We start from the raw sequence: 57671 nt of genomic DNA, 5'->3' as shown, positions 1-57671 counted from the left end.
AAGATGGCGACCCTTGTGGAACAAGGCGGTCTCGGGTGAGTTGAGATACTTGGCCGGATCATCCCCAAGGGTGCGTCCGCCAAAGGCGATGACCCGGCCGCGCGGATCGCGGATGGGGAACATCACCCGATTGCGAAAGACGTCGTAGACGCTCTGGCGCTGCTCGCTGCGCTTGAGCAGGCCAGCGTCGATGGCGTGCCTGGGATCGTCGAAGAAATGCGTCAGCGCATCCCAGCTGTCCGGCGCATAGCCGATGCCGAAGGCCTTGGCCGTGGCGCCGCTGACCCCGCGCCGCTTCAGATACTCGATGGCGGGTTGATGTTGGCGCAACTGATCGGAGAAGAAGCGCTGCGCCGCCGCCAGCGCATCCAGCGGCCCGTCCAGCACCAGGCGCTCGAACTTGCCGCCCTCGCGCGGCACGTCCAGGCCCAGGCGTCCGGCCAGTTCTTCCACCGCCTCGACGAAGGTCAGGCGGTCGTACTCCATCAGAAAGCCGATGGCATTGCCGCTCTTGCCGGAGGAAAAACAGTGGAAGAACTGCTTGGTCGGCGAGACGAAGAACGAAGGCGATTTTTCGTTGGTGAACGGCGACAGCGCCTTGAACTCGCGCCCCGCGCGCTTGAGTTCCAGGCGCGAGCCCACCACCTCGACGATGTCGGTGCGCGCGAGGAGGTCCTGAACAAAACCCTGGGGGATGAGGCCGCCGGCCATGCGCGATTCTAGGCCGGGCGAAGCGGCGGCGGAGCCTTCAGCCGAGCTTGGCCTTGATCAGGCCGGACAGCTGGCCCATGTCGGTCTTGCCGGCCACTTTGGGCTTGATCCAGCCCATCACCTTGCCCATGTCCTTGGGGCCCTGCGCGCCGGTTTCGGCGATGGCCTGGGCGATCAGCGCGTCGACCTCGTCAGCGCTCAGCTGCTGCGGCAGATAGGTCATCAGCACCGCAATCTCGGCGGCTTCCTTGTCGGCCAGGTCGGGGCGATTGCCGGCGCGGAACTGCGATTCCGAATCGCGCCGCTGCTTGAGCATCTTTTCGACGCTGGCGATGACCACGGCGTCAGTGATCTCTACTGCGTCGACCACCTCGCGATTCTTCAAGTCGGACGAAAGCATGCGCAGGACCGACAGCCGCTCCTTGTCGCCGGCCTTCATGGCCGTCTTGATGTCTTCCAGCAGTCGGTTCTTGATTTCGGACATACCAAGGGCGCCCCACAGGCGCCCGATGAATTTAACCCGCAATGGGGGTCGCGGAGTGTTGGCTCCGCCACCGAAACCCGCTCAGTACAGCCGGGTGCGCCGCGTCACGTCGCGCGACACGCGCTTCTGCTGACGCTTGACCGCAGCGGCGCGCTTGCGCTTGCGCTCCATGCTGGGCTTTTCAAAGAATTCCTTTTTGCGAACGTCGGTCAGCACACCGGCTTTTTCGCAGGTGCGCTTGAAACGGCGCAGGGCAACTTCAAACGGTTCGTTTTCGCGGACGCGGACGGCGGGCATGAGAAGACGCGACTCCCGGAACATCAAAAAAGGGCGCGAATGTTAAGCCCGGGGCACGCCGAAAGCAAAGACGCGGGCTGGCATCGTCCGGAGAGAAGGCCGAAACTCCGCCCCCCATGCCCGTCCTCGCCCTGGAAACCTCCTGCGATGAAACTGCGGTGGCCGTCTACGACGGCGCCCGCGGTTTGCTCGCGCATCGCCTGCATTCGCAGGTTGATCTGCATGCCCGCTACGGCGGCGTGGTGCCAGAACTCGCCTCGCGCGACCACATCACCCGGGTGGCGCCGCTGCTGCGCGAAACCCTGGCCGCAGCCGGCGTTGGCTACTCCGATCTGCGCGGCGTGGCCTATACCGCCGGGCCCGGACTGATCGGCGCCCTGATGGTGGGCGCCTCGGTGGCGGCCGGAATCGCGCTGGCACGTGGCCTGCCGCTGATTCCGGTGCATCACATGGAAGGCCACTTGCTGGCGCCCATGCTGGAGAGCAAGCGGCCGGAATTCCCCTTCACCGCGCTGCTGGTGTCGGGCGGGCACACCCTGCTGGTCTCGGTGGAGGGCGTGGGACGCTACACCCTGCTGGGCGAAAGCCTGGACGATGCGGTGGGCGAGGCCTTCGACAAGACCGCCAAGTTGCTCGGCCTGCCCTACCCCGGCGGTCCGCATCTGGCGCGGCTGGCCGAAAACGGCCGGCCGGGCGAGTTCCGCTTTCCGCGGCCGATGACGGACCGCCCCGGGCTGGATTTCAGCTTCAGCGGCCTCAAGACCGCGGTGCTGACCGCGATGCCACGGGCTGTCGGAGATCAGGCCCGGGCCGATCTGGCACGCGGATTCGAAGACGCGGTGACCGAAACCCTGGCCATCAAGTGCGCGCGCGCGCTGGACGTCACCGGCCATCGCGGGTTGATCGTGGCCGGCGGCGTTGGCGCCAACCTGCGCCTGCGCGCGCGGCTCAAGGCCTTGTCCGAGCAACGCGGGTTCGGCCTGTACTTCCCGCGCCCGGAGTTCTGTACCGACAACGCCGCCATGATCGCCTGCGCCGGCTGGGCGCGGCGGGCCGAGGGACGCCGCGCCACGCAGGCCCTGTTCACCACGCCGCGCTGGCCGCTGGCGGAGCTACAACCGCCCGGCACGACACCCAAGCTCGACTGGGCTTAGACTGCGTCCCGCAGGTGCGTCCCGGCGGTTGTTGTCGGGACGTTAATCGGGAAGTCCGTAGCAAGCGGACACTGCCCTCGCAACGGTAAGTGGGAAAACGAAGCGACAAGCCACTGGGACCCTCCCGGGAAGGCGCTTCCGAAACGCCCACGAGTCCGGAGACCGGCCTGCAAACGGTTCCGTGGTCGCGATGGGCGACCCAGCGGATGGCCTTGCCATGCCGACCACGGGTGATTCTCGCGTTGCAGTGGCGGAACGCCTTTCGTGGCCAGGTACCTGCTTTTCTGCCGTTACCTCGTGATTCTGGCGCTGTGGGCGCCGGCATCGCTGCGTGCGGACGACACGCCGACCATCACCGTGCAGGGTCAGCGCACCGAGCTGCATCCCAGCGGGGTGGTGATCGAGGTGCCGGTCGATCCGTTGGCCGCCGCCGATGTCGGCGACCTGCTGTCGGCCCTGCCGGGTGTGCAGGTGCGCAGCAGCGGTGGCCTGGGCAGTTACAGCGAAGCGAGCCTGCGCGGCAGCAGCGGCCGCCAGGTGCGTCTGCTGCTGGATGGCCTGCCCCTGGACACCGGCGGCGGCGAAGCCAGTTCGCTGTCGCTGATCAGCCCGCTGATGCTGGAGCAGGTGGAGGTGTACAAGGGCCGCGTGCCGATCGATCTGGGCAGCGGCTTGGCCGGCACCATCAACCTGCGCAGTCGCAGCATCTTGCCGGCGCCGCTGACGGCAAGCGCCAGCATCGGCAGTTTCGGCCAACGCCAGCTCGGCGTCGCCGCGCAGTTGTCGAGCGCCGTGCAACTGGCCGCCGGCACGCAGGCGGCGGACAACGAATACGACTACGTCAACCCGTTTCGCGCCTTCGATCCCACGGACCCGGACCGTGCGCGCGCCGAATCGCGCAAGAACGCCGGCACCGAGCAACATTTCGCGCTGCTGCGCTACAACGGCTTTGCGCGAGTCAGCGCTCAGGTGCAGCACGACCGTCAGCAATTGCCCACGCGCTCGAACTTTGCGACCACCCGTACCGGGCTGGACACCCGCAGCTATGCACTGAGTGTGGCGACGCCCCAGGACCGGCGCTGGCAGGGCGTGCTGTCGCATCGCGATACGCGCGAACGCTTTCGGGATCCGGCCAGCGAACTCGGACTGGGTGCGCAGGATTCGACCGACCACACGCAACGCAGCCTGCTGCGCCTGAGCCGCCAGTTCGAGGCGCTTCAGATCGCCTCTACCGCGGAGTACACCGACTATCGGTCGCGCGACCGGCTGGGCAATTCGCCGACGGCAACGGCGCGGCGTGTCGGCCTGAGTCAGGGCCTGGAGTACCGGACCGGTCCACGGTTGCCGCTGGAAATCGATCTCAACGCCGGTCTCAACGCTGCTTGGTCGCAAGAAGACGCCGACTCGCAGCACCAAGACGAGTGGATCGTCGAACCGGCGGCCGGTGTCAGTCGGCGCATCGGCCGCTGCCTGGCGATGGCGAACCTGGGGCAGCGCGAACGCCTGCCCACCTTCTTCGAGCGCTATGGCGACCGCGGTCTGTTCCGCGGCAATCCGGAGTTGGAGCCCGAGCGCGCGAACTTCGCCGATGCCGGTGCGCGCTGCACGCCGGGCTCGGTGCTGCAGCGCATCGAGCTGACCGTGTTCGGACAGGATTTACGTGATGCCATCAGTCCGGTCTTCAGCGCACAAGGTGTAGGCCGATCGATCAACACCGCACGGGCCCGGATCGTCGGCATCGAACTCGGCAGCGGCGGACGCTGGGCCGGCTTCGACTGGCAGCTCGGCGGCACCTGGCAGCACAGCGAGGATCGCGGCGATATCCGCGCCACCCGCGGCCGGCAGTTGCCAGGGCGCTTCGAAACCCAGATCACCGCGCGTGTGGCGCGCCCCTGGCGTGGCGCGGTTTTCCACTACGCCTTCGGCTTCGAGTCCGGCCAGTTCTACGACAGCGCCAACCTGCTCAAGGCCGAGCCGCTGCGACGCCACGATGTCGGGGTGCGTGGATCGCTGCGCGCGCTGGGCTGGTCGTTGCAGGCACTGAACCTGCGCGACGACAACGCCGAACAGTTCAATGGCTTTCCCACGCCGGGGCGGCAACTGCTGCTGTCGCTGACGTATCCGCAATCGTTTTCCAAGGAGTAGAACGTGAGACTTTCCGTGTACCGACTGACACTTCCAGCGCTGTCCCTGATCCTCACCGCCTGCGGTGGCGGCGGAGGGGGCGGCAACTTCGGCGCAGAGCCGCCGGCGACCGCCGCGGTGGTCGCCACGCGCGCACCGGACTTTTCCAGCGGGGCGGTGTCGCTGGTGGATTTCGAGGCACCGTTTGAAGCGCAGAACAATCTGCCGCCGAACGGCAGTTCCGACATCCTGGTGCGCAGTGGCGGCGATCACTACTTCGTGATCGAGCGCTTCAACGCAAACCGCGTGCAGCGCTTTGCGGTGAGCGATCCTTCGACGCCGGTGTACCAGAACGGTGGCTATTCGACCCAGGACGCCGACGACACCACGCAAAGCAATCCGGCGGATCTGGTGATCCTGAGCCCGACCAAGGCCTATCTGCTGCGTTACGGCTCGGACGTTTTGTGGATCGTCAATCCTTCCGCGACGACCGAGGCCGCGTTCAAGATCGGCGAGATCGATCTGTCGCACTACGACACCGCCGACAATGTTCCTGAGATGACCGCAGGCTTGATCCAGGATGGCTTGCTCTATGTGCTGTTGCAGCGCCTGGAGAATTTCTCGGCGGTGAAGAGCGGTTATGTCGCCGTGATCGACACCATCAATGACGAGGAGATCGACACCGATAGCGTCTCCGGCAATCTGCCCGGAATCGAACTCCCCGTACGGAATCCGTCCGGCATCGCGGCCAACCCCGGTAACGACGATCTGATCGTGCTGGCAGCCGGCGGCGGCGAGTTCGTTCCGCCCGATTTCGACTTCGTATCGGCCTTTGACGGCGGCATCGTGCGTATCGACACCGGTGCCTTCAGCAGCGAATTGCTGGTCGACGACGGCAGCCCGGGCGCGGCACCCTTCGGTCAGCTGACCGAGCTGGCCGTGGTCGCTGCCGATCGCGCTTATTTCTACGGCACCGAAGATTTCGCCAGCGAAACCCTGTTCCGCTTCGATCCCACCAGCAGCGCGGCGCCGGTGGCGGTGAGCGTGGCGCAGGACGTCCGCTTGAGCGCGCTGTCGGCCGATGCGCAGGGCCGCCTGTGGCTGGGCCGCGCCGAGCTCGAAACGCCTGGCCTTACCGTGCTGGGATTTGCCGATGGCACTGAGACCGTAATCGAAGATCGTATCGATACGGTGCTCACGCCGATCAATATCGATTTCGTTTCCGCCCCCTGATGGCGCCAGCGTAGGCTGCGCACAGCAACAAGAGGAATCCACACCATGGGTCACCGACTCAGCAAGATCGCCACGCGCACCGGCGACACCGGCACCACCGGCCTCACCGACGGTTCGCGCGTGCCCAAACATCATCTGCGCGTGTGCGCCATGGGCGACGTCGACGAGTTGAATTCGCAGATCGGGGTGGTGCTCACCCACGCGCTGCCCGATGCGGTGCGCGACAAGCTCGCCAGCACGCAGCAACTGCTGTTCAACCTGGGCGGCGAGCTTTCCTGGCCGGGCGGCACCTTGGTGAAAGACGACGACGTGCTGGGTTTCGATCAGGCCCTGGCCGATCTCAACGACACCCTGCCGCCGCTGAAGGAATTCATCATGCCCGGCGGCAGCCCGGCCACCGCAGCCTGTCACGTCGCGCGCACGGTGGCGCGGCGTGCGGAGCGTGCGGTGTGGGCCTTGCACGAAGTCGAACCGGTGAACCCGCCGATCATGAAGCTGCTCAACCGGCTGTCGGATTATCTGTTCGTGGTGGCCCGGGTGCTGGGCCGCGTCGACGGCGCGGCCGAGTCGAGCTGGAAGCGCGCCGGCAAGCCGGGGGCCGCATAGCGATTACGGATTCAATCGCGCCCGCGCCTGATCCAGCGCCTGGCACAACTGCTCGATGCCCTGCGCCATGCGCGGCGTGGCGCGTGCCAGCACGTCGGCATTGATCGCGTAAAGATTCTGCCGCGCCACCGCGCGCAGACGGGGGTGCGCCGCCCAGCTCGCGCGGATGCCGGCGGCATCGTCCTGGCTGCCGAACACGATAGCGTCCGGATCGGCTGCGATCACCGCTTCGCGTCCGACCGCGCCGGCGATACGGCCAAGGTCGGCGAACACGTTGATGCCGCTGCACAACTCGATGGCCTCGCTGATCGGCGATTGCGCGCCGATGGTGTAGACCGGCTCGCGCCCCAGCTGATACAGCACGCGAATCGGCTCGGCGTCGCGGTACGCCTCGCGCAGGGCCTGGATGCGCCGACGGAATTCGGCTTCGGCGGCGCAGGCCGCGTCCTCGGTTCCGAGCAGGCCGCCGATGCGCAGCAGCGCCAGGCCGATGTCTTCGATGCGGCGCACGCGCAGCGATTCCACGTTCAGGCCCAGACTGCGCAAGCGCTCAATCGTTGCCGGCGGCATGCCGCCGTCCCAGGCCAGCACCAGATCGGGCTGGAGTGCCAGCACCGCCTCCAGATTCACCGCGAAGGCGTCGCCGACCTGCGTGCGCCCGACGATTTCTGGTGGATAGTCGCTGTAGCGGCCGACGCCGACCAGTTGATCGCAGGCACCGGCGGCACATACCAGCTCGGCCAGATGCGGGGCCAGCGTGACGACGCCACCGGCCGCCGCGCCCGAACCGGTCAGCGCGGCGCCCAGCAGCAGCACCGCACGAAACGCTGGGGGTACGCGCATCAGCTCAGCCAGTCGCCGGTGGTGAACACGGCCACGAACGCCAGCAGGATCATCAGCGCGCGAAACTGCAGGTTGAGGACCTCGCGCGCGGCGAGCTCCAGGGTGGCGGGCACTTCGGTATTGCCCTCCTTGGTTTCGAACTCGATCGAACCCGATGCCACTTCCGCCAGTACTGCCCAGGTCTGGCTGCGCCAGCCATGCGAGGGCTGATGCGACAGGTTGCGGTATTCCTTGATGGCGTCGTCCAGGCTGCCGGCCAGTCCGAACAGCGCCGCAGTGACGCGGGCAGAGGCCCAGGCCGCCAGCGCGTGCAGGGTGTCGGCGGCGTTCGACGCCGGTGTTTCCTCGTGTTGACCGAGCAGGCGCGGCAGCCGGCTGATGACGCGGTAGAACACCGCGCCGGCCAGACCGAAAGCGAAGAACCACAGCAGCACGCCGAACAGGCGTTCGTGCGACTGGATGAACAGAGCGCCGAGCAGGCCGCGTGAATCCGGCGTGTCGTCTTCGCGATAGCGTCCCGGCCCCTGTTGCAGCAGGCGCCCGAGGCGCAGCGCCTGGGCGTGATCCTGCGCCTGTCGTGCCGCCAGCCACTGCTTGACGTCGTCCGCCAGATCGCGCGGGCCCAGACACAAAAACAGCACCCCGCCGGAGAACAGCATTTGCAGCATGGGCTGCTGCAAGTGCTGCTGAATCCACCAGGTGACGCCGACCAGAGGCACCAGCACCAGCGGAATCGCCAAAGCACCACGCCACAGCGCGTGCAGCGGAATCACGCGCTGCAGACTGCGCAGGTACCCGCCCAGCAGGCGCGGCGAACCCCAGCCGGGCACGTGTCCGAGCAGGCGCTCGGCCAGCAATGCCAGCAGGATCACGATCAGGGTCATGGCAATTCCGGTATCGGGTCGAGCAGCCGCAGCAGCCGGGCCCAGTCGAAGCAGGGGCCGGGATCGGTCTTGCGCCCGGGCGCGATGTCGGAATGCCCCACCAGCCGATCCGGACCGAGTCGCGGGTAACGCGCGAACAAGGCCTTCAGGGCGGCGGCCAGAGCGTTGTACTGCGCCGACGCGAACGCTTGATCATCACTGCCCTCCAGCTCGATGCCCACCGAAAAATCGTTGCAGCGTTCGCGGCCGCGCCAGCTCGAAATCCCGGCATGCCAGGCGCGTTGATCGAAGGGCACGAACTGGGTCAGACCGCCGTGTCGGTCCACCAGCAGATGCGCGGATACGCGCAGGCCGCGCAGCGATTCGAAGTAGGGGTGCGCGGCGTGATCGATCCTGCCCATGAACAAGGCTTCGATCCAGGGTCCGCCGAACTCGCCCGGCGGCAGGCTGATGTTGTGGATGACCACCAGCTCGATGTCTTCGGCATCCGGACGCGTGTCGCAATGCGTGGAAACCCGTTGGCGCACACCCGGCCCCAGCCGATGCCCGGCATCCACCGTCCAGCCGGAACTTAGTCCAGTCGCCATGTTCTACTGCGCGCCTGCAGCCCCGCAGGTGTCGGCACGCATCCCGCGCCCTAGATGCTGCGTATCGCCCGACTTCATTGTCTGCTCCGGAGTGGTTTCATGGTCCGACTGCTGTCTGTCGTCATTCTGTCCTGCGTCGCTGGCGTGGCCATGGCCGCTGCCAAGTCCGCACCGCAGACGGGGTTCAAGCCCGAGATTGCGTTCGAGAAGCATATCCTGCCCAACGGACTGACCCTGATCGTGCACCAGGACCGCAAGGCGCCCATCGTTGCCGTCAACGTCTGGTACCACATCGGCAGCAAGGACGAACGTCCCGGTCGCACCGGCTTTGCGCACCTGTTCGAACACCTGATGTTCAACGGCTCGGAGAATCACGACGACGAGTTCTTCCGTCCGCTGGAGGCGGTGGGCGCATCGAAAATGAACGGCACCACCTGGTACGACCGCACCAATTATTTTCAGAACGTGCCAACCCCCGCGCTGGATCTGGCGCTGTTCCTGGAATCGGACCGCATGGGTCATCTTCTCGGCGCCATCACCCAGGACAAGCTCGATGCCCAGCGCGGCGTGGTGCTCAACGAAAAGCGCCAGGGCGAGAATCAGCCGTATGGCCGCATGAGCGAAATGATCGCAGCAGCCACCTATCCAGCCGGGCATCCTTACTCTTGGACGTCGATCGGTTCCGAAGCCGACCTCAACGCCGCCACCCTGGACGACGTCAAACAGTGGTTCTCCGAGCATTACGGCGCCGCCAACGCGGTGCTGGTGATCGCCGGCGATGTGGAGTTTGCCGAGGTCAAGGACAAGGTCATGCATTACTTCGGCGACATTCCGGCTGGGCCGCCGCTGCCGCGCCACGGACCCTGGGTGGCCAAGATGAAGGGCATCAAGCGCGCCATCCTGGAAGACCGCGTGCCGCAGGCGCGCGTGACCAAGGTGTGGAACGTGCCCGGCTTCTGCGAGAAAGACGCCAATATCCTGAGTCTGGCCAGTTCGGTGCTGGCCGGCAGCAAGACCAGTCGACTGTACGAACGGCTGGTGTATCGCGACCGCCTCGCCACTTCCGTGAGCGCTCACCTCGGGCCGTTCGAGATCGCCTCGCAGTTCACCATCGATGCGCTGGTGGCACCTGGCGTCGACCCTGCGCAGGTCGAACGCGCCATCGACGAAGAACTCGCGCGCTTCCTCGAACAGGGCCCGACCGATGCCGAGCTGGCGCGGGTACGCACCGGCCTGGAAGCCGACTTCGTGCGTGGCCTGGAAACCATCGACGGCTTCGGCGGCAAGTCCGCCACCCTGGCGCAGTACGAGGTGTATTGCGGAGCGCCGGATTGGTTCAAGCGCGAATTCGAATGGATCGCCGCGGCCACCCCTGTCAGTGTGCGCGACACCGCGCGGGCCTGGCTGTCCGATGGCCAGTACGTGCTGACGGTGACGCCGTTTCCGGATTACCGCGTCGCGCAAACCCGTGCCGACCGCAGCAAGCTGCCCGTCGTGGGCGCGTTGCCGGCGCTGGAGCTGCCGCCGCCGCGGCGCGACCGCCTGTCCAACGACATCGAGCTGGTGGTGGTGGAACGCGATGCGGCGCCGATCGTGCAGCTCGGTTTGATCTTCGACGCCGGCTATGCGGCCGATGCCGCCGAGAAGTCCGGTACCGCGCGCATGACCCTGGACATGCTCAGCGAAGGTGCCGGCAAGTTCGACTCGCTCGGGCTGGCCCGGCTTAAGGAAGAGCTGGCGGTGGAAATCGGTGCGCAGTCCAACCTGGATACCTCGGTGGTGCTGATGAACAGTCTCAGCAACCGCCTGCCCGAATCGCTGGACTTGCTGGCAGACATCGTGTTGCGGCCGAGTTTTCCCGAGCACGAACTGCAAAGACTCAAGCAGCAGGGACTGGCTTCGATTCAGCAGGAGAAATCGCAGCCGCAGGGACTGGTCACCCGGGTGTACCCGCAACTGATCTACGGCCCGGGCCACGCCTACGCTGGCACCCGTAGCGGCAGCGGCACCGAGGCCTCGGTCGGTTCGCTGGAGGTCGACGATCTACGCCGCTTCCAGTCGCGTTGGCTGCGACCCGACAACGTGCGCATCCTGGTGGTCGGCGACACCACGCTGGCGCAGATCAAGCCGCTGCTGGAGAAGGCGTTCGGACGTTGGAAGGCGCCGTCGGAGCCGGTTCCGGAGAAGAATCTGGCGACGGTGGAGATGCCGACGCAACCGCGCCTGTTCCTGCTCGACAAGCCCGGCGCCGCGCAGACCATGGTGCTCGCCGCGCACCTGGCGCCGCCGAAGTCGGACCCCGACGATGCCGCCATGAATCTGGCCAGTACCGTGCTTGGCGGCCTGTTCGTGTCGCGCCTCAACATGAACCTGCGCGAGGACAAGCACTGGAGCTACGGTGCCAGCGCCGTGCTGGGCAGCGCGCGCGGGCAACGCCCGTTCGTGGTGTATTCGCAGGTGCAGGCCGACCGCACCGCGGACAGCGTGCAGGAGATGCTCAAGGAACTGAACGGCATCATCGATGATCGCCCGGTGACGCCGCAGGAGCTCAAACTGGCGGCCGACAATCTGGTGGTCGGCCTGCCGGGCGACAACGAAACCAGTTCCGACGTGGCCTCGTCCTACCTCAACATCCTGCAGTACGACTTGCCGGATTCGTACTACAACGATCTGGTCCCCAAGGTGCAGGGGCTGACCCCCGAGCAGGTGCATGCGGCCGCGCGCAAGTTGATTCAGCCGCAGGCTTTGACCTGGGTGGTGGTGGGCGATCTGTCGCAGGTGGAGGCGCCCCTAAGGGAGCTCAAGCTGGGGCCGGTGGCGGTGATCGACAGCGAAGGGCGGGTGATCCGCTGAGCCGGCGACCGCAAAAAACCCCGGCTGCGCTGCCGGGGCCTGGTATGAAATGCCGGAGGGCGCCGGCTTATTCGAGCGCGCCCATCGGGCGGGTGAAGGTGAACTTGGCCGGCTCTACCACCAGCTTGTTGCCGGTGGTATTCAGCCCGCCTTCCTGAAAAGCCGAGATCGGCGCCTGCACCACGAACACCACCGCACCCACGACCGTTGCCACCAGCGACAGCGGACGCACGATCAGCATGTCGAAGGTCATGGCGCCAGCCGACGGCGCGCCGTCGATGCTTTCGCGGTAGTCGTCGGCCTGGGCCGCACCGGCGCCGAGCACCATGCCTGCAGCCAGGACGATGCCTTGAAAGGATTTGCGCACGGACGTACTCCTGATCGACGATCTCGAACCGAGCTTAGGAGTGCCCCCAGGGGCTGTCAACGAACCCGGCGATGGCATTGCAGAACTGGCATGCCGGCCGAAAGCTCGCCACCTTAGAGCTGCCGATGATCGTGACGAATTCGCAATCGCCTCCCCTGCTGGTCACCGGTGCCGCTGGGTTCATCGGCTCCTGCCTGGTGCGTCAACTGATCGAGCACAGCGACGCGCAGGTGCTGTCGTTCGACGCGCTGACCTACGCCGGCAACCCGCTGTCGCTCGGTGCGGCGCTGCAGTCGGAGCGGCACCAGCTGATCCGCGGCGACATCCGCGACGCCGACGCGGTGCGCGCCGCGTTGATGCAGCAGCGGCCGCGTGCGGTGCTGCACCTGGCGGCGGAGAGTCATGTTGATCGCTCCATTCACGGCCCGGCCGAATTCGTCAGCACCAACGTGGTCGGCACCCTGGTGCTGTTGCAGGAAAGCCTGGCCTATTGGCACAGCCTGCCGCCGGCCGAGCGCGCCGCGTTTCGCTTCCTCCATGTTTCCACCGACGAGGTGTTCGGCTCGCTGGATGCCGGCGATCCGGCGTTCAGCGAAACCACCGCTTACGCGCCCAACTCCCCTTATTCGGCCAGCAAGGCCGGGTCCGATCACCTGGTGCGGGCCTGGCATCACACCTACGGCCTGCCGACGCTGCTGACCAACTGTTCCAACAATTACGGGCCTTGTCAGTTCCCCGAAAAACTGATCCCGCTGGTCATCGCCAATGCCGTGGCGGGCAAGCCGCTGCCGGTCTACGGCGATGGCGCCAACGTGCGCGACTGGCTCTACGTGGACGATCACGCACGCGCGCTGCGTCTGGTGCTGGAACGCGGTGTCCCGGGTCAGACCTACAACATCGGCGGCAATGCCGAGCGGCGCAACCTGGAAGTGGTCGAACGCATCTGCGCGATCCTGGATGCGCGTCGACCGTCATCGGCGCCGCACGCTCGGCTGATCGAGTTCGTGCGCGACCGGCCGGGGCATGATCGCCGTTACGCGATCGATTCGCGCAAGATCGAACGCGAACTCGGCTGGACGCCGCAGGAAACCTTCGACAGCGGCCTGATCAAGACGGTGGACTGGTACCTGGGAAATGCCGACTGGGTGCGTTGCGTGCAGTCGGGCGAGTACCAGCGCTGGATCGAACGCAACTACACCGCGCGCTGAGGCCTCACCGATCGCCGCGCAGCAACTGTGCGTTACCACCCACCGCCGCCGTGTTGACCGACAGGCTGCGCTCGGTCACGAAGCGCAGCAGGTAGTGCGGCCCGCCCGCCTTGGGCCCGGTGCCGGACAGGCCCTCGCCGCCGAAGGGCTGGCTGCCGACGACCGCGCCGGTGATGACGCGGTTCACGTAAAGATTGCCGACCCTGGCGCGTGCGCGCACCTGCTGCCAGATGCGTTCGATGCGAGTGTGTACGCCCAGGGTCAGCCCGTAACCGGCGGTGTTGATCGCATCCACCACCGCATCGAGATCCTGCGCGCGATAACGCGCCACGTGCAGGATCGGCCCGAAGTGCTCCCGCGACAGTGCCTGGATGCCCTCGACCTGCGCCAGGCAGGGCGCAAAGAAGGTGCCGTGCGCGCAGGCGGACGGCAGGTTCAATTGCTCGATCAAGCGGTTTTCGCGCCGTAGCGACTCGGCATGAGCCTGCAGCCGCTCGCAGGCGTCGGCGTCGATCACCGGGCCGATGTCGGTGGACAGCAGCGCCGGATCGCCGATGCTCAGTTCGCGCATGGCGCCGCGCAGCAGTTCGATCGTCGATGCGGCGATCTCCTGTTGCAGATACAGCACGCGCAATGCCGAACAGCGCTGCCCGGCGCTACCGAAGGCCGAGCGCAACACATCGCGCACCAGTTGCTCGGGCAGCGCGCTGGAATCGGCGAGCAGGGCGTTCTGCCCGCCGGTCTCCGCGATCAGGGCCGCCAGCGGACCTTCGCGCGCGGCCAGACCGCGCTGAATCCGCTGCGCCACTTCGAACGATCCGGTGAACGCCACGCCGGCGATCCCCGGTCGAGACACCAGCGCCGCACCCAGTTCGCCGTCGCCGAGCAGCAGTTGCAGGACCTCGGCCGGCACGCCGCATTGGTGCAGCAGGCGCGTCATGCGCCGGGCGATCAGCGGCGTCTGCTCGGCCGGCTTGGCGACCACCGTGTTGCCGCTGGCCAGCGCCGCCGCGATCTGGCCAGTGAAGATGGCCAGCGGAAAATTCCACGGCGACACGCAGGCAAACACACCACGACCGTGCAGACGCAACTGGTTGTCTTCGCCAGTCGGGCCGGGCAGCGCGATCGGCTGCTGCTGCAGGCGTTGCGCCTGCGCCGCGTAGTAGCGCAGAAAATCGATGGCTTCGCGCACCTCGGCGTCGGCGTCAGCCAGCGTTTTGCCGGCTTCGCGGATCAGCAGATACAAAAAGTCCTCGCGCTCGGCCTCCAGCCGCTCTGCCGCCATCCGCAGCGGTTGCACCCGCTGCTGCACCGGGCGCGCATCCCAGGCCGCTTGCGCGTCCTGCGCGATCTGCACGGCAGCAGGCAATGCGACGAGATCGAACGCATGCCAGTCGCCCAGCCGCAGTCGCCGGTCCGCCGGTGCGCACAGCCGGCGGCCCGCGCCCGCGGATGGCCGCGACACTGGCGAACACGAGCCGACGGTCAGCGGGCCGGCGCGCTCGCAGGCAGCCAGGCGCTGCGCCAACGCACGCATCTGGCGATCATCGGCAAGGTTGAGGCCGCGCGGGTTGCGGTGCTCGACGCCGAACAGCGCGGCCGGTGGTGCCAGCTCCGCTACCGGTGCCAGCGCCGCCTCGGCGGGGTCGGCCGCGAGCCGTTCCGGCGCCAGCTGGGCGTCGTGAATGCGGTTGACGAAGCTGGTGTTGGCGCCGTTCTCCAGCAGGCGCCGCACCAGATAGGGCAGCAGGTCTTCGTGTCGGCCTACCGGTGCGTAGACGCGACACGGCAGGTCCATGGAGGCACCGACAACCCGGTAGAGGCTTTCGCCCATGCCGTGCAGGCGCTGGAATTCGTAGCCTTGCTCGTCGTCTGCATAGGCGCGTACCGCGGCGACGGTATGCGCGTTGTGCGTGGCGAACATCGGGTAGAACTGCGCGCGCGCCGCCAGCAATTGCCGGGCGCAGGCCAGGTAGCAGAGATCGGTGCGCGCTTTGCGCGTGAACACCGGGTAGCCGTCCAGGCCCAGTTCCTGCGCGCGCTTGATTTCGGTATCCCAGTAGGCGCCCTTGACCAGCCGGACCTGCAGGCGGCGGCCGCCACGGACGGCCAGGGCCTGCAACCAGTCGATCACCGCCGGCGCCCGCCGCGAAAACGCCTGCACCGCCAGACCCAGGCCCTCCCAGCCAGCGAGGTCCGAATGCAGGAACAGGGGCTCGAACAGGTCCAGCGATAGCTCCAGCCGATCGGCCTCTTCGGCGTCGACAGTCAGGCACACCGCCGCTTGCCGTGCCGCCCGCGCCAGCTCCAGCAGCCGCGGCAGCAATTCCTGGCGCAGCCGCGCGGCCTGTGCCGGCTCGTAGCGCGGATGCAAGGCGGAGAGTTTGATCGAGATGCCGGGCCTTGCGCGCACGGGCGCGCCGGCATCGCCGCTGGCACCGACCGCGGCGATGGCGTGCAGATAGGCCAGCCGGTAGCGATCGGCCTGGGCGGCGGTGACGGCGGCCTCGCCCAGCATGTCGAACGAGCACAACGGCTGCGAGTGCCGCGAAGCCCGATCCAGGGCTTCGTCGATGCTGCGGCCCATGACGAACTGTTCGGCCATCAATCGCATGGCGTGGCGCAGCGACAGGCGGATGGCGGGCTCGCCCAGTTTGCCCGCCAGGCGCCGCAGCGCGTCGCCGAGATCGGCGCGGGTGCCGGCATCGATCTGCACCAGGCGGCCGGTCAGCATCAGGCCCCAGGTGGAGGCGTTGACGAACAGCGAATCCGAGTGCCCCAGATGCTGCTTCCACGCCGCGCCACCGAGTTTGTCGGCGATCAGCTTCTCCGCGGTGGCGTGGTCGGGAATCCGCAGCAGCGCTTCGGCCAGGCACATCAGCAGTACGCCTTCGGCGCTGGAGAGGTCGTACTCGCGCATGAACGCGTCCAGCCCCGAGGCGTGCCGATCCTGCTCGCGTACACCGCGAATCCAGTCCGCGGCCTGCGTCTGCACCGCCAGCGATTGCGCCGGGCTCAGGCGCGCGCGTTCCGCCAGCGCGGCGCTGAGGGCGATTTCATCTTGCAGCCAGGCCGCCGCGACCGCGCGACGCTGCGCGGCCGGCGGCGTGCGTGGTTCGCTGTGCAGCCAGCCGTGCATGGCACCGGCTCAGATCGCCACGAGCAGCACCGCGCCGAACACGATGCGGTACCACGCAAACGGGACGAAGCTGTGACCGGAGACGTAGTGCAGCAACCACTTCACCGCGGCGAACCCGGTCGCGGCAGCCACGGTAAACGCGATCAGCAGCTCCAGCCAGGGCTCGGTGCCGATACCGCCCGGCGACATCGAAGTCTTCAAGGCTTCGTAGCCGGTGGCGGCGAACATGGTGGGAATGCCGACCAGGAACGCGAATTCGGCGGCGCGCGGGCGCAGCGTGAGGCCGGCCAGCATGGCGGCAAAGATCGCCGCGGCCGAACGCGAAGTCCCGGGAAACACACCGGCCACCACCTGCGCCAGACCCACCGCGATCACGACCGCCCAGGTCACCGTTGCCGCCGGCGCCATCGTCGCGACATGGCGTTCCACCAACAAGATGCAGATGCCGCCGACGATCAGCGCCGCCGCGATCGGCCATACCGTTTCGGGCAGCTCGGCGCCGAGCGCCTTGGCCGCCAGCCCGAACACCGCGGTGATCAGGAACGCGCAGACCAGTTTGATCGCGTAATCGCGCGACTCGGCCTGGCGCCAGCCCAGCAGCAGTCCGGTGATGCGCTGTCGATACACCAGCGTCACCGCCAGAATGGCCCCGGCCTGGATGGCGATGTTGAACAGGTCGGATTGCCGGCCCATCCAGTGCTGCGCGATCAGCAGATGCCCGGTACTGGAAATGGGCAGGAACTCGGTGAGGCCTTCGATCACACCGAGCAGGATGGCGTCGAGAATGCTGTTCAAGAGTGGCTTGAGGAGCCCCGCGCGCGGGCAAGATGGTTAGGATCGCCGCCATGATACGCAACAGTCCCAGCCCCTCCGCGGCGCCGGTACAGCCCCGCGTCGTCCTTGTCACCGGCGCCGGGCGTCGCATCGGCGCGGCGATCGCCCGCCGCCTGCACGCGCGCGGCGACCGCGTGGTGCTGCACTGCCGGCACTCGCGGCAGGATGCCGAGGCGCTGGCGGCGGCCTTGAACGCGCAGTGCGCCGACTCCGCCTGCGTGCTGCCTGCAGATCTGCTGGACCTGGACGCGCTGCGCTCGCTGGCCACGCTCGCGCATGCGTGCTGGGGACGGCTCGACGCGCTGGTCAACAACGCGTCGAGCTACTACGCCACGCCCCTGGGCGAGCTCAGCGCCGCGCAGTTCGACGATCTGATCGGCAGCAATCTGCGCGCGCCGCTGTTCCTGGCCCAGGCCTGCGCGCCGTTGCTGGCCGACGGCGGCAGCATCGTCAACATCATCGACGTCCACGCGCGTCGCCCCATGGCCGGCTTCTCGGCCTACCTGTGTGCCAAGAGTGCGTTGTGGACCCTGACCGAGGCCCTGGCCCTGGAGCTGGCGCCGCGTCTGAGGGTCAACGGCATCGCGCCCGGCCACATGTTGTGGGCCGACCAGCCGCAGTTTTCGCCGGATACGCTGGCGCGCGAACAGCAGCGCATTCCCCTGGCCCGACTGGGTGGCGGCGACGAGGTCGCTCATGCGGTGTGCTACCTGCTGTCGGACCAGGCGCATTATCTGACTGGCGCGGTGATCCCGGTTGACGGCGGGCTGCATCTGGCCTGAGTCGTTTGCGCCGGCCGCTGCAGGCTTGCCGCCACCGGGTCAAGATGCGCCATGAACTGCATCTACCTGGCGGCCGATCCGATCGAGGCGGAAATCGTGCGTGGCCTGCTGGAAGCCGAGCGCATCCGCTGCGATGTGCTGGGAGCCTTGCTGTGGTCCGGGCGCGGAGAGCTGGCGGCAGATGCCTACCCGCGCGTGGTCCTGCGCGATCCGCGTGACGAGACGCGGGCGCGCGAACTCCTGGCGGCATATCGCAGCGGCGATCGCGAGCAGGCCGACTGGCGCTGTGGCTGCGGCGAGCGCGTACCGGGTAATTTCGCCGCCTGCTGGTCTTGCGGACGTACGCTGGATTGACCCGCCGGGTCAGCTGGCGGCGACCCGGAAGTGCTCCTCGCTTTCGCCGGAGATCGCGCCGCGCGTATCGAAGCGGCGTTCGCGCAACTGCGCGCGCCCGTCGGCATCCAGGGTCAGCAGGCTGGTGCTGCGCGTGCCGTAGGTGGGGGTGCAGATGAAGGCCGAAGACAGCAGGCGTTCCATCTGCTGGCCCACGCCGGTATCGGGCAGATCCCCGTCGCCCGCAATGTTGCGATCCGCCATGGCGGCGAACAGCGCTTCGGGGTCGTCGTCATGCGGGTCGTGACGCGCCAGCCAGGACCGCAGATGCGCGTTGGCGATCCGCACCTTGGGCCACGGCGTGTCCAGCGCCGCGTTGCTCAGTGCGTGCACGCCCGGGCCGACCGGCACGGCGGCGAACCCGGGGCGGTTGCTGGCGTGTACTGCCTGGTTGCCGTCGAACAGCAGCAGGTTGAACCCGCCGTAGGCCGCGGCCTCTCGCTCCAGCGCCTGTGCGTGGCGGGCGGCGTCGACGGTGCCGGACAGGAAGTCGCTCACCAGATGACCGCGGGAACGCCGGTAGCCACCGACTTCGGCGGCGCGCACATTGGTGACCGCGGCGACGCGACCGCTGCGGCTGATACCCAGCCAGGTCCCACCTTCCTGCAGGTCGCGGCCGGCCAGTATCTGCGGTGCGTCGCTCCACCAACGCAGCGCAGCGGTGGGACGCGCATGAAATTCGTCGCGATTGGCCAGCAGCAGCAGGCGCAGGCGCGGATGGGTATTCCAAGCGAAGGCGATCAGGCACATCGGTTCATCTTGGCGCGGTCCCGGGTCGGCGACAATGGCGGGGTGGAGCCCCGCGCCGCTGCGGCGGTCCATCCGCCGGAGTCCGAAATCAGCCATGAACGCACTGTCCCGTTACGAAGCGCGCCAGCTCCAGACCATCCGCCAATGGCAGGACGAGTCGCCTGGCTGGGCCACGCGCCTGCTGGCCAAGCCAGGCGGCAAGGTGGCCGGGGCAGTGCAAGCGATGGTTCCGGAGGAAGCGCTGCGCGCCGCGCTGGATGGCGTCAACCGCCTTGCCGAAAAGCTGTCGGACCAACGCCGGCTGCTGAAGCGCGCCGGTGTCGGCTCGCTCGAAGAGTTGCGCTGCTGCGAGCTGGCGCAATGCGACGATCTGATGCGCACCGAACAGCGTCGCGCGATGGCTTTGGCCGGCGTCGGCGGCGCGGCATTCGGTATCGCCGGCGCGGCCGGCATGGTGGCCGACGTGCCGGCACTGATCGCGCTGGCGCTGCGCACCATCCATCGCGTGGGCCTGTGCTATGGCGAGGACCTGCGGCATCCCGAGCGGCGTCGACTCGCAATCGGCATCTTCGCGCTGGCCTCGGCGAACAGCCTGGAGGAGAAGCAGACCGCGGTGGCAGCCCTGCGCGAATTCGACGCCGAAGTGCTGGACACCGCGGCCTGGCGCGACGGCGTGGAGCGCGCCGCCGAGCGCGAATTCGCCAAGGAAGCGGCGGTGTTCTCGCTGAACAATCTGGCCGGCAAGCTGGGCATCAACCTGGGCCAACGCAAGGCTGCGGGAGTGGTGCCGGTGATCGGGGCGCTGGTCGGCGGGTCGGTCAACGCTTGGTATTTGTACGACATCGGCCAGGTGTCGCGTTACGTGTTCCAGGAGCGCTGGCTGGCCGAGCGCTACTCGCGCGCCCAGCTGGGGCTGGACTTGCCGGCCCTGCCGGAGCATTGAGGCAGCCGGGACTCGCGTTCACCGGCCGTTGTGCGCCTCCGGTCGGCCAGCCGACCGACCGGCGCGCTGGGTCGCAGTATTTCTGATCGTGCAGGGCGCGCCGCGGGGCATCCAGAGCCGCCCACATGCAGACCTTCAATCCCTTTCCTAAATCTGCGGCCATCGGCCGCACGCAGGAGTGCAATCGATATGGAACCGACCTGGATTCTTCACGCTGGCATGGCTTTCGCCGTTCTGGGGTTCTTTGTCGCGGCGTGGTATCGCTACCGCCGGCCGGTCGACCTCAAGCGCGGTGACGCCCGGCGGGCGCCGGTCATCGACGCCGACTCTTCGACATCGGAAGGTGAAACGCGCGGGCCCGCAGCAGCAGACAGGCGGCGGGCGCCGACGCTGTAAGCTCCGGAACGCGGCCTGGACAGGCGGCGGGCCGCGGTTGCATGACTGCCGCCGCGGCCCTACACTTCGCGCCCTTTTTTGCGGCTGCGGGCTTTTGCCATGAAAGAAAACATCCATCCGGCCTACGGCTACGTCGTGTTCAAGGATAACGCCGCCGGACACACATTCCGGATTCGCTCGACGGTGAAGAGCAAGGACAAGATCGTGTGGGAAGACGGCCAGGAGTATCCGCTGGTCAATCTGGATACGTCCTCGCACTCGCACCCGTTCTACACCGGCAAGCAGCGTGTGGTGGAAGTGGGCGGCCGCGTCGACCGCTTCAAGAAGCGCTACGCCAGCGCCAAGAGCTGATAGCGGCGTCTGCCTGACGCCTAAGGCCGCGCTCCCTGCGCGGCCTTGTCGTTTGTGGGGCCTGAGATTTCCGTGGCACGCCCTGTGCTTCGCTAGTCAGTATGCGTGCCGATGCGTCCGAAACGGGTGGACGTGCACCCGGACGGTGCGGCGGCAGCGTCGTTGGCGCGGGGCCATGCCTGCGGCAGAACGTGGCGGCTGCCATGCAGTGCAACCCACGGCTGGCGGCCAAACACCAAAAGTCGCTAAGCTTCGCGGCCATTTCGGCGACCCGGTCGGCGCAATCTTCGCCGTGCATCGCAACCGGAATCGCCCTGCAGCCCTGCCGCGTGTGGGTGGGGGCCCAACCCGGCCGTCGGACACATTGCTTGAAGAATGCGACCGACGCCAATCCGTTCTACATCACGAACAGGGAGCTAGCGGATGAGCAGCGCGACCTACAGTCTGGTCAACAATGAGACGGGGGAGAAGATCGATTTGCCCGGAGTCGCCGGCTCGCTGGGGCCGCTCGGCCTGGATGTGGGCAAGGTGTATGACAAGCTCGGTGTGTTCACCTACGACCCCGGCTTTACCTCGACCTGCTCGACCCAGTCGGCTATCACCTATATCGACGGCGACGAGGGTGTGCTGCTCTATCGCGGGTATCCGGTGGCGCAGCTGGCCGAGCACTGCAGCTTCCTGGAAGTCGCCTATCTGATCCTCAACGGCGAGCTGCCGAACAAGGACGAGGCGTTGCGGTTCGATGCCAACATCCGCCAGCACACCATGATCAACGAGTCGCTGAAGAATCTGTTCAGCGGCTTCAATTACGACGCGCACCCCATGGCCATGCTGACCGGCGTGGTCGGCAGCCTGTCGGCGTTCTATCACGACACCACCAACAACAAGGATCCCCGGCATCGGGAAATCTTTGCGCATCGCATGATCGCCAAGATCCCGACCATCGCGGCGGCGGCCTACAAGAAGTATTACGGCCAGCCGTTCATGTATCCGCAGAACCACCTGGATTACTGCAGCAATCTGCTGCACATGATGTTCGCCGTGCCGGCCGAGCCCTACCAGGTCAATCCGGTGGCGGCCCGTGCGCTGGACATCCTGTTCATCCTGCACGCGGATCACGAGCAGAACGCCAGCACCTCCACCGTGCGCCTGGCCGGTTCGACCGGTACCAACCCCTATGCCGCCATCGCTTCCGGCATCGCGGCGCTGTGGGGTCCTTCGCATGGCGGCGCCAACGAGGCGGTGCTGAAGATGCTGGAGGAGATCGGCGACGTGAAGCAGGTGCAGGGTTTCATGGACAAGGTCAAGGACAAGAATTCCGGCGTGCGCCTGATGGGCTTCGGCCATCGCGTGTACAAGAACTTCGATCCGCGTGCCACCATCATCCGCGCCGAATGCCACAAGGTGCTCAAGGCGCTCAACGTCAGCGATCCGCAGCTGGAACTGGCGATGAAACTGGAAGAGATCGCGCTCAACGACGACTACTTCAAGGCGCGCAAGCTCTATCCGAACGTCGATTTCTATTCCGGCATCATCTACAAGGCGTTGGGCATCCCGGTGAACATGTTCACTCCGATGTTTGCCATCGCCCGCACGGTCGGCTGGGCGGCACACTGGATCGAGATGATCTCCGATCCTGGCATGCGTATCGGCCGTCCGCGTCAGGTCTATACCGGCGCCACCGAGCGCAACGTGGTGCCCGTCGAGAAGCGCTGAAGCGCCATTCACCGGCCGTCGCGGCCGTAACGACCGAGGCCTCGCCGACGGACCTCGGTCGTTTCAGCTTCAGTCCGCCGCCGCCGCGATCAAGGCCTCGAGCTGCTCGCAGGTGAGCCTTCGAGCCGGCTTACCGTCGATCTGCGACAGCGGCGGATGGCGCAGGCTTGCGGGTTCGAATACCGCCAGGTCGACACCCACGGTGTCGGCCTCGAAAGAGAGCAGGGCGGCACAGAAGTCGCGGCCGTCGGCCAGACGGTAGCGGCGCTCGCCCTGTTCGAACGGGATGTGGCGGTCGTGCAGCAGCATCTCCACCGTCTCCGGCATATCCGCCACCAGGTGCAGCTGCACGCGGTGTCCCTCGCCGATGGCGCCGGTCACGCTGCTGCCGGCCAGGCGCGGCTGATAGCCGGACAGCAAGCGCATTGCCCGCAACGCAGTCCGGCGCATCGCCGCCAGCTGGAGGGCATGCGCCGCGGCGTCGAACAGGGCGTGTCGCTGCAGTACCGCGGCTTCGATGCGACGCGGGTCCGGCGGGCTGCTGCGTGGCGAAATGCCCAGGCGCTCGGCTGCTTTGGCCCTGGCGGCGCGGTAGTCGGCATAGCCCTCGTCGCAGATCAGCCGCGCAGCCTCCTCGATCCATTCCTCCTGCGAACCGCCGGTGCGCTTCATGACGACGGAGACGCAGATCAGAACAGGTCTTCGACCGGCACCGCGCGGCTGAGCGCGCTGTTGGCGCCGGTGCGCGGGACGTGTTCTTCCGGCACGATCTCGAGGATGGCGTCGGGATCGGAGCCAGATGCGAGCAGACCGGATTCCTTGCCGATGCGCACGGTCACCAGACCGGTTGGGCGCGCGCGGGGGGTCTCGGCATGGTCTTCGAGCGCGGTTCGCATGAAGTCCATCCACATCGGCAGAGCGGCGCGACCGCCGACTTCGCCGCGTCCCAGGGGTGCCGGCTGGTCGAAGCCGACCCAGGCCACCGCCACGAGTTCACCGTTGTAGCCATTGAACCAGGCGTCGGTTTCGTCATTGGTGGTGCCGGTCTTGCCGGAGATGTCGCGCCGGCCCAGCTTGCGCGCCTGCGCCGCGGTGCCGCGGATGGTGACTTCGCGCAGGATGTCGTCGATCAGCCAGGCCACGCGCGGGTCGATGACTCGGGGCGGTCGGGAAGGGTTTTCCGCGGATGCGCCCGCGGGATCCGCCTGCGTCGCATCCGTCGTCGCTGGCGGGGTCGCTTGCTCTTGCTCGCAGTCTGCGCACACGGTGGGTGGCGTCGCCTGAAAAATCGTGTTGCCGCCGGCGTCGACGATGCGCTCCACCACGTACGGCTGTACCCGAAATCCGCCGTTGGCCAACACCGCGTAGGCCGCCGCCAATTCCAGCGGGCTGTAGGAGCCAGTGCCCAGGGCCATCGACAGATCGCGCGGCATGCGGGCGCGTTCCAGCCCGAAGCGGGAAACGTAGTCGCGCACGTAATTCAGCCCCAACTCCTGCAGCAGCCGGATCGACACCAGGTTGCGAGAATGCACCAGGGCTTCGCGCAGCCGCATCGGGCCCTTGAAGTCGCCGTCATGATTCTCCGGCCGCCAGGCGCCCTCCAGGTGAGAGTCCTGAAATACCACGGGTGCATCGAGCAGCACCGTGGCCGGGGTGTAGCCATGCTCGAAGGCGGCGGCATAGAGGAACGGCTTGAAGCTGCTGCCTGACTGGCGCCGGGCCTGGGTCACGCGGTTGTATTTGTTGAGCAGGAAATCGTAACCCCCGACCACGGCCTGGATTGCCCCGTCGCGCGGGTCCAACGCGACGAAGGCTCCCTGCACCGCGGGCAGTTGTGCGAGTCGCCAGGCGTCGCCGACCTTGCGGACGCGCACGATGTCGCCTTCGCGCAGAGCGTTGCGCTCGCCGATGCTCGCCCACTTGAAGTTTGCGGCATCGATCTCGGCCAGCCTCTGGTCGGGCAGCAGCACCGTGAGCCTGGCGGCGCTGAAGGACACCACCGCGGCCGGCATGAGACCGGCCGCGCTCGGACGCTGAGCAAGGAAGTCTTCGATCAGATCGCGCCGCGGCCCGCTCTGACTCAGCAGCTCGGACGGCAGGCGCGCCTCCGGTCCGCGCCAGGCGTGGCGTTCCTCGTAGGCCAGCAGCGCCGAACGCAGCGCGTGGTTGGCCGCTTCCTGGCGCTGCGAGTGGACGGTGGCGTAGACCTGGTAGCCGTCGGTGTAGGCCGATTCGCCGTACTGGTCGATCATTTCGGCGCGGATCATTTCCGCCACGTAATGCGCGTCGGACTGCACCGGCGCGGTGGAAAGCTTGACCGCCACCGGCTCGGCCAGCGCCGCTTCGTATTCCAGTTCGGAGATCTTGCCGAGACTGCGCAGGCGGCTGAGCACGTAGTCGCGGCGGTCTTGAGCGCGCTGCGGCGAAGTCACCGGGTTGTCGCGCGACGGCGCCTTGGGCAGCCCGGCCAGCAGCGCGGCCTGCCCCCAGGTGAGGTCGGCAGCGTCGCGCGCAAAGTAGACTTGGCTGGCGGCGCCCACGCCGTATGCGCGCTGTCCAAGAAAGATCTTGTTTAGGTAAGTCTCCAGGATCTGCTCCTTGGTCATCTCCTCCTCGATGCGCAGGGCCAGCAGAATCTCGCGGATCTTGCGCTCGTAACTGCGCTCCGGCGACAGATAGATGTTGCGCGCCAACTGCATGGTGATGGTGCTGCCACCCTGGATCTTCTCGCCGGTGAGTGCCAGCTTCCAGGCCGCGCGAAGCAGGCCTTGCCAGTCGACTCCGGGGTGCTCGAAGAAGCGGTCGTCTTCGGCCGCCAGAAACGCGTCGATCACGCGCTGCGGCAACTGATCGTAGGCCATGGGCGCCCGACGTTCGGCGCCGAATTCCCCGATCAGCTGCTCGTCCTGCGTGTAGATTCGCAGGGGTACCTGCAGCTGGAGTTCGCTCAGGGCGGTGACCGAGGGCAGTTCGGGGCCGTAGACCCAGCGGACGGCGTAGAACGCGATCACCGGCGCCGCTATCGCCGCGATGGCAAGAGCGCCGACCAGCCAGATCGCGATGCGTTTGGATCGGGGCACGTAGGAGTTGTCAGCGGGGCAGACCAGACCTGGCCGCCGCGCTTCGGGTTATGAGCAACATCAGATAGTTGTTGTGACAACCTATTGTTGCTTCGGAAAACGACTCGGGTATATTAAGGTTCAATGGGGGTGGAGTCATTCACCTCCCGGGGGATTTACAAAAATCGGGGCCGCTTGAGGCGGAAGACGCGCAATGTCGATCTTTCAATCGCTGTTCGGCGGGGGGAGCCAGGAACTGGTCGGACTCGACATCAGTTCCAGCGCCGTCAAGCTGCTTGAGCTGTCCCGTCGCGGCGACCGTTTCCACGTGGAAACCTACGCGGTGGAACCGCTGCCGCCCAATGCCGTCAACGAAAAACTGATCACCGATCCCAAGCTGGTGGCGGAGGCGATCGGCCGTGCGGTGAACCGCGCCGGCACGCGTACCAAGAACGTGGCCCTGGCGGTGGCCGGCGCCTCGGTCATCACCAAGGTCGTGCAGATGTCGTCGGCGCTGTCCGAGCACGACATGGAAGAACAGATCCGCGCGCAGGCGGACCAGTACATCCCTTACCCGATCGAGGATGTGAACCTGGACTTCCAGGTACTCGGCACCAGCGACAAGGGCTCGGCCAATGCCGACGTGTTGCTGGCCGCCTGCCGCAGGGAACAGGTCGACAGTCGTTGCGCCGCCGCCGAGCTGGCCGGGCTGGTCCCCAAGGTCGTCGATATCGAGGCCTACGCGCTCGAGAACGCCTGCCAGTTCCTGCGCCACCAGATGCCGGGCAAGGGGGTCAAGAAGACGGTCGCGGTGGTCGACGTTGGCGCCAGCACCACGTCGCTGCTGGTGTTGCACGACCTGCAGACGGTGTACACGCGCGACCAAGCTTTCGGCGGCAAGACCCTGACCGAGGAGATCATGCGGCAGTACGGCCTGAGCTTCGAGGAAGCCGGCAAGGCCAAGAAGTTCGGCAACCTGCCGGAAAGCTACGAGTCCGAAGTGCTGCCCAGCTTCATCGCCGACCTGGGCCAGCAGATCGACCGCTCGCTGCAGTTCTTCTTCGCGGCGTCGAGCAAGCACGGCTCGATGGATCAGGTGATTCTGGCCGGTGGCTGTGCGCACATCCCCGGCGTCGACGCGCTGGTGCAGGAACGTCTGGGCATTCCGACCGTGGTGGCACGGCCGTTTTCCGCCATGACGGTGGCGGCCAAGGCACGGCCTTCGGTGCTGGCCAAGGACGAGGCGGCCATGCTGATCGCCGCCGGCCTGGCCTACCGCGCGTTCGATACCGAGGTCTGAGGGGCCCATGACCAAGATCAACCTCCTCGACTGGCGCACCAAGCGCCGCGAACTGCGCAAGCAGCGCTTCACCGCCCTGATGGTGCTGGGCGCGCTCGTCGGCATCGCCGTGTTCGGCCTGGCTTACGTGGTCATGAGCAACGCGCTGGGAACGCAGAACGATCGCAACAACTATCTCAAGCAGCAGATTGCCGAGGTCGACCAGAAGATCAAGGAGATCGAGGAGCTGGAGAAGGTCAAAAGCAACCTGCTGGCGCGCATGCGCGTGATCGAGGAACTGCAGGCGTCTCGCAGCGCCACGGTTCATTTCTTCGACGAGATCGTCAACACCCTGCCCGACGGCGTCACCATCACCGTGATCAAGCAGAGCGGGGCTGCGGTGACGGTCGAAGGCGCCGCCGAGTCCAACGGGCGGGTGTCCACGTACATGAAGAATCTGGAAGCCTCGCCCTGGTTCGAGGACCCGCGGCTGGTGGTGATCAAGACCTCGGAAACCGGCGCGGCGCGGCGCAGCGACTTCACCCTGCAGGTCAGGAATCTCACCAAGCCCGGCGACAGCCCCGACACCACGGTTGATGGCGAGGAGATCGAGGAATGAATCTCCAGGATGCAATCCGCGACCTCCAGACCCTGGATATCCAGAACCCGGGGATCTGGCCGAACTGGGTTCATTTCGCCGCCGCGATCCTGCTCGCGGTGCTGATCGTCGCCGCGGGTCTGTGGTTCAAGATCATGCCGATGAGCGACGAGCTGGACGCCGCCCGCGCACAGGAAGTCGCGCTGTTCAAGGAGTTCGAGCGCAAGCAGAAGAAGGTGGTGGCACTGGACGCGTACAAGGATCAGCTGCGCGAGATGGAACGTTCGTTCGGCGCCATGCTCAAGCAGCTTCCGAGTCGCAGCGAAGTGGCCAACCTGCTCAACGACATCAGCCAGACCCGCGTTGCCAGCAGCCTGGACGAAGAATTGTTTCAGCCGCAGCCGGACATCCTCAAGGATTTCTACGCGGAGATTCCGAACAAGATCGTCGTCACCGGCAGTTATCACGAGATGGGCAGTTTCGTCAGCGGGGTGTCGTCGCTGCCGCGTATCGTCACCATCGACGAAGTGGAAATCCGTGCGGCCAAGGCCACTGCCGGCGGACGGTCCGGCAATCTGGCGCCGCTGTCGCCCGACGATCTGCGCATGACCGCCGTCGCCAAGACCTATCGCTATCTGGACGACGAGGAAGTCGAAGCGGTGGCGGCGGCCAAGCAGGCCGAACAGAATCGGGCGAGGAGACGCTAAGCCATGCGCCGGAGTCCGACGAAATACCTGCTGCCCGGCGTGGTGCTGACGCTAACGGCCTGCAGCAGTGGCATGGAAGACCTGGAGCAGCGTGTGGCCGAGGTCAAGAGCCGCAAGTCGCAACAGATCGAGCCGATCCCGCAGATCAAGCAGTTCGAATCCTTCACCTACGAACCGGCCGATCGGCGCGATCCGTTTCAGCAGGCGCAGCCCGATGCCGAGGCGCAGGTGGGTGGCGGGCCGCGGCCGGACATGGACCGTTCGCGCGAACCGCTGGAAGACTTCCCGCTGGACGCGCTGCGCATGCAGGGCATCATCGAGACCAACAAGGCCGTGTTCGCCCTGGTCAAGGCCCCCGACGGGGTGATCCACCGCGTGTCGGTGGGCAACCACATGGGGCAGAACTACGGCGAAATCAAAGCGATCGCCGAATCCGAAATCACCTTGGCCGAAATCATCCCCGACGGGTTCGGCGGCTGGATTTCGCGTCCGGCCACGCTGGCGCTGGCGGAATAGAACTTTAGGGAGCGTGCTACCCATGATGACCCGATCCGAAGTCGCAGCGAAGGGGGGAAGTCGCCTGACCGCGACGGTGCGCGCGACCTTGTGCGGACTGGTGGCCTGTGCCGGCCTGCTGGCGACGCTGCCGGCCGTGGCCCAGTCGGGCAGAGCCTTGCAGTCGATCGACGCGGTGGGGCTGGAAGGCGAGCGCATGCTGCTGACCCTGACGCTGTCGGAAGCCGCGCCCGAGCCGGTGGTGTTCACGGTGGATCAACCGCCGCGCCTGTCCCTGGATCTTCCCGATACCCGTCTGGCCGTGGCCGAGCGTTACAAGCGGCTCAACATCGGTGCCACCCGCGCGGTGGCGGCCGCCGAAGCCGACGGTCGCACTCGCCTGGTGCTGGAGCTGAGTCAGGCCACCACCCACTCCGTACGCATCGACGGCAACCGCATCTTCCTGACCGTGGACGGGCCCGCAGGCGCGGGACCCAGCTATTCCCCTGCGGCGGCGACGGCCGAGGACGCGCCCGCAGCGGCTCCGCCGCCACCGCCGCAGCCGCAGCCTAGCCTTACCAGCATCGACTTCCGCCGCGGCGAAAAGGGCGAAGGCCGGGTGGTGATCTCGATGAGCGACACCGCCACGCCAGTGGACGTGACCCAGCAGGGCGGCAGGATCGTGGCGCGGTTCAAGAACGCCGAAGTGCCCGAAGCGCTGGTGCGCCGTCTGGACGTACTGGATTTCGCAACCCCGGTGAAGTTTGTCGACACCTCGCGCGTCGGCATCAATGCCGAGGTGGTGGTGACTCCGGTCAGCGGCACCGACTTCGAGCAGGTCGCCTATCAGTCGGGCAATCTGTTCACCATCGAGCTGCAGCCGCTGTCGCCGGAGAAGCTGGCCGAGCAGCAACTGCAGGAGCCGGAATACACCGGCGAGCGCATTTCGTTGTCGTTCCAGAGCGTGGACATCCGCTCCCTGCTGCAGATCATCGCCGACGTCGCCGGCACCAACATGGTGGTGTCGGATTCGGTCAGCGGCGAGATCGCCATCCGGCTGCAGAACGTGCCCTGGGATCAGGCGCTGGACATCATCCTGCGCACCAAGGGCCTGGGCATGCGCCAGGAAGGCAATGTGATGCTGGTGGCGCCGCTCACCGAGATCGCCGAGCGCGACAAGGTGGAACTGGAAGCGCAGAAACAGCAGACCGAATTGTCGCCGCTGCGTACCGAGCTGTTGCAGGTCAACTACGCCAAGGCGGCCGACGTGGCGGCGTTGCTCAAAGCCGGCGATGCCAGCATTCTGTCAGATCGCGGCAGCGTGAACATCGACGAGCGCACCAACGCGCTGCTGATTCGCGATACGCGCGAGACCATCGAAAGCGTGCGCGCCCTGATCGCCAAGCTCGACATTCCGGTCAAGCAGGTGCTGATCGAGTCGCGCATCGTCATCGCCAACAACGATTACAGCCGCGAACTCGGGGCGCGCTTCGGCGTGAGCGCCGTGGGCCGCAACGGCAACAACGGTCTGATCAGCACTTCCGGCAGCGCGCAGGCCAACGATGGTCGGGTGCAGGACTTCCTCAACAACGGGTTCCCGGTGGGTGTCGGCAACCTGAACGATCGCTTCAACGTCAGTCTGCCGGCCAGCAACAACGCCGGTCGCATCGCACTGGCGGTGCTGGGTTCGGATTACCTGGTGGACCTGGAGCTGTCCGCATTGCAGGCCGAAGGCCGCGGCGAAGTGGTGTCGAGCCCGCGCGTGCTCACCGCCAACGCCAAGCAGGCCTCGATCGAGCAGGGCGTGGAAATTCCCTACCAGCAGTCCTCGTCCAGCGGTGCCACCAACATCCAGTTCAAGAAAGCGGTGCTGAGCCTGACGGTGACGCCGCAGATCACGCCGGACAATCGTGTGATCATGGACTTGGCCGTCACGCAGGATAACGTCGGCGAGATCGTGCCGACCGGCGACGGCGGGTCGGCCCCGGCCATCAACACCCGCGAGGTCAACACCCAGGCCCTGGTGGACAACGGCGCCACGGTGGTCTTGGGCGGCATCTTCGTGCAGGAAAACCGCAACGACGTCAGCAAGGTGCCCTTCCTGGGCGACATCCCCATTCTGGGCGCGGCGTTCCGCAACCGGCTGACGGTCAACAACAAGGACGAGCTGCTGATCTTCGTCACGCCCAAGATTCTCGAAGAGGGCCTCAGCGTCCGCTAGGAGCCCGGGCGGTTGGAACTGTGCAGGCGAGGCAAAGCCGTTTCGAGTCGGATTTTTCGATGCGTCGAGGCGAATAGTGGTTCTGTTTAACGAGGCGCAGCGGGAAATCCGGCCGAAAGGGCGCAGCCGCAGCCGCGCGCGTTTCTACCGCCCAGGCTCCTGGCGCCGACCACAAGCGCGCTGCGGCGGAGCAGCAGCCGCAGCGCGCTTATAATCCAGGTTTTCCGGTGCGTCGCGCCCGGTCCGTCGGCACGCCGACGCCGAGTCCGGCGCGTCGCGACGGATCTGGCTCGGGAACCTGGCGAAGCATCCTTGCGCGGCAATATCTTTCTGGTGGGCCCGATGGGGGCCGGCAAGACCACGGTCGGCAGACGGCTGGCGCTCGCGCGCGGCATGACCTTCGTCGACAGCGACCACGAGATCGAGGCCGGCACCGGGGTCGATATCCCGTACATTTTCGAGAAGGAAGGCGAGTGCGGCTTCCGCAAGCGCGAGCGCTGCGTCATCGCGGCGCTGTGTCGGCTCGACGGTGTGGTGCTCGCCACCGGCGGCGGCGCCGTTCTGGATCCCGATAACCGTCGCAATCTTGCGGCGCACGGTTTTGTGGTTTACCTGCATGCCAGTGTCGACCAACAGCTTGCACGCACGTCGCGTTCGGGCCATCGACCGCTGCTGCGCACCGGCGCGGACCGGCGCGAAATCCTGCAGAATCTTTTGAACTTCCGCGATCCCCTCTACCGCGAAATCGCCGACCTTGTGCTGACCACCGACGGCCGCAACACCAAGATGCTGGTACGCGACATCGAGCAGCACCTGGAGCGCAGCGCGGCCGGACCCCTATGACGACCTCCCGCATCCTAAACGTCGAACTCGGCACCCGCAGCTATCAGATTCGGATCGGCAGCGGCTTGCTGGCAGATGCCGCCAGCTATCAGGCCCTGCGCGGTCGCCGTGCGATGCTGCTGACCGATCGCCACGTGGCGGACCATCACCTGGCCGCGGTGCAGACGGCGCTGCGCCTGGCGGACGAGCAATGTCTGATCCTGGAGCCCGGCGAGTCGGAGAAAAGCTGGGACCAGGCCGGCCGCGTGCTGGACTGGATGCTGTCGGCGCGGCTGGGTCGCGACGCCGCGCTGATCGCCCTGGGCGGCGGCGTCATCGGCGATCTCGCGGGTTTCTGTGCGGCGGTCTACCAGCGTGGCATCGACTTCGTGCAGATTCCCACCACCTTGCTGGCCCAGGTCGATTCTTCGGTCGGCGGCAAGACCGCAGTCAATCACGAGCGCGGCAAGAACCTGATCGGCGCGTTCCACCAGCCCATCGCGGTGATCGCCGACACCCAGGCCCTGTCCACCCTGCCGCCGCGCGAGTTGCGCGCGGGCCTGGCCGAAGTCATCAAGTACGGGCTGCTGGCCGATCCCATCATGTTCGGGTGGCTGGAAAAGAACCTGGATCGCATCCTGGCGCTGGAGCCCCAGTTCGTCGCCGAAACCATCGAGCGCTGCTGCGCCATCAAGGCGCGCATCGTGGGTCTGGACGAACGCGAGAGCGTCTCCGGCGGACCGCGCGCGCTGCTCAATCTGGGCCATACCTTTGGCCACGCCATCGAGACCTTCAGCGGTTACGGCGAATGGCTGCACGGCGAAGCCGTTGCCACCGGCATGTGCATGGCCGCGGACCTGTCCCATCGAATGGGGTGGATCAAGGCCATCGAACTGGACCGTGCCACCCGTCTGCTCGGACGGGTGGGTTTGCCGACCCTGCCGCCAGAAGGCATGCAGCCCGCGGACTTCCATCGCATCATGGGTCTGGACAAGAAGGTCAAGGGCGGCAAGCTGCGTCTGGTGCTGTTGCGCAGCATCGGCGAGGCCGTGCTGTCTGCCGACTTCGACGAGGCCGCGCTGGAGGCCACCCTGGACAAGTTCTGCGGCGCCGGGCCTGGAGGGGCCGGCCCCGCGCACGCTTTCGCCGTCTCGGTCTGATGGACCTCGCCCCCTGCGCCGCCGACCCGGCACGCAGTCGGGGGCGACGACACACCGAACCGCCGCCGGCGTTGCGCACCGAGTTTCAGCGCGATCGCGATCGCATCGTCCACAGCGCGGCGTTCCGCCGGCTGGAGTACAAGACCCAGGTCTTCGTCAATCACGAGGGCGATCTGTTCCGCACGCGGCTGACGCATTCCCTGGAAGTGGCGCAGATCGCCCGCAGCGTGGCACGGACGCTGCGCCTCAACGAGGACCTGTGCGAGACCATCTCACTGGCGCACGACCTCGGACACACCCCGTTCGGGCATGCCGGGCAGGATGCGCTTAACGAGTGCATGAAGGCCTACGGGGGGTTCGAGCACAACCTGCAGTCGTTGCGGGTGGTGGACGAACTGGAGGACAAGTACGCCCAGTTCCGCGGCCTCAATCTGTGCTTCGAGACCCGCGAGGGCATCCTCAAGCACTGCTCGCTGGCCAATGCGCGGACGCTGGGCGAGGTCGGGCTGCGCTTCATCGAGCGCAGCCAACCGAGCCTGGAAGCGCAGATCGCCAATCTGGCCGACGAGATCGCCTACAACAATCACGATATCGACGACGGTCTGCGCGCCGGCCTGCTGCAGATCGAACAACTGCGCGAAGTGCCGCTGTTTGCGCGGCATCACGATACGGCGCGCGCCACTTACGGCCGCATCGGGCCCAAGCAGGAACGGCACGAAACCATCCGCGCCATCATCAACACCCTGGTACTCGACCTGATCGCGCACAGCCGCAGCCGCATTGACGCCGCCGCGCCGACACACATCGACGACGTGCGCCGGCAATCGCAGCCGCTGATCGCTTACAGCGCCGAGATCGGCGCCGCCAACCGGGAATTGAAGACCTTCCTGCGCGACAACCTGTACTTGCATCACCGCGTCTACCGGGTCATGACCAAGGCCCGCAAAGTGGTTCGCGAGCTGTTCGCGGCCCTGTTCGAAGACGCACGGCTGATGCCACCGGAATTTTTCGCGCAGTCGCAGCAGCGCGAAGGCCAGCACGGAGAAACCGGTCGCGCCCGCGCAGTGGCCGATTACATTGCGGGGATGACGGACCGCTACGCTTTGGACGAACATGAACGTCTGTTCGATCCCCGGCGTTTGCGTTGATGAAAGCCCCGCGCTGCTTGCTGCGGTCGGCACCGACTCGCCTTGACGGCGATCCCACCGCACCGCCGCTCTCGTTACGTGAAATCCACCCGCCGGCGGGCTCGCGGCGTCATTGCTGTCGCCCGGCTTGGCCCAGCCTCGGTCGGATCCCCGCAGCGTCAGTGCTGACGGGGTGCTCGCCCTGATGCTTGCCAGACCGGACATCCACCCCCGGTATTCCGCCGACCCGAACCCAGCCGATGGCCCGCCTGCCCCGCCTCGTCGTCCCCGGCGAACCGCACCACGTCGAGCTGCGTGGCAACGGTGGCGTCTCGATCTGCCGTGACGACGACGACCGGCGCCACTGGGTCACCACGGCGGCCGACGCGGCGCGCGGCAGCGGAACCGATCTGCATGCCTACTGCCTGCTGGAGGATCGCGCCCATCTGCTGCTGACCCCGGCTACCTGCGCGGCGCTGCCGCAGATGATGCAGGCCTTGGGTCGCCGCTACGTGCAGTATTTCAATCGGCGTCATCAGCGTAACGGCACCCTGTGGGAGGGACGCTACCGTGGTGCGCCGCTGCAGGCCGAGCTCTATTTGCTGGATTGCATGCACTACCTGGACAGCCTGCCGGTCCTGGCCGGACTGGTGGTGCGACCGGAGCGCTATGGCTGGTCCAGTTGCGCGCATTACAGCGACGGTACGCACGACCCGGCGGTGGTTCCGCATGCGCTGCTGTGGACCCTGGGCAACACACCGTTCGAGCGCGAAGCCCGCTACCTGGAGCGCCTGCGCCGCGAATTGCCGCCCGCCCAGCGGGAAGCGATCACCACGCTGCTGCTCAGGGGCTGGCCGTTGGGCGACCCGACTTATCTGGCCGCTCTGGCTGATCGCACTCAGCGGCGCGTGGTACGCCGCCATGCCGGTCGCCCGCGTCGGCAGGCGCGAATCACCCCGGACGGCCCTCGCGATTAATCTGTCCCCAATTTAAGCGTGCCGCACCCGGCCACAGCTTATTTAGTTTCTGACCCTAAATTATCTGCTTGGCATCGAAGTTGCGGTGGCCTATGCTCCGAGGTTCCGCGTTGCTCAATGCAAAGGTAGGCCATGCAGCACCAGACCCAGCAAGCCCAGGCCCGCGGCCTGTACAGCCCGGTCCACGAACACGATGCCTGCGGCATCGGTTTCGTTGCGCACATCAAGGGCAGCAAGAGCCACTCCATCGTCGGTCAAGGCCTGCAGATCCTGTGCAATCTGGAGCACCGCGGTGCGGTGGGCGCGGATCCGCTGATGGGCGACGGTGCGGGCATCCTGATCCAGATTCCCGACCAACTGTACCGCGAGGAGATGGCCAGGCAGGGTGTGGAACTGCCGCCTTTCGGCGAGTACGGCGTCGGCATGATCTTTCTGCCCAAGGAGAGTGCCTCACGCATCGCCTGCGAGCAGGAGATCGAGCGTGCCGTGGCCGAGGAGGGCCAGGTGGTGCTGGGCTGGCGCGACGTGCCGATCGATCGCGACATGCCGATGTCGCCCACGGTGCGCGCCAAGGAGCCGGTGATCCGGCAGATCTTCATCGGCCGCGGCGCCGACGTGTTCGTCACCGACGCGCTGGAGCGCAAGCTCTACGTGATCCGCAAGGCCTCCGGGCATGCGATCCGCGAGCTGCAGCTGATCCACGGCCGCGAGTTCTTCGTGCCGTCGATGTCGGCGCGCACGGTGGTCTACAAGGGCCTGCTGCTGGCCGAGCAGGTCGGCATCTACTACAAGGACCTGCAGGATCCTCGCTGCGTCTCGGCGCTGGCGCTGGTGCATCAGCGTTTCAGCACCAACACCTTCCCGGAGTGGCCGTTGGCGCACCCGTACCGTCTGATCGCGCACAACGGCGAAATCAACACGGTCAAGGGCAATTTCAACTGGATGCGCGCCCGCGAGGGGGTGATGAAGTCCGCCGAGCTGGGCGACGACCTCAAGAAGCTGTTCCCGCTGATCTACGAAGGGCAGTCGGACACGGCCTGCTTCGACAACGCGCTGGAACTGCTGGTGATGGCCGGTTACCCGATCGCGCAGGCGATGATGATGATGGTGCCCGAGGCGTGGGAGAACCACACTTTGATGGACGACAACCGCCGCGCGTTCTACGAGTACCACGCGGCGATGATGGAGCCTTGGGACGGGCCGGCGGCGCTCGCGTTCACCGATGGCCGCTACATCGGCGGGACCCTGGATCGCAACGGCCTGCGCCCGGCGCGCTTCATCGTGACCGACGACGATCTGGTGGTGATGGCCTCGGAGTCCGGCACCTTGCCGATTCCGGATGCGCGCATCACCTCCAAGTGGCGCCTGCAGCCGGGCAAGATGTTCCTTATCGACCTCGAAGAAGGCCGCATCATCGACGACGAGGAACTCAAGGACACCTACGCGAGTGCCGAGCCATACAAGGCATGGATCAACCGCGTGCGCATCAAGCTCGACGAGCTCAAGCCGATCGCGAATGCCAACGCCGTGCCGCTCGAATCCGGCGTGCCTTTGCTGGATCGCCAGCAGGCCTTTGGCTATACGCAGGAAGACATCCGCATCCTGATGGCGCCGATGCTGGCCAACGGCGAAGAGGCCACCGGCTCCATGGGCAACGATGCGCCGCTGGCGGTCATGTCCAACAAGAACAAGCTGCTCTACAGCTACTTCAAGCAGCTGTTCGCGCAGGTCACCAATCCACCGATCGATCCGATCCGCGAGGCGATGGTGATGTCGCTGGTCTCGTTCATCGGTCCCAAGCCCAATCTGCTCGACACCGCCAATCTCAATCCGCAGATGCGGTTGGAAGTGACGCAGCCGATTCTCGACCCGTCCGACATGGACAAGCTACGGGTGATCGCTTCGCATACCCGCGGCAAGTTCAAGTCGCACGTGGTGGACATCTGTTATCCGGCGGCCTGGGGCAACGAAGGCGTGGAAGCACGCCTGGCCTCCCTGTGCGCGCAGGCGGTGGACGCGATCAAGGACGGCCACAACATCCTGATCCTGTCGGATCGCAAGGTGGACGCCGAAAATGTCGCCATTCCGGCGCTGCTGGCGACCTCGGCCATCCATCTTCATCTGGTCCGCAGCGGTCTGCGCACGTCCACCGGGCTAGTGGTGGAAACCGGCTCGGCGCGGGAGGTGCACCACTTTGCGCTGCTCGGCGGCTACGGTGCCGAAGCGATCCACCCGTACCTGGCGATGGAGACCCTTGCCGACATGGCGCAGGGCCTCACGGGCGAGCTGTCGCCTGAAAAGGCGGTCTATAACTTCAAGAAAGCGATCAACAAGGGTCTGCTCAAGGTGATGTCCAAGATGGGCATCAGCACCTGGATGAGCTACTGCGGCGCGCAGATCTTCGAGGCCATCGGCCTCAACCGCGCGGTGATCGACAAGTACTTCAGCGGCACCCCTTCCAATGTCGAAGGCGTCGGCGTGTTCGAGATCGCCGAAGAAGCACTGCGCCTGCATCGACTGGCCTTCGGCAACGACCGCGTGCTCGCGCATGCGCTGGACGCCGGCGGCGAATACGCGTGGCGCGTGCGCGGCGAAGAGCATATGTGGACGCCGGACGCGATCGCCAAGCTGCAGCACTCCACCCGTGCCAACAACTTCTCCACCTACAAGGAATACGCGCAGATCATCAACGATCAGTCCAAGCGCCACATGACCTTGCGCGGCCTGTTCGAATTCAGGATCGATCCGTCCAAGGCGATCACGCTGGACGAGGTGGAGCCGGCAAAAGAGATCGTCAAGCGCTTCGCCACTGGTGCGATGTCGCTGGGCTCGATCAGCACCGAGGCGCACGCCACCCTGGCGGTGGCGATGAACCGCATCGGCGGCAAGTCCAACACCGGTGAAGGCGGTGAAGACCCGGTGCGCTACCGCCTGGAACAGCAGGGCATCGTGGTCAAGGACGGCGCCACCATGGCCTCCGTCATCGGGGTCGAGCAGGTCGAAGCCGATATCCCGCTGCAGGCTGGGGATTCTTTACGCTCGCGCATCAAACAGGTCGCGGCCGGCCGTTTTGGCGTGACCACCGAGTATCTGAATTCCGCCGATCAGATCCAGATCAAGATGGCGCAGGGCGCCAAGCCCGGCGAAGGCGGCCAGTTGCCCGGCGGTAAGGTCAGCGAGTACATCGCGCGCCTGCGCTTTTCGGTGCCAGGCGTCGGGTTGATTTCGCCGCCGCCCCACCACGATATTTATTCTATCGAGGATCTGGCGCAGCTTATCCACGACCTCAAGAACGCTAACGACAAGGCCGATATCTCGGTCAAGCTGGTGGCCGAAGTGGGTGTCGGCACCATCGCTGCGGGCGTGTGCAAGGCGAAGGCCGACCACGTGGTCATCGCCGGGCACGACGGTGGTACCGGCGCCTCGCCGCAGTCGTCGATCAAGCATGCCGGCGCACCCTGGGAACTGGGCCTGTCCGAGACCCAGCAGACGCTGGTCCTCAACGGCCTGCGTTCCCGTATCAAGGTGCAGGCCGACGGCCAGATGAAGACCGGTCGCGATGTCGTGATCGGCGCGCTGCTCGGCGCCGACGAGTTCGGCTTCGCCACCGCGCCGCTGGTCGTCGAGGGCTGCATCATGCTGCGCAAATGCCACCTCAACACCTGCTCGGTGGGCGTGGCCACACAGGATCCGGTGCTTCGCAAGAAATTCGCCGGCAAGCCCGAGCACGTGGTGAATTTCTTCTTCTTCATCGCCGAAGAAGTGCGCCAGATCATGGCGCAGCTGGGCATCCGCACGTTCAACGAGCTGATCGGGCGCTCCGACCTGCTGGACAAGTCCAAGGCCGTGTCGCACTGGAAAGCCAAGGGCCTGGATTTCAGCCGCGTGTTCTATCAACCCGAAACGTCGGAGCCGCGTTACCAAGTGCTCACCCAGGATCACGGCCTGGACAAGGCGCTGGACCGCAAGCTGATTGCGATGGCGATGCCAGCGCTGGAGAAGGGCGAGCGGGTGTCCTTCATCTCGCCGGTGAAGAACATCAACCGCACCGTCGGCACGCTGTTGTCGTCGGAGGTCGCGCGCCGCTTCGGCCACGACGGCCTGCCGGATGACACCATCCACATCCAGTTGCAGGGCACCGCCGGGCAATCCGCCGGAGCATTCCTGGCGCGGGGCATCACCCTGGACTTGGTCGGCGAAGGCAACGATTACGTTGGCAAGGGCCTGTCGGGCGGCCGCATCATCGTGCGACCGAACACCGAGTTTCGCGGACGCGCGGTCGACAACATCATCATTGGCAACACCGTGCTGTACGGTGCGATCGAGGGCGAGGCGTTCTTCAACGGCGTGGCCGGCGAGCGCTTCGGGGTGCGCAATTCCGGCGCCACCGCGGTGGTCGAGGGCACCGGCGATCATGGCTGCGAGTACATGACCGGCGGCACTGTGGTGGTGCTGGGAGAGACCGGACGCAACTTCGCGGCCGGCATGTCCGGTGGCATCGCCTATGTCTATGACCCGCAGAACGACTTCGCGAAGAAATGCAATTCCGACATGGTGGCACTGGAAGCGCTGATGACCAGCGCCGAGCAGGACGCCAAGCTCGATCGCAGTCTGTGGCATGCGACCGCGCGTGGCGGCGAGCCGCTCGCCGACGAGGTGATTCTGAAGAGCCTCATCGAACGCCACTTCAAGTTCACCGGCAGCACGCGTGCGCGCAATCTGCTCGACGACTGGTCGGCGTCGCGTGCGAAATTCGCGAAGGTATTCCCGCACGAGTACCGGCGCGCGCTGGGCGAGATGCACGCCGCCAGGCAGGTAGCGGCGAAGCGAGATGCAGTTGCGGCCTGATCGCCGAAAGAATCACGCCAGGGAAGATCGCAACGGACGCGGAGAACATCGCAAAGGCTGGAGGATGGCCCTGTGTTCCCTTCTTCGCTACTTCTTTGCGTCTTTGCGTGCCGATTTTGATGTTGTGTTGAGGACGGAGCACCCCAATGGGCAAGGTCACTGGTTTCATCGAGTTCGAGCGGCAGAAGGAGTCCTATCTGCCGGTCGAATCGCGGGTCAAGAACAACAAGGAATTCGTTCTGGTGCTGGAGAACGACAAGGCCAAGACCCAGGCAGCACGCTGCATGAACTGCGGCACGCCGTTCTGCATGTCGGGCTGTCCGGTCAACAACATCATTCCCGACTGGAACGATCTGGTTTATACCCAGAACTACCGGGGCGCGCTGGAGACCCTGCACTCCACCAACAACTTTCCCGAATTCACCGGCCGTGTCTGCCCCGCGCCCTGTGAAGCGGCGTGCACGCTCAACGTGAACCGCGATCCGGTGGGCATCAAGTCCATCGAGCTGTTCATCGTCGAAAAGGGATTCGAAAACGGCTGGATCCTGCCGCAGCCGGCGACGGTCAAGACCGGCAAGAAGATCGCCGTGATCGGCTCCGGTCCCGCCGGTCTGGCGGCGGCGCAGCAGTTGGCGCGTGTCGGCCATGACGTCACCGTATTCGAAAAGAACGATCGCGTCGGCGGGCTGCTGCGCTACGGCATTCCGGGATTCAAGCTCGACAAGAGCATTGTCGATCGACGCATTCAGCAGATGAAGGCCGAGGGCGTGAGCTTCCGCACCGGGGTCTACGTCGGCGCCGCGCCGCTGAGCGACATCACCAACTGGGCGCAGGAGTCGGTGACGCCAGCCGAGCTGATGGAAGCCTTCGACGCGGTGTTGCTCACCGGCGGCTCGGAACAGGGTCGCGACCTGCCGGTACCGGGTCGCGAACTCAAGGGCATCCACTTCGCAATGGAATTTCTGCCGCAGCAGAACAAGGTGGACGCGGGCGACAAGGTCAAGGATCAGATCAAGGCTACCGGCAAGCACGTGGTGGTGATCGGCGGTGGCGATACCGGTTCCGACTGCGTCGGCACCAGCCGTCGGCACGGCGCTGCCAGCATCACCCAGTTCGAGCTTCTGCCGCAGCCGCCCGAGCAGGAGAACAAGCCGCTGGTGTGGCCATACTGGCCGATCAAGTTGCGCACCTCGTCCTCGCACGAAGAGGGCTGCGAGCGCGACTGGTCGGTGGCGACCAAGCGCTTCGAAGGCAAGAGCGGCAAGGTGGAAAAACTGATCGGCGCGCGCCTGGAGTGGAAGGACGGCAAGATGTCCGAAGTGCCGAATTCCGAGTTCGAGGTCAAGGCCGATCTGGTGTTGCTGGCGATGGGGTTCGTCTCGCCGGCGGCGCCGGTGCTTGAAGCCTTCGGCGTCGACAAGGACGCTCGCGGCAACGCCAAGGCCACCACCGACGGCGCTGGCTGCTACAAGACCAATGTCGACAAGGTCTTCGCCGCCGGCGACATGCGCCGCGGCCAGTCGTTGGTGGTGTGGGCGATCCGCGAAGGCCGACAGGCTGCGCAAGCGGTCGACGAATTCCTGATGGGCGCTTCCGACCTGCCACGCTGAGCCCGGCAACCGGCGAAGGACGCCGAAGCCGGGTGGCTCAGCCGATCAGCATCGGCACCAGCAAGGTGCCCACCATGCCGGCAAGGCCGAAGATGATCAGCGTGATCAGGCAATAGCCCCAGATGTCCTTCAGCCCTAGCCCCGAGATGCCCAGCGCCGGCAGGGCAAAGAAGGGCTGCAGGAAGTTGGTCCACAAGTCGCCAACGGTAAAGCCGTTGACCGCCACATAGGCCGGCACACCGAGCTGACGAGCGGCTTCCACCAGCACCGGGCCCTGGATGGCCCATTGGCCGCCGGCCGAAGGCACGAAGATATTGATCAGCCCCGCCGACAGCATGGACACGAAGCCGAAGGTCTGTGGCGTGGCGATGGACACTGTCCATTGCGCGATGGTCAGCACCAGCCCGGAGCCGGCCATCATGCCCATGATGCCGGCGTAGAAAGGGAACTGCAGGATGATCCCGGAGGCCGCGCGCACGCCGTTGGCGAACACTTCGGCGTAGCGCTTGAGGCTGCCGTGCAGCACCACCCCCAGGATCAGGAAGGCGAAGTTGAGAATGTTGAGATCCAGCTCGAAGCCCTGCGTGGCGAACCGATAGGCTATCCACGCCATTCCGCCGGCGCCCAGGGTCCACGCCAGCAGGCGGCTGTCGTCCAGGCGTTCGGCCATGCGCCGTGGACCTTGCGTGGCCGCCGGCGGCGGCGGGTCCATCCGAGCGAGCGCTTCGGGGCTGACGATGACCGCCTCGTGCGCATCCGGCAGCATGCGCCGATAGGCCCAGATCACACCGGTCAAAGCCAGCACCGATGTCACCATCAGAGTCGGACCGAAAATGGTCTGCGACTGCGGGATCAGGCCGATTTCCGCTTCCAGGAAATGTCCCGGCGTGGCGACCAGGATCGGCGCGGTGATGGTCAGGCCCATCGCCAGCGCGCACAGCGCGGCGCTATATGCCGCCGCCACCAGCAGCGGGTAATCCACCGGCACCCGCTTGGCCACCTCGCGCGCCAGGATCGGGCCGATCACCAAGCCGAATCCCCAGCTGATCCAGCACGCAGCCGCGGCGACCAGGGCGGTGAGCGTGATCGCGGCCGCGGGTGTCTTCGGGAGGCCCGCGAGTGCAGCCAGGCCGCGCTGCACCGGCGGCGCCATCGCCAGGCAGTATCCGGTGACCAGGATCAGGGTCATCTGCATGCCGAAGGCCAGAAAGTCCCAGAAGCCGCCATACCAGTGCTGCACCATCTGCATCGGTGTCTGGCGCATCACCACCACGCCCAGGAGCAGGGTGACCAGACTCAGCAGCAGGGTGAGGGTCAGCGCTTCAGGCATCGCCTTTTCCGCCGCCCAGCGGAAGCGTCTAGCAACCGATTTCAGCACAACCGTCTCCTCCGGCGACGCCGGACTCCTGGCGGTACGCACAGGCGATCAAAAGCCGCCGGGCCCTATTTCTGTTCGGACTTGCCCAGCAGGCCGCGCGCAATTTCGCCGGCACGGTCGTTGAGCAGACGGATGGTCTCGTAGATGTTGCCCACCGTGTGGTCGTGCACGTCGCGCACCTGTTGCACCGGCTTTTGCAGCGCGTCGATCTTTTCCAGCGCGTCGAACGGCATGCTGGCAATGGACAGGTGCACCTGTTCCACCGTGGTGGCACCGTCGTCGATGGCTTTTTCCACGATACGTTGCAGGCTCAGCAGTTTCTCGGACATTGGGAACTCCGGTAGCGGAAAGCGGGAACGAAAAATCGGGTCAGCGACAATTCACCGGCAGCTTTTCGGGATCGTCTTCCAGCTGCTGCAGGCGCGCCACGATGCCCGGCGTCGCCGGCGACTGCGCGAACAGGGTAAGAAAACCGCTCAGCTCGTGTTCCACGCTGTCCTGGTCGCCGCAGGCACAGGTGCCCAGCGTCACCGTCTCTTCCAGGTCTGCGACGAACTGGCGGGCATACCCGACATAGGCCTGGGGAAACGCGCGGCGAAAGTCGGTCCAGGCCAGATACAGATCCGGCACGATGCCTTCGGAATAGCGCACGCAGGGCGCCACCCGCGAGGTCTGACGCAGGTAGGTCGGCAGCAGGTCGTCGCCCCAGCTCTGCCGGTAGCGACGAAAGAACGCCCGATCCTGATCCAGCCCCTTGTCCAGCGACAGCTGGCGGAAGAACTCGGGGTCGGGCGCTGCGTAGACGTCGTAACCGCGCGACAGCCGCATTCCGCGCAGCAGGCGCTGCAGCTCGTCGAACTCCGCGTCCGGCAGGGTTTCCAGCCAGGCCTGGCTGTCCTGGATGTGCATGGTGTGGTCCTGCACCGCCAGCGCGGCGACGAACAAGGGTTCCAGCGAACTGCGCGCGGGAGCGGATTCCACCGCGCCCAGTGTCTGCAGGTAATCGGTGATCGGTGCGGGCCAGTCGTTCGCCCGCACGGCGCTGTGGGCGAGCACGCCCAGGAGCAGCAGGATCGAGGCGCGGATTGCCGTCATGCGCTTCTCATCTCGGTTCAGGCCAGGGGCGGATTGTGACCTGTCGGGCCGCCGCGCACAGCGGCCGCGCCACCCGGCGGCGGCCTTTTCAATAAACTCGGGCTCTTGGCGGGGCCATGCGCGCAGCAGACGCGCCGAACGGGGGAACGGTCGAGCATGAAGAAAATCGGAATCGGGGTGCTGTTGCTGCTGGTGGCGGCAGTGGTCGCGATCGGGGTGAGCTTCCGGCCGGCGACCCTGCCGGTCACCGAGAACATCCCCATCGTATTGATCGATCCGCCGACGGTAGCAGGGGTGAGCCTGTCCGCCATCTACGCGGGGCGCATGCGCTCCAGGGCGGCGTTCGCCTATCGTGGCGGCAGTTTCACCGAAGAGCGGGTGTTCGGCATGGGCGCCATTCTGGTGCGTCATCCGGCGGCGCATCTGCTGTTCGACACCGGCTTTGGCGAGAACGTCGACGAGCAGGTGCAGTCTCTGCCCTGGCTGATGCGGACGATGACCGACTACACCCCGGAGCGTACGGTCGCCGCGCAGTTCGCCGAGGCCGGCTACGACTACAAGCAGATCTCGCGCATCGTGCTGACCCACGCGCACTGGGATCACGTCAGCGGCATACCCGACTTTCCCGGACTGCAGATCATGGTCAGCCAGGAAGAGGCCGACTTCATGGAAAGCGACGACCCTGCCGCCGCGCTGGCCAAGAGTTTCGGGTTTTTGCCGGTGGCTCCGTTCAACTATCGCGAGACGCCCTACCTGGGCTTCGAGCGCAGCTTCGACGTGTTCGGCGACGGCAGCGTGGTGGTGGTGCCCACGCCCGGCCACACCCCCGGTGCGATGCTCACGTTCGTCCACACCGAGGACGGCAAGCACTATGCGCTGATCGGCGATCTGGTGTGGCAGGCCGAGGGCATCGAACTGCCGGCTGAACGACCGCTGCTGTCGCGGCTGATGGTGGATCACGATGCCGCCGCCGTACGCAGCCAGATTGTGCACCTGCATCGCCTGCAGAAGATGTGGCCCGAGTTGATCATCGTGCCCGCGCACGACCGCCGGGTGTGGGACGACCTGCCGCGCTTCCCAGGCTGAGCAACGGTAAACTCGCGCGGCCCCCAAGGCCGACCGGCAGTTGACGGCGTCGACAAGCGGGGCCGTTCGAATCCGGCGACGATTTTCGCGCTGCGGCTGACCCCGCCAGCCACCACGACGGGTTTCGAGTGTTCCGTTGCGAAACGTCCGGAGAAACTATGAGCGTGAGTCTTGGTGGTGGAAACGCAGGGCAGGGTCGGTTGGAAGCCGGCGCAGGGGCGCAAGACCGCAGTTTGCAGGTCGCGCCAAGCGAGTCGGCTGGCGCATCGATGTCCGGGCCTGCCGTTGTCGTGTCCCCGACAGCGCCGTTACCCCATGACCCCGCAGATGAATCCGCGACGATCGCGTCGCAGATCATGGCCGAACTGCGCCGACGCCAGAACGACGAAGACGACACCGACGACGGCGAGGAAGCCGCGCCGATGGAGGTCGCGGCCAGCGAGCACTCCACGGCGGTCGACGGCACCACAGTGGCTGCGCAGGCAGCACCGGCCCCGGGAAGTGGTGCGTACTCCGGCGCCGAAGCCTCCCCTGCAGCGGAGAAAAAATCCGGCTGGGCACCGGAAGGCTTCTGGATACGCGCAGGCGGTGCAGCGCTGATCGGCACCATCGCCGTGGTCGCCGACAGCGATGACGACGACGATGGCGCGGTGGATCCCACCAACCGCGCGCCCGCCATCACCAGCAATGGCGGCGGGACCAGCGCCGCCGTCAACGTGGCCGAAAACGCGACCACCGTGACCACGGTGGTGGCCACCGATGCCGACGCCGACCCCGTCACCTACAGCATCACCGGTGGTGCCGATGCCTCGCGCTTTGCCATCGACGGCAGCACCGGTGCATTGCGCTTTGCTACCGCACCGGACTTCGAATCGCCGCAGGACACCGGCAGCAACAATGTCTACAACGTCGTCGTCACCGCCAGCGACGGCACGCTGAGCGATGCGCAGACGATCGCGGTGACGGTGACCAACGTCGACGAGGAAGGCAACGAGGCGCCCATCATCACCAGCAACGGCGGTGGCAGCAGCGCGGCGCTCAACGTGGCAGAAAACACCACGGCTGTGACCACGGTGGTCGCCACCGATGTCGATGAAGACAGCACGTTGACCTACAGCATCAGCGGCGGCGCCGACCGTGAGTTTTTCACCATCAACGCCAGCAGCGGCGTGCTGCGTTTCATTGCCGCGCCGGATTTCGAGAATCGGCAGGACAGCGGCACCAACAACACCTACGTGGTGCAGGTGACGGTCAGCGACGGTGACCTCACCGACATGCAGACCATCACCGTCACGGTCACCAATGTGGCGGAGAATGCCGCGCCGCAGATCACCAGCAACGGCGGCGGCGCCAGCGCGATGATCGAGCTGGCCGAGGACGAAACCGAAGTCACCACCGTGGTGGCCACGGACGCCGATGCCGGCGACGCCCTGACCTACAGCCTGGGTGGCGGCGCCGATGCCGAGCTGTTCGAGATCGACGCCACCACCGGGGAACTGACGTTTGCCGACGCACCGGACTTCGAAGCGCCGGCCGATGCCGACGAGGACAACGTCTACGAGGTGATCGTCACCGTCAGCGACGGCAGCCTCAGCGACAGCCAGACCCTGAGCGTCGAGATCACCGATGTCGACGAGGACAACCAGGCGCCGACCATCGACAGCGGCGGAGGCGCCGACACTGCTGCGGTGGACGTCGTCGAGGGCGACACCGAGGTCGCCACCGTGCTGGCCAGCGACCCCGACGATGACACACTGGATTTCGGCATCATGGGCGGCGCCGACGCCGATCTGTTCGAGATCGATGCGCTCACCGGCCTGCTGAGCTTTCTGGAAGCGCCCGACTTCGATGCCCCCGCCGACGCCGACGAGAACAATATCTATGAGGTGATCGTCGCGGTCACCGATGGCAGCCTGAGCGATAGCCAGACGATTTCGGTCACCGTGACCGAAACTGCCGAAGCCGCCTTGGCGATGTCGGGCTTCGATCCCGCTGCCAGTGCGCTGTTCACCGAACCGGACCTGATCGCATGAAGTTCTTTCTCGATACCGCCGATATCGGCGAGCTGAGCCAGGCTGCGGCGTCCGGGCTGGTCGACGGCGTCACCACCAATCCCTCGCTGATTGCCAGGACCGGTCGCAAGCTGCGTGACGTGGTGGACGACATCGTCAGGATTGTGGACGGCCCCATCAGCGTGGAAACCATCAGCCTGGATGCGCCCGGCATGATTGCCGAGGGCGAAGGGTTTTCCGCGATACACCCCAACATCGTGATCAAGTGCCCGCTGACGCCCGAGGGGCTCAAGGCCACCAAGGCGCTGACCGACAGCGGGCGCAAGGTCAACGTCACCCTGTGTTTTTCGCCGCTGCAGGCATTGCTTGCGGCCAAGGCGGGCGCAACATATATCAGTCCGTTCGTGGGGCGGCTCGACGATGTGGGCCAGGACGGCATGCTGCTGATACGCGAGATCGTTCAGATCTACCGCAATTACAACTTCAAGACCGAGGTGCTCGCCGCCAGCCTGCGTCACCCGATCCATGTGCTGGAATCGGCCAAGGCCGGCGCCCACGTCGGCACCCTGCCTTACTCGGTGTTCCAGATGCTGTTCAAACACCCGCTCACCGACATCGGCCTGGAAAAATTCCTGGCCGACTGGAAGAAGGTGCCGCAGGGCTGAACGCCCACCGGCGCGTCGCCACGACGATGCTTCGCATCTGGCCCGTACTCGTCGCGTTACTGATGGCATCGCCGCTGCCTGCACAGGAATCCGAAGTGCGCCATGCCGCCGTCGAACGCATGATCGAACACGACCTGCGTGGTCGTGGCATTCGCGACCAGCGGGTTCTGGACGCCATGCGCCGAGTCCCGCGCGCGCGCTTCGTGCCACCGGAGCTGGCCGCGCGCGCGTATGAGGACCGGCCGCTGCCTATCGGCCACGGACAGACCATCTCGCAGCCCTACGTGGTGGCCTGGATGACCGAATCCCTGCAACTGCGCGGCGACGAAAAAGTCCTGGAGATCGGCACCGGCTCCGGTTATCAGGCTGCGGTGCTGGCCGAACTGGGCGTGCAGGTTTATTCCATCGAGATCGTCGAAGCGCTGGCCTTGCGCGCACGACAGCTCCTCAACACTCTGCCTTACGCCAACGTGTTTCTGCGCACCGGCGATGGTTACCGCGGCTGGCCCGAAGCCGCCCCCTTCGACGCCATCCTGCTCACCGCTGCGCCCGGCAGGATTCCGCAGCCTCTGCGTGACCAACTCGCGGTGGGCGGGCGCATGGTGCTGCCGCTGGGCGAACAGGACGACCGCGGCCAGACCATGCTGCGCATCCTGCGCACGCAAGACGGTTTCACGGAGCAGCGGCTGGGATCGGTGCGCTTCGTGCCGATGACCGGCGAGGTTCAGACGTCGCCGTAGACCGCGGTAATCGGGTAACGCCGTTCGCGGCCGAACGCGCAGCGCGTGACCTTGGGGCCCGGCGGCGCTTGCCGGCGTTTGTACTCCGAGCGCCGCACCAGTCCTGCAACGCGTTTGACGACTGCGTCCTCGAAGCCCATGGCCACGATCTCGGAGATCGAGCGGCTGTCCTCCACGTAGGCTTCGAGCACCGGGTCCAGCACTTCGTAGGGCGGCAGCGAGTCGGAATCCTTCTGGTCCGGGCGCAACTCGGCCGAAGGCGGCCGCGTCAGCACCCGCTCGGGAATGACGGGAGAGAGGGTATTGCGATAGCGCGCCAGCTCGAACACCAGGGTCTTGTAGACGTCCTTGATCGGCGCAAAGCCGCCGCACATGTCGCCGTACAGCGTGGCGTAGCCCACCGCCATTTCCGACTTGTTGCCGGTGGTGAGCACCACGTGGCCAAACTTGTTCGACAGCGCCATCAGCAGCACTCCGCGCGAGCGCGACTGCATGTTCTCTTCGGTGATGTCGATGTCGCGACCGACGAAGGTTGGCGCCAGGGTCGTGTTGAGCGCGGTGAAGGTCGGTTCGATGGGCAGCACCGAATAGCGGATGCCCAGCGCCTCGGCTTCGATGCGGGCGTCGTCGTTCGACATGTCCAAGGTGTAGCGCGAGGGCAGTGACACCCCCCAGACCCGCTCCGGGCCCAGCGCGTCGGCGGCGATGGCGGCGACCAGCGCCGAGTCGATGCCGCCCGACAGGCCGATCAGCGCGCCCGGAAAGCCGTTGCGGTTCACGTAGTCGCGCACCGACTGCACCAGACCGCGATATACCACCGCGGCTTCTGCGGGGCGCGGCTCGATCTGGCCCGTCAGGGTCTGGCCGTCGAAGCTCACCACGCCCAGCGCTTCTTCGAACGCGGGCGCGCGAAAGCTCACCTGGCCGTCGGTGCCCACCGCCTGGGAGTCGCCGTCGAACAGCAGATCGTCCTGCCCGCCGACCTGGTTAACGTAGAGCACGGGCAGGCCGGTTTCCGTCGCGCGCGCGCGCAGCACCTGTTCGCGTTGAGTGGATTTGCCCAGGGCGAACGGCGAGGCGTTGAGGTTGATCATCAGCCGCGCACCCAGATCGCGGCTCTCATCCGCCGGGCCCGGACCCCAGATGTCCTCGCAGATGCACAGGCCCACGGGCACGCCCTTGAGATCGAACACGCAGGCGCTGTTGCCGGGCAGGAAGTGGCGCTTCTCGTCGAACACGCCATAGTTGGGCAGCAGGCGCTTGCGATAGCGGCGCACGGTCTGGCCGTCGCGAAACACCGCGGCGGCGTTATAGATGCCCTCCTCGGCGTACTCGGGGTAGCCGACCACCACGTGGATGCCTTGCACTTGATCGCGGACACGGCCCAGGCCGGCGTCGACCGCGGGCGGGATGCCCGAGCGCAGCAGCAGGTCGTCCGGCGGGTAACCGAGGATGGCGAGTTCGGGAAACGCGATAAGGTCGGCGCCCAGCACGTCGCGTGCCCGGACGGCGGCGCCAATGATCTTTTCGACGTTGCCTTCGATGTCGCCCACCCAAAGGTTGAGCTGTGCGGCAACCAGACGCAGGGTATCCGGCATGGTGATCGATTGTCGGACATCGCGTGTCGCCGCGTCGAGCGCAAGACGGCAGTCATCGCGTGCTCAGCCCGCAGGGCTAGAGTCCGGGCTTGGGCAGGAGCGGAAATGCGTTCGAGCAAGCGTCGATGGATGTGGGTTCTCGGGCTGCCGCTCGCCATCTTGCTGGTGCTGGTCCTGGCGTGGGACTGGAACTGGATCAAACCCTGGGTCGAACGGCAGGCCGGGGCGGCGCTGGGCCGCGAGGTTCGAATCGCGGAGCTGGATCTTCACGGCTGGCGCCGGCCGACCCTGGTGGCCAGCGGCATCGAGGTGAAGAACCCTGCCGACTTTCCCGGCCAGGCGCGTTTCGGCAGTCTCGACCGGCTGGAAGTCACCATCGATCCTGCGGCGCTGTTGGACCGCACCGTCGCGCTGACACGCATTCACCTGGAAAAGCCGCAGCTGGCGCTGTTCGCGCCGCCGGAAGGCGCACCCAACTGGGTGTTGCCCAGTCGCGAAGCGCCGTCTGACCCCGCCGCATTCGAGCTGAGCCTGGGGCAGTTGAGTATCGCGGGCGGCGAAGTGCACGTGCTGCATCCCGCGTTGAAATCGGATTTCAAGGCGCAGATCGCGACGCGCCCGGGTGAGGACGCGGGGCCGCCCAGCCTGCACATCGATGCCGACGGCAGCTACGCCGGGCAACCCATCCGCGCGCGCTTCGTCGGCGGCTCCTTGCTGAGCCTGCGCGAAGAGTCGGACCCCTACCCGGTGTTTCTGGAAGTGGTCAACGGGCCGACACAGCTTTCGCTCAAGGGCACGGTGCTCGATCCGCTGAAGCTCGGCGGTGCGCGCCTGGCGCTGCGACTTCAGGGCGCCGACATGGCGGCGCTGTATCCGCTCACCGGGGTGCCATTGCCGCAAACCGCACCGTTCGAGATCGAGGGCAAATTCGGGTATCTCAAGGATGCTTCCGGTTCGCAGTTCCGCTTTCGCGAATTCAGCGGCACCGTCGGCAGCTCCGACCTGTCGGGCGATCTCGCGGTGCGCACCGGCGGCCCGCGACTCAAAATCACGGGCGAGATGCGATCAGACAGCGTGTTGCTGTCCGATCTCGGCGGCTTTGTCGGCGCCGCGCCCGGCGAGGGCACTGACGGCATGACCGCCGAGCAGAAAGCCGAGCGCACCGAGCGCGAAGCCAGTCCGCGCCTGCTGCCCGACACGCCCATCAATCTGCCCAAGCTGCGTGGTGCCGATTTCGACCTGCGCTACACCGCGAAACGCATCCAGAGCGCGGACACGCCGCTCGACGATCTGTTTGCGCAGCTGCGCATCGACGACGGCGTACTGAGCTTGCGACCGATCAAGTTCGGTGTGGGCGGCGGAGCGATCGCCGCCAATCTGCGCCTGGACGGCACCCGGGATCTGGCGCAGGTCCAGGCCGATGCCGACTTTCAGAGCGTGGATTTCGGCAAGGTGCTGAGCAAGACCCTCAAGTATCGCGGCGCCGGCAAGATCGACGGCCGTATGAACCTCGATGCGAGCGGCAACAGCGTGGCGGACTTGCTCGCGGACGGTGACGGCAAGCTGCGCTTGTCGATGGCCGGCGGCGATGTGAGCGCACTGCTGATCAACCTGGCCGGCCTCGATTTCGGCAATGCACTGCTGTCCGCGCTGGGCATTCCCAGTCGCGCGGAGCTGCGCTGCATGGTGGTCGATGCCGATCTTGCAGATGGACTGCTGAAAGCCCGCACCTTGCTGCTCGACACCACCGAGGCCAACGTGGTCGGAACCGGCAGCGTCAACCTCAAGACCGAGCAAGTGGACCTGCGCGTGGTCACCCAGCCCAAGACCTTCAACATCGGCTCTGCCGCGGCGCCGATCAACGTCAGCGGTCCACTCAAGAACCCTAACGTGCGACCGGACGCCAGCTCGCTGGCCCTGCGCGGCGGCGCGGCAATCGCGCTGGGCATCGTGGCCACGCCGCTGGCGGCGCTGATCCCCACCATCCAGCTCGGCCGTGGCAAGGACGTGGACTGCGATGCGCTGCTCAAGGTCGTGCGCAGCGAGGCGGCCAAGCTGCCGCGAACGCCCGAGCCGGCGAAGCCAGCCGAAGAACCAGTCTCCGTGGCGCCATAAAAAAGGGCCCGCATTGCGAGCCCTGGGTAGTGGAACGCCTCGGAAAGACTCAGCCCAGCAGCGCCTTCATCGCGGCGCCCAGGTCGGCGGGCGAGCGCACGGTCTTGACTCCCGCGGCTTCCAGCGCGGCGAACTTCTCGTCGGCGGTGCCCTTGCCGCCGGCGATGATGGCGCCGGCATGGCCCATGCGCTTGCCGGCCGGCGCGGTGACGCCGGCGATGTAGGCGACCACCGGCTTCTTGACGTGGGCCTTGATGTATTCGGCTGCCTCTTCTTCGGAAGAGCCGCCGATCTCGCCGACCATGATGATGCCGGCGGTGGCCGGATCCGCCTCGAACAGGGCGATCACGTCGATGAAGCCCATGCCGCGCACCGGGTCGCCGCCGATGCCTACGCAGGTGCTCTGGCCCAGGCCGTTCTGGGTGGTCTGGTGCACCGTCTCGTAGGTCAGGGTGCCGGAGCGGCTGACGATGCCGATCTTGCCGGGCTGGTGAATGTGGCCGGGCATGATGCCGATCTTGCACTCGCCGGGGGTGATCACGCCGGGGCAGTTGGGGCCGATCAGCACAGTGTCCGGGTAGTCGGCACGCAGCGCCGCCTTGACCCGGATCATGTCGTTCACCGGAATGCCTTCGGTGATGCAGACCACCACTTTGACGCCGGCGTCTGCCGCTTCGAGGATGGCGTCGGCGGCGCCCGGGGCGGGCACGTAAATCATGCTGGCTTCGGCGCCGGTGGCGGCGACCGCGTCATGCGCGGTGTTGAACACCGGCAGGTTCAGGTGCTTGCCGCCGCCCTTGCCCGGCGACACGCCGCCGACCATGCGGGTGCCGTAGGCGATCGACTGCTCGGAGTGGAAAGTGCCCTGTTTGCCGGTGAAGCCCTGGCAGATGACCTTGGTGTTCTTGTCGATGAGGATGGACATTTGAGTTCCGGGAATCGGGAATCGGGAATCGGGAATCGTTGATGGGAGGGGTGTTCGTAAGGCTTCTACGATTCCCGATTCTCCATTCCCGATTCCCGGCAGTTTCAGCCTTGTGCCAGCTTGACCACGGTCTGGGCGGCTTCGGTCAGATCCGACACCGGCGTGATCGCCAGGCCCGAATCGCGCAACAACTGCTGGCCCTTTTCCATGTTGGTGCCTTGCAGGCGCGCCACCACCGGCAGCTTCAGGCCAGTCTGCTTGCAGGCGGCGATGATGCCTTCGGCAATCAGATCGCAGCGCACGATGCCGCCGAAGATGTTGATGAAGATGGCTTTGACTTCGGGGCTGGAGGTGATGAGCTTGAACGCCTCGGTGACCTTTTCGGCCGTGGTGCCGCCGCCGACGTCCAGGAAGTTGGCCGGCTGGCCGCCGTGCAGCTTGACGATGTCCATGGTGGCCATGGCCAGACCGGCGCCGTTGACCATGCAGCCGATGTTGCCTTCCAGGGTGACGTAGTTGAGATCGAACTTGGCCGCGGCGCGCTCGCGCTCGTCCTCCTGGCTGGCATCGCGCTGGTGGGCGATCTCCTTCTGGCGGAACAGCGCGTTGTCGTCGAAGTTGAGCTTGGCGTCGAGCGCGAACAGATTGCCCTCGGCGGTGACGATCAGCGGGTTGATCTCCACCATCGACGCATCGCACTCGGTCATCACCCGGTACAGGCCCTGCAGGAAACGGGTGAACTGGTCGGCCTGGTCCTTGGTCAGGTCCATGAAGAAGGCCAATTCACGCGCCTGATACGGCTGCAGGCCGGAAGCCGGGTTGACGTAGATGTGCTTGAGCTTTTCCGGGGTGTGCTCGGCCACTTCCTCGATGTCCATGCCGCCGGACGACGAGGCCATGAACACGATGCGCTCGCGGGTGCGATCAACCAGACCGGAAACGTACAACTCGCGCGCAATGTTTGAGGGTTTCTCAACCCAGACCGAATTGATCGGCAGCCCGGCCGCGCCGGTCTGCTTGGTCACCAGCATCCGCCCCAGCATGCCTTTGGCCGCCTCTTCGGCGGCATCCGGACCGGTGACGAGCTTGACGCCGCCGACCTTGCCGCGACCGCCGGCGTGGACCTGGGCCTTGACCACCACTTTGTCGGTTCCGAGCTGTTTGGCGGCTGCGCGGGCGGCTTCCGGGCTCTCGGCGAGGACACCCTCGGGCACCGGAATCCCGTAGCGGGCGAACAGGGCTTTCGCCTGGTATTCGTGAAGATTCATGACTTCCCCTAGTTTGGACGGGCGATTGTCCCTCAGCCGATGACGCGCTGCAAAAAAATCGTGCGCGGCTATGGCGCCGGCGACGTGCCGGATCGGCAATTCGGCCGGACTGACAAAAATTGTCGGTTGACCGTTCCGGCGCCGTATGATCGTGCTTGGTTCTGCGATTCGAGTAGCTGCACATGGGCATGCTGATCCGACTGCTGCTGATCGGCGCCGCCATCTGGCTCGGCGTGATCTGGTTGCGCAAGCTGCGGCGGTCCTTCAGTGCTGACGACGACACCCCCGTCGCGCCGCCCAGCAGCAAGGTGAAGGAGTTCCAGCCGATGGTCCGCTGCCGCGAATGCGGCGTTCACCTGCCCGCCAAAGCGGTCTCCGAACGGGGCCTGTGCGGCAAATGCCTGCGCTGAGCCCCGCGGCCTGACGGCCTTCAGACGACGCGCCGATACCGCCCTCGTGCCACCTAACGCACCCCTGCCCGAAGACTGGCGAGTGCTGCGGCTGCTGTCCCTGTACCGCCTGGCGCTGGTGGCCCTGTTGCTGTTCCTGCTGGCCGCCGGCTACACGCCGCAGGTGCTGTCGTCGGTCAAACCGGAGTGGTACCGGTGGACCTGCCAGATTTACGGCGGCGCGGCCTTGCTGCTGGCCTGGATGGCGCAACGGCGCCGACCCGGAATGGCGGCGCAGGCCCACATCCATTACCTGGCCGATCTGGGCGCCATCGCCACGCTGGTCCACGCCAGCGGCGGGGTGGACGACGGCCTCGGCGCCTTGCTGCTGATACCGGCGGTGACCTGCGCGCTGATCCTGTCGCTGCGCATGGCGGTGATGCAGGCGTCGCTGGGAACGCTGGTGCTCTTCGGCGAGCAGTTTGTGCGTCATTACGGCCAGCCGCTGGACGCCAGCGAATACACCTCCATCGGCGTGCTGGGCCTGATCCTGTTCGGCACCGCCATCGCTGCCAACACGGTGGCCCAGCGGGCGCGCAAATCCGAGGCGCTGGCCTTGCGCATGGGCAGCGACTTCGACGATCTGTCCAAGCTCAACGAAACCATTCTGGATTCGATGCAGACCGGCGTGCTGGTGCTGGACGAGAACCTGCGCATCGGCAATCTCAATGCCGCGGCGCGCGAGCTGATGCGCACCACCGGGCGTGCCGAGGGGCGCGCGCTGGAGCTGGAATCGGCGCCGCTGGCCGAACGCCTGCGTTTCTGGCTGGCGTCGCGCGACGACGACGAATCGCCGCTGCAGCTGGGACCCAACATGCCGGAGGTGGTGGTGCGGGTGACGCGTCTGCGCGCGGCCACCAGGGGGCCGATCCTGGTGCTGCTCGAAGACGCTTCGCGACTGCGCGAGCAGGCCCAGCAGATCAAGCTGGCGGCCTTGGGGCGACTGTCGGCCAGCATCGCGCACGAGATTCGCAATCCGTTGTCGGCGATCAGTCACGCCGGCCAGTTGCTGTACGAGGCCGACGAGATCGGCGCGGAAAACCGCCGGCTGCTGGCGATGATCCACCGCCACACCGATCGCATCGACAAGATCGTCGACGACGTGATGGCCTTGTCGCGCCGGGAAAGCGCCGCCCCGACCGCGATCCCGCTGGCGCTGTGGATGGAAGACACCGTGGCGCTGTACGCGGAAGGTCGCGCCGCCGGGGAACGACCGATCGAAATGGCCGAGATCGCGCGCAGCGTGAAGGTGCATTTCGATCCGCGCCATCTGCAGCAACTGATGTTCAACCTGTGGGACAACGCGTTCCGGCATGGCGCCCGCGACGGCGTGACCATCGTGGTGCGCCTCGCGATGGGTGTCGAACGGGGGGGGCGGCCATGGCTGGACGTGGCCGACAACGGTCCCGGGGTGGCGCCGGAACTGGTCGATCGCATCTTCGAGCCGTTCTTCACCACCGCGCATGGCGGTACCGGCCTGGGTCTTTACCTGGCGCGCGAGCTGTGCGAGCTCAATCAGGCGAGACTGAGCTATCAGCCGCGAGCCGCGGGCGCCTGTTTCCGCGTCAGCTTCACGCCGGCCGTTGCGATATGAAACGCTTGGCAACCGCCGGAGCACCCGCATGAACAAACACTCGCCGGAGACGCCGCCCCGCACCGCGCTGATCGTCGACGACGAAGCCGACATCCGCGAACTGCTGGAAATCACCCTGTCGCGCATGGGGATCCGCTCCTGCGCCGCGGCCACCCTGGGCGAGGCGCGGGCCTGGCTGAAGGAGCGCAGCTTCGACTTCTGCATCACCGACATGCGCCTGCCGGATGGCAACGGCATCGATCTGGTGCGGCTGGTCCAGCAGCAGTACAGCCGTCTGCCGATCGCGGTGCTCACCGCGCACGGCAACGCCGAAGCAGCGGTGGAAAGCCTCAAGGCCGGCGCGTTCGATTTTGTTTCCAAGCCGGTGGACCTGCGCGTGCTGCGCAAGTTAGTGGAAACCGCCCTGAACGTGAGCGGCGCCGAGCCGGCGGTGGAAGCGCCCGCGGCGGCGGTGCGCGACGACGGTGGCTTGCTCGGCGCGCACGAATCGGTGCTGCGCCTGCGCCAGTTGGTGGAACGCCTGGCGCGCAGCCAGGCCCCGGTGCACATTTTCGGCGAGTCCGGCACCGGCAAGGAGCTGGTGGCGCGCTCCATCCACGCCAAGAGTCCGCGCGCCGGCGCACCGTTCGTGCCGGTCAATTGCGGCGCCATACCCTCGGAATTGATGGAAAGCGAATTCTTCGGCCATCTCAAGGGTTCGTTCACCGGCGCGCTGCGCGACAAGGCCGGCCTGTTCCAGGTCGCCGAGGGCGGCACCTTGTTCCTGGACGAGATTGCCGATCTGCCGCTGGCCATGCAGGTCAAGCTGCTGCGTGCCATCCAGGAACGCGCGATCCGCCCGGTAGGCGCTGAGAACGAGATTCCGGTCAACGTGCGGCTGATCTCCGCCACTCACAAGAACCTGTCCGACCTGGTGGCCAGCGGCGCCTTCCGCCAGGACCTCTACTACCGCGTCAACGTGATCGAGGTGCAGACCCCGCCGTTGCGCCAGCGCGGCGCCGACATCGCGCTGCTGGCCCAGCACATGCTGGCGCGCCTGGCACCGGGCGCCGGTCTGGATCCGGCCCCGACGCTGGACGATGGCGCCACTCGCCTGCTGTTCGGCTACGACTTTCCCGGCAACGTGCGCGAACTGGAGAACATCCTGGAACGTGCGCTGACCCTGTGCGACGGTCGCGTGATCCGCGC

General features: G+C 66.3%; 49 protein-coding genes and 1 riboswitch (2 of these 50 cut by a window edge). Of the genes, 31 read left to right on the top strand and 18 right to left on the bottom strand.

The window, feature by feature from the left end; translation table 11 throughout:
- The 3 genes from dnaG to rpsU form a co-directional block, all read right to left on the bottom strand.
- Window positions 1-711, bottom strand: partial view of a DNA primase gene (gene dnaG, locus ACOOHP_RS14770; protein WP_420467246.1) — the 5' portion only. Its footprint begins 1032 nt before the window's first position; the window shows 711 of its 1743 coding nt (coding positions 1-711); the start codon lies at window positions 709-711; its stop codon lies off the left edge, out of view.
- A gap of 37 nt (window positions 712-748) precedes the next feature.
- Window positions 749-1195 (bottom strand): GatB/YqeY domain-containing protein, encoded by a 447-nt coding sequence (locus ACOOHP_RS14765; RefSeq protein WP_420467245.1) that lies wholly within the window; start codon window positions 1193-1195, stop codon window positions 749-751.
- Window positions 1196-1276: 81 nt separating this feature from the next.
- Window positions 1277-1492 carry a 30S ribosomal protein S21 gene (gene rpsU, locus ACOOHP_RS14760; protein ID WP_133881878.1) on the bottom strand — a complete coding sequence of 72 codons (216 nt, stop codon included), beginning with the start codon at window positions 1490-1492 and terminating at the stop codon, window positions 1277-1279.
- A 116-nt stretch (window positions 1493-1608) separates the two neighbouring features.
- Here rpsU and tsaD point away from each other — a divergent pair, with 116 nt between their 5' ends.
- The 4 genes from tsaD (at window position 1609) to ACOOHP_RS14740 (ending at window position 6609) form a co-directional block, all read left to right on the top strand.
- A complete protein-coding gene (gene tsaD / locus ACOOHP_RS14755; protein WP_420467244.1) occupies window positions 1609-2646 on the top strand; it encodes a tRNA (adenosine(37)-N6)-threonylcarbamoyltransferase complex transferase subunit TsaD in 1038 nt (345 codons plus the stop codon).
- Window positions 2642-2832, top strand: a riboswitch (cobalamin riboswitch). It overlaps the preceding gene by 5 nt.
- A gap of 78 nt (window positions 2833-2910) precedes the next feature.
- Window positions 2911-4791, top strand: a complete 1881-nt coding sequence (locus ACOOHP_RS14750) for a TonB-dependent receptor plug domain-containing protein (RefSeq protein WP_420467243.1) — start codon at window positions 2911-2913, stop codon at window positions 4789-4791.
- A gap of 3 nt (window positions 4792-4794) precedes the next feature.
- Window positions 4795-6003: a hypothetical protein gene (locus tag ACOOHP_RS14745; protein ID WP_420467242.1), complete on the top strand. Its 1209-nt coding sequence runs from the start codon at window positions 4795-4797 to the stop codon at window positions 6001-6003.
- 45 nt (window positions 6004-6048) lie between these two features.
- Window positions 6049-6609 (top strand): cob(I)yrinic acid a,c-diamide adenosyltransferase, encoded by a 561-nt coding sequence (locus ACOOHP_RS14740; protein WP_420467241.1) that lies wholly within the window; start codon window positions 6049-6051, stop codon window positions 6607-6609.
- Window positions 6610-6612: 3 nt separating this feature from the next.
- Here the strand turns inward: ACOOHP_RS14740 and ACOOHP_RS14735 are convergent, their stop codons facing one another.
- From ACOOHP_RS14735 to ampD, 3 genes are read right to left on the bottom strand one after another with little or no spacing between them, the layout of a single operon-like run.
- Window positions 6613-7452: a cobalamin-binding protein gene (locus ACOOHP_RS14735; RefSeq protein ID WP_420467240.1), complete on the bottom strand. Its 840-nt coding sequence runs from the start codon at window positions 7450-7452 to the stop codon at window positions 6613-6615.
- Window positions 7452-8336: a cobalamin biosynthesis protein gene (locus ACOOHP_RS14730; protein WP_420467239.1), complete on the bottom strand. Its 885-nt coding sequence runs from the start codon at window positions 8334-8336 to the stop codon at window positions 7452-7454. The genes ACOOHP_RS14735 and ACOOHP_RS14730 overlap by 1 nt, the downstream gene beginning before the upstream one ends.
- Window positions 8333-8923 (bottom strand): 1,6-anhydro-N-acetylmuramyl-L-alanine amidase AmpD, encoded by a 591-nt coding sequence (ampD, locus tag ACOOHP_RS14725; RefSeq protein ID WP_420467238.1) that lies wholly within the window; start codon window positions 8921-8923, stop codon window positions 8333-8335. The genes ACOOHP_RS14730 and ampD overlap by 4 nt, the downstream gene beginning before the upstream one ends.
- A 99-nt stretch (window positions 8924-9022) precedes the next feature.
- Between ampD and ACOOHP_RS14720 the strand changes: the two genes are divergently transcribed.
- Complete coding sequence (locus tag ACOOHP_RS14720) at window positions 9023-11776, top strand: M16 family metallopeptidase (protein ID WP_420467237.1); 2754 nt, start codon at window positions 9023-9025, stop codon at window positions 11774-11776.
- 67 nt (window positions 11777-11843) lie between these two features.
- Here the strand turns inward: ACOOHP_RS14720 and ACOOHP_RS14715 are convergent, their stop codons facing one another.
- Window positions 11844-12143, bottom strand: a complete 300-nt coding sequence (locus ACOOHP_RS14715; RefSeq protein WP_420467236.1) for a hypothetical protein — start codon at window positions 12141-12143, stop codon at window positions 11844-11846.
- Window positions 12144-12268: 125 nt separating this feature from the next.
- Between ACOOHP_RS14715 and rfbB the strand changes: the two genes are divergently transcribed.
- Window positions 12269-13351, top strand: coding sequence for a dTDP-glucose 4,6-dehydratase (gene rfbB, locus ACOOHP_RS14710; protein ID WP_420468721.1), 1083 nt, complete (start codon window positions 12269-12271; stop codon window positions 13349-13351).
- Window positions 13352-13355: 4 nt separating this feature from the next.
- On the opposite strand, the gene putA is transcribed toward rfbB, so the two are convergent.
- Together putA and ACOOHP_RS14700 are read right to left on the bottom strand one after the other, a co-directional pair.
- Window positions 13356-16490: a bifunctional proline dehydrogenase/L-glutamate gamma-semialdehyde dehydrogenase PutA gene (putA, locus tag ACOOHP_RS14705; protein WP_420467235.1), complete on the bottom strand. Its 3135-nt coding sequence runs from the start codon at window positions 16488-16490 to the stop codon at window positions 13356-13358.
- A 9-nt stretch (window positions 16491-16499) separates the two neighbouring features.
- Entirely contained in the window at window positions 16500-17285 is a 786-nt protein-coding gene (locus ACOOHP_RS14700; RefSeq protein ID WP_420467234.1) for an undecaprenyl-diphosphate phosphatase, read from the bottom strand.
- Window positions 17286-17335: 50 nt separating this feature from the next.
- Here ACOOHP_RS14700 and ACOOHP_RS14695 point away from each other — a divergent pair, with 50 nt between their 5' ends.
- Both ACOOHP_RS14695 and ACOOHP_RS14690 read left to right on the top strand, forming a co-directional pair.
- The gene (locus tag ACOOHP_RS14695; protein ID WP_420467233.1) at window positions 17336-18106 is read left to right on the top strand and encodes a pteridine reductase; all 771 of its coding nucleotides are present in this window, start codon (window positions 17336-17338) and stop codon (window positions 18104-18106) included.
- A 51-nt stretch (window positions 18107-18157) separates the two neighbouring features.
- A complete protein-coding gene (locus ACOOHP_RS14690) occupies window positions 18158-18460 on the top strand; it encodes a DUF2007 domain-containing protein (RefSeq protein WP_420467232.1) in 303 nt (100 codons plus the stop codon).
- 9 nt (window positions 18461-18469) lie between these two features.
- Here the strand turns inward: ACOOHP_RS14690 and ACOOHP_RS14685 are convergent, their stop codons facing one another.
- The gene (locus tag ACOOHP_RS14685) at window positions 18470-19249 is read right to left on the bottom strand and encodes an NRDE family protein (RefSeq protein WP_420467231.1); all 780 of its coding nucleotides are present in this window, start codon (window positions 19247-19249) and stop codon (window positions 18470-18472) included.
- 94 nt (window positions 19250-19343) lie between these two features.
- On the opposite strand from ACOOHP_RS14685, the gene ACOOHP_RS14680 reads away from it, so the two are divergent.
- The 4 genes from ACOOHP_RS14680 to ACOOHP_RS14665 all read left to right on the top strand — a co-directional run bounded on the left by ACOOHP_RS14680 (window position 19344) and on the right by ACOOHP_RS14665 (window position 22655).
- Window positions 19344-20192 carry an EcsC family protein gene (locus ACOOHP_RS14680; RefSeq protein WP_420467230.1) on the top strand — a complete coding sequence of 283 codons (849 nt, stop codon included), beginning with the start codon at window positions 19344-19346 and terminating at the stop codon, window positions 20190-20192.
- A gap of 189 nt (window positions 20193-20381) precedes the next feature.
- The gene (locus ACOOHP_RS14675; RefSeq protein WP_420467229.1) at window positions 20382-20588 is read left to right on the top strand and encodes a hypothetical protein; all 207 of its coding nucleotides are present in this window, start codon (window positions 20382-20384) and stop codon (window positions 20586-20588) included.
- A gap of 99 nt (window positions 20589-20687) precedes the next feature.
- Window positions 20688-20939 carry a type B 50S ribosomal protein L31 gene (locus tag ACOOHP_RS14670; protein WP_420467228.1) on the top strand — a complete coding sequence of 84 codons (252 nt, stop codon included), beginning with the start codon at window positions 20688-20690 and terminating at the stop codon, window positions 20937-20939.
- Between the two features lie 423 nt (window positions 20940-21362).
- Entirely contained in the window at window positions 21363-22655 is a 1293-nt protein-coding gene (locus ACOOHP_RS14665) for a citrate synthase (RefSeq protein WP_420467227.1), read from the top strand.
- Between the two features lie 69 nt (window positions 22656-22724).
- Here ACOOHP_RS14665 and ACOOHP_RS14660 read toward each other — a convergent pair whose 3' ends face one another.
- Together ACOOHP_RS14660 and ACOOHP_RS14655 are read right to left on the bottom strand one after the other, a co-directional pair.
- On the bottom strand, window positions 22725-23327 hold the full coding sequence (locus ACOOHP_RS14660; protein ID WP_420467226.1) for a hypothetical protein: 603 nt from the start codon (window positions 23325-23327) through the stop codon (window positions 22725-22727).
- A gap of 17 nt (window positions 23328-23344) precedes the next feature.
- Window positions 23345-25735 carry a penicillin-binding protein 1A gene (locus tag ACOOHP_RS14655; protein WP_420467225.1) on the bottom strand — a complete coding sequence of 797 codons (2391 nt, stop codon included), beginning with the start codon at window positions 25733-25735 and terminating at the stop codon, window positions 23345-23347.
- Window positions 25736-25928: 193 nt separating this feature from the next.
- Between ACOOHP_RS14655 and ACOOHP_RS14650 the strand changes: the two genes are divergently transcribed.
- From ACOOHP_RS14650 to ACOOHP_RS14600, 11 genes are all read left to right on the top strand, one after another.
- Entirely contained in the window at window positions 25929-27014 is a 1086-nt protein-coding gene (locus ACOOHP_RS14650) for a pilus assembly protein PilM (RefSeq protein WP_420467224.1), read from the top strand.
- A gap of 7 nt (window positions 27015-27021) precedes the next feature.
- Entirely contained in the window at window positions 27022-27612 is a 591-nt protein-coding gene (locus ACOOHP_RS14645; protein ID WP_420467223.1) for a PilN domain-containing protein, read from the top strand.
- Window positions 27609-28298, top strand: coding sequence for a type 4a pilus biogenesis protein PilO (locus tag ACOOHP_RS14640; protein ID WP_420467222.1), 690 nt, complete (start codon window positions 27609-27611; stop codon window positions 28296-28298). Before ACOOHP_RS14645 ends, ACOOHP_RS14640 begins: the two co-directional genes overlap by 4 nt.
- A 3-nt stretch (window positions 28299-28301) precedes the next feature.
- Complete coding sequence (locus ACOOHP_RS14635) at window positions 28302-28814, top strand: pilus assembly protein PilP (RefSeq protein WP_420467221.1); 513 nt, start codon at window positions 28302-28304, stop codon at window positions 28812-28814.
- A 22-nt stretch (window positions 28815-28836) separates the two neighbouring features.
- Window positions 28837-31014 (top strand): type IV pilus secretin PilQ, encoded by a 2178-nt coding sequence (gene pilQ, locus ACOOHP_RS14630; protein WP_420467220.1) that lies wholly within the window; start codon window positions 28837-28839, stop codon window positions 31012-31014.
- A 342-nt stretch (window positions 31015-31356) separates the two neighbouring features.
- Window positions 31357-31857: a shikimate kinase gene (locus ACOOHP_RS14625; RefSeq protein ID WP_420468720.1), complete on the top strand. Its 501-nt coding sequence runs from the start codon at window positions 31357-31359 to the stop codon at window positions 31855-31857.
- Complete coding sequence (gene aroB, locus ACOOHP_RS14620; RefSeq protein WP_420467219.1) at window positions 31854-32996, top strand: 3-dehydroquinate synthase; 1143 nt, start codon at window positions 31854-31856, stop codon at window positions 32994-32996. The genes ACOOHP_RS14625 and aroB overlap by 4 nt, the downstream gene beginning before the upstream one ends.
- Window positions 32996-34144 carry a deoxyguanosinetriphosphate triphosphohydrolase gene (locus ACOOHP_RS14615; RefSeq protein WP_420467218.1) on the top strand — a complete coding sequence of 383 codons (1149 nt, stop codon included), beginning with the start codon at window positions 32996-32998 and terminating at the stop codon, window positions 34142-34144. The genes aroB and ACOOHP_RS14615 overlap by 1 nt, the downstream gene beginning before the upstream one ends.
- 239 nt (window positions 34145-34383) lie before the next feature.
- Window positions 34384-35100, top strand: coding sequence for a transposase (locus ACOOHP_RS14610; protein WP_420467217.1), 717 nt, complete (start codon window positions 34384-34386; stop codon window positions 35098-35100).
- A gap of 132 nt (window positions 35101-35232) precedes the next feature.
- Window positions 35233-39948, top strand: a complete 4716-nt coding sequence (locus ACOOHP_RS14605; RefSeq protein ID WP_420467216.1) for a glutamate synthase-related protein — start codon at window positions 35233-35235, stop codon at window positions 39946-39948.
- 146 nt (window positions 39949-40094) lie between these two features.
- Entirely contained in the window at window positions 40095-41558 is a 1464-nt protein-coding gene (locus tag ACOOHP_RS14600) for a glutamate synthase subunit beta (RefSeq protein ID WP_420467215.1), read from the top strand.
- 37 nt (window positions 41559-41595) lie between these two features.
- On the opposite strand, the gene ACOOHP_RS14595 is transcribed toward ACOOHP_RS14600, so the two are convergent.
- The 3 genes from ACOOHP_RS14595 to ACOOHP_RS14585 form a co-directional block, all read right to left on the bottom strand.
- The gene (locus ACOOHP_RS14595) at window positions 41596-42936 is read right to left on the bottom strand and encodes a short-chain fatty acid transporter (RefSeq protein WP_420467214.1); all 1341 of its coding nucleotides are present in this window, start codon (window positions 42934-42936) and stop codon (window positions 41596-41598) included.
- A 65-nt stretch (window positions 42937-43001) separates the two neighbouring features.
- On the bottom strand, window positions 43002-43265 hold the full coding sequence (locus tag ACOOHP_RS14590) for a hypothetical protein (protein WP_420467213.1): 264 nt from the start codon (window positions 43263-43265) through the stop codon (window positions 43002-43004).
- 40 nt (window positions 43266-43305) lie between these two features.
- The gene (locus tag ACOOHP_RS14585; RefSeq protein ID WP_420467212.1) at window positions 43306-44031 is read right to left on the bottom strand and encodes a hypothetical protein; all 726 of its coding nucleotides are present in this window, start codon (window positions 44029-44031) and stop codon (window positions 43306-43308) included.
- Window positions 44032-44187: 156 nt separating this feature from the next.
- Between ACOOHP_RS14585 and ACOOHP_RS14580 the strand changes: the two genes are divergently transcribed.
- The 4 genes from ACOOHP_RS14580 to ACOOHP_RS14565 all read left to right on the top strand — a co-directional run bounded on the left by ACOOHP_RS14580 (window position 44188) and on the right by ACOOHP_RS14565 (window position 48534).
- Window positions 44188-45117 carry an MBL fold metallo-hydrolase gene (locus tag ACOOHP_RS14580; protein WP_420467211.1) on the top strand — a complete coding sequence of 310 codons (930 nt, stop codon included), beginning with the start codon at window positions 44188-44190 and terminating at the stop codon, window positions 45115-45117.
- Window positions 45118-45473: 356 nt separating this feature from the next.
- Window positions 45474-47150, top strand: a complete 1677-nt coding sequence (locus ACOOHP_RS14575; RefSeq protein WP_420467210.1) for a cadherin domain-containing protein — start codon at window positions 45474-45476, stop codon at window positions 47148-47150.
- The gene (gene fsa, locus ACOOHP_RS14570) at window positions 47147-47794 is read left to right on the top strand and encodes a fructose-6-phosphate aldolase (RefSeq protein WP_420467209.1); all 648 of its coding nucleotides are present in this window, start codon (window positions 47147-47149) and stop codon (window positions 47792-47794) included. Before ACOOHP_RS14575 ends, fsa begins: the two co-directional genes overlap by 4 nt.
- Before the next feature lie 62 nt (window positions 47795-47856).
- Entirely contained in the window at window positions 47857-48534 is a 678-nt protein-coding gene (locus ACOOHP_RS14565; protein ID WP_420467208.1) for a protein-L-isoaspartate(D-aspartate) O-methyltransferase, read from the top strand.
- Here ACOOHP_RS14565 and ACOOHP_RS14560 read toward each other — a convergent pair.
- Window positions 48519-50132, bottom strand: coding sequence for an NAD+ synthase (locus ACOOHP_RS14560; protein WP_420467207.1), 1614 nt, complete (start codon window positions 50130-50132; stop codon window positions 48519-48521). The two genes, ACOOHP_RS14565 and ACOOHP_RS14560, sit on opposite strands and share 16 nt — an antisense overlap.
- Window positions 50133-50237: 105 nt before the next feature.
- Here ACOOHP_RS14560 and ACOOHP_RS14555 point away from each other — a divergent pair, with 105 nt between their 5' ends.
- Window positions 50238-52247 (top strand): AsmA family protein, encoded by a 2010-nt coding sequence (locus ACOOHP_RS14555; protein WP_420467206.1) that lies wholly within the window; start codon window positions 50238-50240, stop codon window positions 52245-52247.
- Window positions 52248-52296: 49 nt separating this feature from the next.
- Here ACOOHP_RS14555 and sucD read toward each other — a convergent pair whose 3' ends face one another.
- Window positions 52297-53172 (bottom strand): succinate--CoA ligase subunit alpha, encoded by an 876-nt coding sequence (sucD, locus tag ACOOHP_RS14550; RefSeq protein WP_420467205.1) that lies wholly within the window; start codon window positions 53170-53172, stop codon window positions 52297-52299.
- A 104-nt stretch (window positions 53173-53276) separates the two neighbouring features.
- On the bottom strand, window positions 53277-54440 hold the full coding sequence (sucC, locus tag ACOOHP_RS14545; RefSeq protein ID WP_420467204.1) for an ADP-forming succinate--CoA ligase subunit beta: 1164 nt from the start codon (window positions 54438-54440) through the stop codon (window positions 53277-53279).
- 182 nt (window positions 54441-54622) lie between these two features.
- Here sucC and ACOOHP_RS14540 point away from each other — a divergent pair, with 182 nt between their 5' ends.
- The 3 genes in view from ACOOHP_RS14540 to ACOOHP_RS14530 are tightly spaced (at most 46 nt apart) and all read left to right on the top strand, a layout consistent with a single transcriptional unit that may run on beyond the window.
- Window positions 54623-54850, top strand: coding sequence for a PP0621 family protein (locus ACOOHP_RS14540; protein ID WP_420467203.1), 228 nt, complete (start codon window positions 54623-54625; stop codon window positions 54848-54850).
- A gap of 46 nt (window positions 54851-54896) precedes the next feature.
- Window positions 54897-56483 carry a sensor histidine kinase gene (locus tag ACOOHP_RS14535; protein ID WP_420467202.1) on the top strand — a complete coding sequence of 529 codons (1587 nt, stop codon included), beginning with the start codon at window positions 54897-54899 and terminating at the stop codon, window positions 56481-56483.
- Window positions 56484-56511: 28 nt separating this feature from the next.
- Window positions 56512-57671: the 5' portion of a sigma-54-dependent transcriptional regulator gene (locus tag ACOOHP_RS14530; protein WP_420467201.1), read on the top strand. The gene runs 235 nt beyond the window's last position; the window shows 1160 of its 1395 coding nt (coding positions 1-1160); the start codon lies at window positions 56512-56514; its stop codon lies beyond the right edge, outside the window.

This window comes from Panacagrimonas sp. (assembly GCF_965216805.1).
In the GTDB taxonomy this organism is placed as follows: domain Bacteria; phylum Pseudomonadota; class Gammaproteobacteria; order Nevskiales; family Nevskiaceae; genus Panacagrimonas.
This window is presented reverse-complemented; position numbering and strand designations above follow the sequence as displayed.

Coding starts and splice junctions, on each gene's coding strand:
- pilQ (WP_420467220.1), top strand. CDS start 28,837: ATGATGACCCGATCCGAAGTCGCAGCGAAGGGGGGAAGTCGCCTGACC.
- ACOOHP_RS14765 (WP_420467245.1), bottom strand. CDS start 1,195: ATGTCCGAAATCAAGAACCGACTGCTGGAAGACATCAAGACGGCCATG.
- ACOOHP_RS14735 (WP_420467240.1), bottom strand. CDS start 7,452: ATGCGCGTACCCCCAGCGTTTCGTGCGGTGCTGCTGCTGGGCGCCGCG.
- ACOOHP_RS14670 (WP_420467228.1), top strand. CDS start 20,688: ATGAAAGAAAACATCCATCCGGCCTACGGCTACGTCGTGTTCAAGGAT.
- ACOOHP_RS14560 (WP_420467207.1), bottom strand. CDS start 50,132: ATGCCGGATACCCTGCGTCTGGTTGCCGCACAGCTCAACCTTTGGGTG.
- sucC (WP_420467204.1), bottom strand. CDS start 54,440: ATGAATCTTCACGAATACCAGGCGAAAGCCCTGTTCGCCCGCTACGGG.
- ACOOHP_RS14695 (WP_420467233.1), top strand. CDS start 17,336: ATGATACGCAACAGTCCCAGCCCCTCCGCGGCGCCGGTACAGCCCCGC.
- ACOOHP_RS14540 (WP_420467203.1), top strand. CDS start 54,623: ATGGGCATGCTGATCCGACTGCTGCTGATCGGCGCCGCCATCTGGCTC.
- ACOOHP_RS14565 (WP_420467208.1), top strand. CDS start 47,857: ATGGCATCGCCGCTGCCTGCACAGGAATCCGAAGTGCGCCATGCCGCC.
- ACOOHP_RS14740 (WP_420467241.1), top strand. CDS start 6,049: ATGGGTCACCGACTCAGCAAGATCGCCACGCGCACCGGCGACACCGGC.
- ACOOHP_RS14615 (WP_420467218.1), top strand. CDS start 32,996: ATGGACCTCGCCCCCTGCGCCGCCGACCCGGCACGCAGTCGGGGGCGA.
- fsa (WP_420467209.1), top strand. CDS start 47,147: ATGAAGTTCTTTCTCGATACCGCCGATATCGGCGAGCTGAGCCAGGCT.
- ACOOHP_RS14680 (WP_420467230.1), top strand. CDS start 19,344: ATGAACGCACTGTCCCGTTACGAAGCGCGCCAGCTCCAGACCATCCGC.
- ACOOHP_RS14690 (WP_420467232.1), top strand. CDS start 18,158: ATGAACTGCATCTACCTGGCGGCCGATCCGATCGAGGCGGAAATCGTG.
- putA (WP_420467235.1), bottom strand. CDS start 16,490: ATGCACGGCTGGCTGCACAGCGAACCACGCACGCCGCCGGCCGCGCAG.
- ACOOHP_RS14730 (WP_420467239.1), bottom strand. CDS start 8,336: ATGACCCTGATCGTGATCCTGCTGGCATTGCTGGCCGAGCGCCTGCTC.
- ACOOHP_RS14600 (WP_420467215.1), top strand. CDS start 40,095: ATGGGCAAGGTCACTGGTTTCATCGAGTTCGAGCGGCAGAAGGAGTCC.
- ACOOHP_RS14605 (WP_420467216.1), top strand. CDS start 35,233: ATGCAGCACCAGACCCAGCAAGCCCAGGCCCGCGGCCTGTACAGCCCG.
- ACOOHP_RS14640 (WP_420467222.1), top strand. CDS start 27,609: ATGAATCTCCAGGATGCAATCCGCGACCTCCAGACCCTGGATATCCAG.
- ACOOHP_RS14580 (WP_420467211.1), top strand. CDS start 44,188: ATGAAGAAAATCGGAATCGGGGTGCTGTTGCTGCTGGTGGCGGCAGTG.
- ACOOHP_RS14610 (WP_420467217.1), top strand. CDS start 34,384: ATGGCCCGCCTGCCCCGCCTCGTCGTCCCCGGCGAACCGCACCACGTC.
- rfbB (WP_420468721.1), top strand. CDS start 12,269: ATGATCGTGACGAATTCGCAATCGCCTCCCCTGCTGGTCACCGGTGCC.
- ACOOHP_RS14645 (WP_420467223.1), top strand. CDS start 27,022: ATGACCAAGATCAACCTCCTCGACTGGCGCACCAAGCGCCGCGAACTG.
- rpsU (WP_133881878.1), bottom strand. CDS start 1,492: ATGCCCGCCGTCCGCGTCCGCGAAAACGAACCGTTTGAAGTTGCCCTG.
- ACOOHP_RS14555 (WP_420467206.1), top strand. CDS start 50,238: ATGCGTTCGAGCAAGCGTCGATGGATGTGGGTTCTCGGGCTGCCGCTC.
- ACOOHP_RS14575 (WP_420467210.1), top strand. CDS start 45,474: ATGGCCGAACTGCGCCGACGCCAGAACGACGAAGACGACACCGACGAC.
- sucD (WP_420467205.1), bottom strand. CDS start 53,172: ATGTCCATCCTCATCGACAAGAACACCAAGGTCATCTGCCAGGGCTTC.
- ACOOHP_RS14650 (WP_420467224.1), top strand. CDS start 25,929: ATGTCGATCTTTCAATCGCTGTTCGGCGGGGGGAGCCAGGAACTGGTC.
- ACOOHP_RS14625 (WP_420468720.1), top strand. CDS start 31,357: ATGGGGGCCGGCAAGACCACGGTCGGCAGACGGCTGGCGCTCGCGCGC.
- ampD (WP_420467238.1), bottom strand. CDS start 8,923: ATGGCGACTGGACTAAGTTCCGGCTGGACGGTGGATGCCGGGCATCGG.
- ACOOHP_RS14675 (WP_420467229.1), top strand. CDS start 20,382: ATGGAACCGACCTGGATTCTTCACGCTGGCATGGCTTTCGCCGTTCTG.
- ACOOHP_RS14660 (WP_420467226.1), bottom strand. CDS start 23,327: ATGAAGCGCACCGGCGGTTCGCAGGAGGAATGGATCGAGGAGGCTGCG.
- ACOOHP_RS14665 (WP_420467227.1), top strand. CDS start 21,363: ATGAGCAGCGCGACCTACAGTCTGGTCAACAATGAGACGGGGGAGAAG.
- tsaD (WP_420467244.1), top strand. CDS start 1,609: ATGCCCGTCCTCGCCCTGGAAACCTCCTGCGATGAAACTGCGGTGGCC.
- ACOOHP_RS14720 (WP_420467237.1), top strand. CDS start 9,023: ATGGTCCGACTGCTGTCTGTCGTCATTCTGTCCTGCGTCGCTGGCGTG.
- ACOOHP_RS14685 (WP_420467231.1), bottom strand. CDS start 19,249: ATGTGCCTGATCGCCTTCGCTTGGAATACCCATCCGCGCCTGCGCCTG.
- ACOOHP_RS14585 (WP_420467212.1), bottom strand. CDS start 44,031: ATGACGGCAATCCGCGCCTCGATCCTGCTGCTCCTGGGCGTGCTCGCC.
- ACOOHP_RS14635 (WP_420467221.1), top strand. CDS start 28,302: ATGCGCCGGAGTCCGACGAAATACCTGCTGCCCGGCGTGGTGCTGACG.
- ACOOHP_RS14590 (WP_420467213.1), bottom strand. CDS start 43,265: ATGTCCGAGAAACTGCTGAGCCTGCAACGTATCGTGGAAAAAGCCATC.
- aroB (WP_420467219.1), top strand. CDS start 31,854: ATGACGACCTCCCGCATCCTAAACGTCGAACTCGGCACCCGCAGCTAT.